Annotated in this window: 56 protein-coding genes, 4 tRNA genes, 1 riboswitch and 1 other annotated feature (2 of these 62 cut by a window edge); of the genes, 39 read left to right on the top strand and 21 right to left on the bottom strand. The window is 40.3% G+C overall.

Annotation, left to right across the window (positions count from 1 at the left end; all coding sequences use genetic code 11):
• On the bottom strand, positions 1-83 hold the 5' end (the start) of the coding sequence (locus tag MHH41_RS18475) for a cytochrome P450 (RefSeq protein WP_340866649.1). 1123 nt of this gene lie to the left of the window's left edge; 83 of the gene's 1206 nt are visible here — the first part of the coding sequence; the start codon lies at positions 81-83; its stop codon lies beyond the left edge, outside the window.
• Positions 84-189: 106 nt separating this feature from the next.
• Here MHH41_RS18475 and MHH41_RS18470 point away from each other — a divergent pair, with 106 nt between their 5' ends.
• From MHH41_RS18470 to MHH41_RS18455, 4 genes are all read left to right on the top strand, one after another.
• The gene (locus MHH41_RS18470) at positions 190-801 is read left to right on the top strand and encodes a TetR/AcrR family transcriptional regulator (protein WP_240792611.1); all 612 of its coding nucleotides are present in this window, start codon (positions 190-192) and stop codon (positions 799-801) included.
• 216 nt (positions 802-1017) lie between these two features.
• Complete coding sequence (locus MHH41_RS18465; RefSeq protein ID WP_339206447.1) at positions 1018-2307, top strand: adenylosuccinate synthase; 1290 nt, start codon at positions 1018-1020, stop codon at positions 2305-2307.
• A 136-nt stretch (positions 2308-2443) separates the two neighbouring features.
• The gene (locus MHH41_RS18460) at positions 2444-3577 is read left to right on the top strand and encodes a DUF418 domain-containing protein (protein WP_340866648.1); all 1134 of its coding nucleotides are present in this window, start codon (positions 2444-2446) and stop codon (positions 3575-3577) included.
• Between the two features lie 15 nt (positions 3578-3592).
• On the top strand, positions 3593-3802 hold the full coding sequence (locus tag MHH41_RS18455) for a hypothetical protein (RefSeq protein WP_050944649.1): 210 nt from the start codon (positions 3593-3595) through the stop codon (positions 3800-3802).
• A gap of 29 nt (positions 3803-3831) precedes the next feature.
• Here the strand turns inward: MHH41_RS18455 and MHH41_RS18450 are convergent, their stop codons facing one another.
• Positions 3832-4356 (bottom strand): peroxiredoxin family protein, encoded by a 525-nt coding sequence (locus tag MHH41_RS18450; protein WP_012011881.1) that lies wholly within the window; start codon positions 4354-4356, stop codon positions 3832-3834.
• A gap of 342 nt (positions 4357-4698) precedes the next feature.
• On the opposite strand from MHH41_RS18450, the gene MHH41_RS18445 reads away from it, so the two are divergent.
• The 11 genes from MHH41_RS18445 (at position 4699) to MHH41_RS18395 (ending at position 12839) form a co-directional block, all read left to right on the top strand.
• Positions 4699-4774, top strand: a tRNA-Lys gene (locus MHH41_RS18445).
• Positions 4775-4780: 6 nt separating this feature from the next.
• A tRNA-Glu gene (locus MHH41_RS18440) sits at positions 4781-4852 on the top strand.
• Positions 4853-4933: 81 nt separating this feature from the next.
• Positions 4934-5010: transfer RNA gene (locus MHH41_RS18435), tRNA-Asp, on the top strand.
• 27 nt (positions 5011-5037) lie between these two features.
• A tRNA-Phe gene (locus tag MHH41_RS18430) sits at positions 5038-5110 on the top strand.
• Positions 5111-5460: 350 nt separating this feature from the next.
• A complete protein-coding gene (gene yycF, locus MHH41_RS18425) occupies positions 5461-6168 on the top strand; it encodes a response regulator YycF (RefSeq protein WP_003215017.1) in 708 nt (235 codons plus the stop codon).
• Between the two features lie 7 nt (positions 6169-6175).
• Positions 6176-8014 carry a cell wall metabolism sensor histidine kinase WalK gene (gene walK / locus MHH41_RS18420; protein WP_137054106.1) on the top strand — a complete coding sequence of 613 codons (1839 nt, stop codon included), beginning with the start codon at positions 6176-6178 and terminating at the stop codon, positions 8012-8014.
• A complete protein-coding gene (gene yycH, locus MHH41_RS18415) occupies positions 8004-9383 on the top strand; it encodes a two-component system activity regulator YycH (protein WP_253621962.1) in 1380 nt (459 codons plus the stop codon). The genes walK and yycH overlap by 11 nt, the downstream gene beginning before the upstream one ends.
• Positions 9370-10233 carry a two-component system regulatory protein YycI gene (locus MHH41_RS18410; protein WP_137054108.1) on the top strand — a complete coding sequence of 288 codons (864 nt, stop codon included), beginning with the start codon at positions 9370-9372 and terminating at the stop codon, positions 10231-10233. Before yycH ends, MHH41_RS18410 begins: the two co-directional genes overlap by 14 nt.
• A 6-nt stretch (positions 10234-10239) precedes the next feature.
• Positions 10240-11034 carry an MBL fold metallo-hydrolase gene (locus MHH41_RS18405; protein ID WP_044139071.1) on the top strand — a complete coding sequence of 265 codons (795 nt, stop codon included), beginning with the start codon at positions 10240-10242 and terminating at the stop codon, positions 11032-11034.
• 78 nt (positions 11035-11112) lie between these two features.
• Positions 11113-12303 (top strand): S1C family serine protease, encoded by a 1191-nt coding sequence (locus MHH41_RS18400; RefSeq protein WP_420726659.1) that lies wholly within the window; start codon positions 11113-11115, stop codon positions 12301-12303.
• Positions 12304-12371: 68 nt separating this feature from the next.
• A complete protein-coding gene (locus tag MHH41_RS18395) occupies positions 12372-12839 on the top strand; it encodes a GNAT family N-acetyltransferase (RefSeq protein ID WP_137054110.1) in 468 nt (155 codons plus the stop codon).
• 36 nt (positions 12840-12875) lie between these two features.
• Here the strand turns inward: MHH41_RS18395 and MHH41_RS18390 are convergent, their stop codons facing one another.
• Positions 12876-13757 (bottom strand): ABC transporter ATP-binding protein, encoded by an 882-nt coding sequence (locus MHH41_RS18390; RefSeq protein ID WP_340866647.1) that lies wholly within the window; start codon positions 13755-13757, stop codon positions 12876-12878.
• Complete coding sequence (locus tag MHH41_RS18385) at positions 13758-14444, bottom strand: ABC transporter permease subunit (RefSeq protein WP_003215033.1); 687 nt, start codon at positions 14442-14444, stop codon at positions 13758-13760.
• Between the two features lie 192 nt (positions 14445-14636).
• Positions 14637-14907 (top strand) — a binding site (T-box leader).
• 109 nt (positions 14908-15016) lie between these two features.
• Here MHH41_RS18385 and MHH41_RS18380 point away from each other — a divergent pair.
• The 9 genes from MHH41_RS18380 (at position 15017) to MHH41_RS18340 (ending at position 24043) form a co-directional block, all read left to right on the top strand.
• Positions 15017-15877 (top strand): SAM hydrolase/SAM-dependent halogenase family protein, encoded by an 861-nt coding sequence (locus MHH41_RS18380; RefSeq protein WP_012011872.1) that lies wholly within the window; start codon positions 15017-15019, stop codon positions 15875-15877.
• Between the two features lie 14 nt (positions 15878-15891).
• A complete protein-coding gene (locus MHH41_RS18375) occupies positions 15892-16449 on the top strand; it encodes an ECF-type riboflavin transporter substrate-binding protein (protein WP_041508071.1) in 558 nt (185 codons plus the stop codon).
• 19 nt (positions 16450-16468) lie between these two features.
• Complete coding sequence (locus tag MHH41_RS18370) at positions 16469-18184, top strand: ABC transporter ATP-binding protein (RefSeq protein ID WP_340866646.1); 1716 nt, start codon at positions 16469-16471, stop codon at positions 18182-18184.
• Complete coding sequence (locus MHH41_RS18365; RefSeq protein ID WP_340866645.1) at positions 18175-19005, top strand: energy-coupling factor transporter transmembrane component T family protein; 831 nt, start codon at positions 18175-18177, stop codon at positions 19003-19005. The genes MHH41_RS18370 and MHH41_RS18365 overlap by 10 nt, the downstream gene beginning before the upstream one ends.
• Positions 19006-19166: 161 nt before the next feature.
• Positions 19167-19337: a CxxH/CxxC protein gene (locus MHH41_RS18360; protein ID WP_340866644.1), complete on the top strand. Its 171-nt coding sequence runs from the start codon at positions 19167-19169 to the stop codon at positions 19335-19337.
• Positions 19338-19417: 80 nt separating this feature from the next.
• Positions 19418-19897 carry a 23S rRNA (pseudouridine(1915)-N(3))-methyltransferase RlmH gene (rlmH, locus tag MHH41_RS18355; protein ID WP_340866643.1) on the top strand — a complete coding sequence of 160 codons (480 nt, stop codon included), beginning with the start codon at positions 19418-19420 and terminating at the stop codon, positions 19895-19897.
• 69 nt (positions 19898-19966) lie between these two features.
• The gene (locus MHH41_RS18350) at positions 19967-21940 is read left to right on the top strand and encodes a DUF262 domain-containing protein (RefSeq protein ID WP_340866642.1); all 1974 of its coding nucleotides are present in this window, start codon (positions 19967-19969) and stop codon (positions 21938-21940) included.
• A gap of 107 nt (positions 21941-22047) precedes the next feature.
• A complete protein-coding gene (locus tag MHH41_RS18345) occupies positions 22048-22800 on the top strand; it encodes a hypothetical protein (RefSeq protein WP_113387524.1) in 753 nt (250 codons plus the stop codon).
• A 394-nt stretch (positions 22801-23194) separates the two neighbouring features.
• Entirely contained in the window at positions 23195-24043 is an 849-nt protein-coding gene (locus MHH41_RS18340) for an MBL fold metallo-hydrolase (RefSeq protein ID WP_340866641.1), read from the top strand.
• 60 nt (positions 24044-24103) lie between these two features.
• On the opposite strand, the gene MHH41_RS18335 is transcribed toward MHH41_RS18340, so the two are convergent.
• A complete protein-coding gene (locus tag MHH41_RS18335; protein WP_340866640.1) occupies positions 24104-24346 on the bottom strand; it encodes a hypothetical protein in 243 nt (80 codons plus the stop codon).
• A 14-nt stretch (positions 24347-24360) separates the two neighbouring features.
• Complete coding sequence (locus tag MHH41_RS18330; protein WP_106042842.1) at positions 24361-24609, bottom strand: hypothetical protein; 249 nt, start codon at positions 24607-24609, stop codon at positions 24361-24363.
• A 149-nt stretch (positions 24610-24758) separates the two neighbouring features.
• On the opposite strand from MHH41_RS18330, the gene MHH41_RS18325 reads away from it, so the two are divergent.
• The 3 genes from MHH41_RS18325 to MHH41_RS18315 are packed head-to-tail and all read left to right on the top strand — an operon-like array spanning position 24759 to position 26673.
• Entirely contained in the window at positions 24759-25268 is a 510-nt protein-coding gene (locus tag MHH41_RS18325) for an LURP-one-related/scramblase family protein (RefSeq protein WP_268494269.1), read from the top strand.
• Positions 25269-25284: 16 nt separating this feature from the next.
• The gene (locus MHH41_RS18320; protein WP_268494267.1) at positions 25285-25791 is read left to right on the top strand and encodes a hypothetical protein; all 507 of its coding nucleotides are present in this window, start codon (positions 25285-25287) and stop codon (positions 25789-25791) included.
• 9 nt (positions 25792-25800) lie between these two features.
• Positions 25801-26673 carry a LysR family transcriptional regulator gene (locus MHH41_RS18315; RefSeq protein ID WP_340866639.1) on the top strand — a complete coding sequence of 291 codons (873 nt, stop codon included), beginning with the start codon at positions 25801-25803 and terminating at the stop codon, positions 26671-26673.
• Positions 26674-26713: 40 nt separating this feature from the next.
• On the opposite strand, the gene MHH41_RS18310 is transcribed toward MHH41_RS18315, so the two are convergent.
• Complete coding sequence (locus MHH41_RS18310; protein ID WP_050944629.1) at positions 26714-27610, bottom strand: PhzF family phenazine biosynthesis protein; 897 nt, start codon at positions 27608-27610, stop codon at positions 26714-26716.
• Between the two features lie 200 nt (positions 27611-27810).
• Here MHH41_RS18310 and MHH41_RS18305 point away from each other — a divergent pair, with 200 nt between their 5' ends.
• On the top strand, positions 27811-28374 hold the full coding sequence (locus tag MHH41_RS18305) for an Imm64 family immunity protein (RefSeq protein WP_340866638.1): 564 nt from the start codon (positions 27811-27813) through the stop codon (positions 28372-28374).
• A gap of 42 nt (positions 28375-28416) precedes the next feature.
• On the opposite strand, the gene MHH41_RS18300 is transcribed toward MHH41_RS18305, so the two are convergent.
• Positions 28417-29127 carry a GntR family transcriptional regulator gene (locus tag MHH41_RS18300; RefSeq protein WP_113767949.1) on the bottom strand — a complete coding sequence of 237 codons (711 nt, stop codon included), beginning with the start codon at positions 29125-29127 and terminating at the stop codon, positions 28417-28419.
• Positions 29128-29312: 185 nt separating this feature from the next.
• Between MHH41_RS18300 and bglA the strand changes: the two genes are divergently transcribed.
• A complete protein-coding gene (gene bglA, locus MHH41_RS18295; protein ID WP_226805393.1) occupies positions 29313-30752 on the top strand; it encodes a 6-phospho-beta-glucosidase BglA in 1440 nt (479 codons plus the stop codon).
• Between the two features lie 53 nt (positions 30753-30805).
• On the opposite strand, the gene MHH41_RS18290 is transcribed toward bglA, so the two are convergent.
• Complete coding sequence (locus MHH41_RS18290) at positions 30806-30967, bottom strand: hypothetical protein (protein ID WP_095117969.1); 162 nt, start codon at positions 30965-30967, stop codon at positions 30806-30808.
• Positions 30968-31108: 141 nt separating this feature from the next.
• Here MHH41_RS18290 and MHH41_RS18285 point away from each other — a divergent pair, with 141 nt between their 5' ends.
• The 4 genes from MHH41_RS18285 (at position 31109) to MHH41_RS18270 (ending at position 36729) form a co-directional block, all read left to right on the top strand.
• The gene (locus MHH41_RS18285) at positions 31109-32344 is read left to right on the top strand and encodes a TerD family protein (RefSeq protein WP_340866637.1); all 1236 of its coding nucleotides are present in this window, start codon (positions 31109-31111) and stop codon (positions 32342-32344) included.
• Between the two features lie 204 nt (positions 32345-32548).
• Positions 32549-33949, top strand: coding sequence for a ribonuclease YeeF family protein (locus tag MHH41_RS18280; protein ID WP_445661616.1), 1401 nt, complete (start codon positions 32549-32551; stop codon positions 33947-33949).
• Positions 33950-34064: 115 nt separating this feature from the next.
• On the top strand, positions 34065-34658 hold the full coding sequence (locus MHH41_RS18275; protein ID WP_223254333.1) for a DUF2247 family protein: 594 nt from the start codon (positions 34065-34067) through the stop codon (positions 34656-34658).
• Between the two features lie 877 nt (positions 34659-35535).
• Positions 35536-36729: an MFS transporter gene (locus MHH41_RS18270; RefSeq protein ID WP_003214696.1), complete on the top strand. Its 1194-nt coding sequence runs from the start codon at positions 35536-35538 to the stop codon at positions 36727-36729.
• A gap of 242 nt (positions 36730-36971) precedes the next feature.
• On the opposite strand, the gene MHH41_RS18265 is transcribed toward MHH41_RS18270, so the two are convergent.
• From MHH41_RS18265 to MHH41_RS18255, 3 genes are all read right to left on the bottom strand, one after another.
• Positions 36972-37874: a shikimate 5-dehydrogenase gene (locus tag MHH41_RS18265; protein ID WP_003215382.1), complete on the bottom strand. Its 903-nt coding sequence runs from the start codon at positions 37872-37874 to the stop codon at positions 36972-36974.
• Between the two features lie 18 nt (positions 37875-37892).
• Positions 37893-39074 carry an MFS transporter gene (locus MHH41_RS18260; protein WP_340866636.1) on the bottom strand — a complete coding sequence of 394 codons (1182 nt, stop codon included), beginning with the start codon at positions 39072-39074 and terminating at the stop codon, positions 37893-37895.
• Positions 39075-39513: 439 nt separating this feature from the next.
• Positions 39514-40533: a LacI family DNA-binding transcriptional regulator gene (locus tag MHH41_RS18255; RefSeq protein WP_335365689.1), complete on the bottom strand. Its 1020-nt coding sequence runs from the start codon at positions 40531-40533 to the stop codon at positions 39514-39516.
• A 264-nt stretch (positions 40534-40797) separates the two neighbouring features.
• Positions 40798-40877, top strand: a riboswitch (glycine riboswitch).
• A 162-nt stretch (positions 40878-41039) separates the two neighbouring features.
• Between MHH41_RS18255 and MHH41_RS18250 the strand changes: the two genes are divergently transcribed.
• Positions 41040-42386: an amino acid permease gene (locus MHH41_RS18250; RefSeq protein ID WP_050944619.1), complete on the top strand. Its 1347-nt coding sequence runs from the start codon at positions 41040-41042 to the stop codon at positions 42384-42386.
• 46 nt (positions 42387-42432) lie between these two features.
• Here the strand turns inward: MHH41_RS18250 and MHH41_RS18245 are convergent, their stop codons facing one another.
• Both MHH41_RS18245 and MHH41_RS18240 read right to left on the bottom strand, forming a co-directional pair.
• Complete coding sequence (locus tag MHH41_RS18245; protein ID WP_340866635.1) at positions 42433-43113, bottom strand: DUF3169 family protein; 681 nt, start codon at positions 43111-43113, stop codon at positions 42433-42435.
• A complete protein-coding gene (locus tag MHH41_RS18240; RefSeq protein WP_003215336.1) occupies positions 43110-43316 on the bottom strand; it encodes a helix-turn-helix transcriptional regulator in 207 nt (68 codons plus the stop codon). Before MHH41_RS18240 ends, MHH41_RS18245 begins: the two co-directional genes overlap by 4 nt.
• 171 nt (positions 43317-43487) lie before the next feature.
• Here MHH41_RS18240 and MHH41_RS18235 point away from each other — a divergent pair, with 171 nt between their 5' ends.
• A complete protein-coding gene (locus MHH41_RS18235) occupies positions 43488-44111 on the top strand; it encodes an NUDIX hydrolase (RefSeq protein WP_003214959.1) in 624 nt (207 codons plus the stop codon).
• 11 nt (positions 44112-44122) lie between these two features.
• Here the strand turns inward: MHH41_RS18235 and MHH41_RS18230 are convergent, their stop codons facing one another.
• Positions 44123-44605, bottom strand: coding sequence for a DUF4188 domain-containing protein (locus MHH41_RS18230; RefSeq protein WP_212045756.1), 483 nt, complete (start codon positions 44603-44605; stop codon positions 44123-44125).
• A gap of 4 nt (positions 44606-44609) precedes the next feature.
• Positions 44610-45161, bottom strand: a complete 552-nt coding sequence (locus tag MHH41_RS18225; protein WP_113387516.1) for a PadR family transcriptional regulator — start codon at positions 45159-45161, stop codon at positions 44610-44612.
• A 175-nt stretch (positions 45162-45336) separates the two neighbouring features.
• Here MHH41_RS18225 and MHH41_RS18220 point away from each other — a divergent pair, with 175 nt between their 5' ends.
• The 4 genes from MHH41_RS18220 (at position 45337) to MHH41_RS18205 (ending at position 50769) form a co-directional block, all read left to right on the top strand.
• Positions 45337-46215, top strand: a complete 879-nt coding sequence (locus MHH41_RS18220; RefSeq protein ID WP_340866634.1) for a hypothetical protein — start codon at positions 45337-45339, stop codon at positions 46213-46215.
• A gap of 344 nt (positions 46216-46559) precedes the next feature.
• Positions 46560-48419 (top strand): beta-glucoside-specific PTS transporter subunit IIABC, encoded by a 1860-nt coding sequence (locus tag MHH41_RS18215; RefSeq protein WP_340866633.1) that lies wholly within the window; start codon positions 46560-46562, stop codon positions 48417-48419.
• Positions 48420-48423: 4 nt separating this feature from the next.
• On the top strand, positions 48424-49890 hold the full coding sequence (locus tag MHH41_RS18210; RefSeq protein ID WP_340866632.1) for a glycoside hydrolase family 1 protein: 1467 nt from the start codon (positions 48424-48426) through the stop codon (positions 49888-49890).
• A gap of 30 nt (positions 49891-49920) precedes the next feature.
• On the top strand, positions 49921-50769 hold the full coding sequence (locus tag MHH41_RS18205) for a PRD domain-containing protein (protein ID WP_003215356.1): 849 nt from the start codon (positions 49921-49923) through the stop codon (positions 50767-50769).
• Between the two features lie 100 nt (positions 50770-50869).
• Here the strand turns inward: MHH41_RS18205 and MHH41_RS18200 are convergent, their stop codons facing one another.
• From MHH41_RS18200 to MHH41_RS18180, 5 genes are all read right to left on the bottom strand, one after another.
• On the bottom strand, positions 50870-52048 hold the full coding sequence (locus MHH41_RS18200) for a Rap family tetratricopeptide repeat protein (protein ID WP_226804505.1): 1179 nt from the start codon (positions 52046-52048) through the stop codon (positions 50870-50872).
• A 641-nt stretch (positions 52049-52689) separates the two neighbouring features.
• On the bottom strand, positions 52690-53454 hold the full coding sequence (locus MHH41_RS18195) for an ABC transporter ATP-binding protein (RefSeq protein WP_212045751.1): 765 nt from the start codon (positions 53452-53454) through the stop codon (positions 52690-52692).
• A gap of 13 nt (positions 53455-53467) precedes the next feature.
• Positions 53468-55795: an ABC transporter permease gene (locus MHH41_RS18190; protein ID WP_340866631.1), complete on the bottom strand. Its 2328-nt coding sequence runs from the start codon at positions 55793-55795 to the stop codon at positions 53468-53470.
• Positions 55792-57045: an MFS transporter gene (locus MHH41_RS18185; RefSeq protein ID WP_212045749.1), complete on the bottom strand. Its 1254-nt coding sequence runs from the start codon at positions 57043-57045 to the stop codon at positions 55792-55794. Before MHH41_RS18185 ends, MHH41_RS18190 begins: the two co-directional genes overlap by 4 nt.
• 69 nt (positions 57046-57114) lie before the next feature.
• On the bottom strand, positions 57115-57671 hold the 3' portion of the coding sequence (locus tag MHH41_RS18180; protein ID WP_251190588.1) for a TetR/AcrR family transcriptional regulator. The gene runs 94 nt beyond the window's last position; the window shows 557 of its 651 coding nt (coding positions 95-651); its start codon lies off the right edge, out of view; its stop codon occupies positions 57115-57117.

Below are 57671 nucleotides of genomic sequence, written 5' to 3'. Positions count from 1 at the left end.
CAATCAAATGGGTGATACGGGTCCTGCTTGTTCTTTCCTCTTAATAACGTTTTTTGCACGGCACTTGGGGTTGTTGTTTCCATGATCATCACTCCTTATAGGTTGTCAGATGATTCCTTTTTTTCATTGTGTTAGATTAAAGTTAATTCATCAGCCTGGAGGATTCAACCAACAGAAAAGCGAAATCTGTTGAAGAAAATAGGAAGGGGAGAGCGGCTTGTGGCGGACTGCTACAGAGGGGATAAGCGCGCAACGGAATCAAAGCAGCAATTAAGAAAAGCATTATTTCAGTTATTAAGTGAGAAAGAATGGGGGAAGATTTCTGTACAGGATTTGACGAAAGTGGCGGGCATCCACCGCACGACCTTTTATCAGCATTATGAGGATAAATTTGATCTTGCCCAGCAGGTGATGGATGAGATGTTTGATGTGATGAAATGTGCCATTTTTGCGCCTGTACAAGAAGGTAATTTGGAAAAAGAGCATGCGGCATATGTGTATATTTTTCGATTTTATCAGCATTTGCAGGAACACGAAGAGGAGTATCAAATTCTCTTGAAGCGAGGACGAGAGCTCAATATTCATGGAACGGTTCGTGCTTTTTTTGAAGAAAGCTTTTCTTTGGGGGTAAAGGGGGTTGCAGGCTCAAAGCCTGATCCGCTTCTCGTTCCTATCGACATGCAGAAGCAATTCGTCATTTCGGCTTATGTTGGAACAGCTGAATGGTGGCTGAGGACAGGGAGACCGTACTCACCTGATTTTATGGCAAGCTCGATGATTCATTTAATTGAAAATCAATAGAAAGTAAGAATAATCAAAATTGTTGTTTTTACTCAAAATCTCCCTTTTTAAGCGCTGAAGAAGTGATTAAAGCGCTTTTTCCTATATTTAAAACGAACAAAATTTGATTTCGAGATATTAATGTTCGGATTTCGCGTTGACTTTTTCGTTTTGCATTGATAAAATAAATGTGTTTGAAAGAGATAACGTTTTGAAAGGTTAACGGAGGTGCACGATATGTCTTCAGTAGTCGTAGTAGGTACGCAGTGGGGTGACGAAGGGAAAGGGAAAATTACCGATTTCCTTTCAGAAAATGCAGAGGTGATTGCCCGTTATCAAGGGGGAAACAATGCAGGTCACACGATCAAATTTGATGGAGTGACTTACAAGCTACACCTCATTCCGTCCGGTATTTTTTATAAAGAAAAAACTTGTGTCATCGGTAATGGAATGGTGGTTGATCCTAAAGCGTTGGTCACTGAGCTTGCGTATCTTCACGAACGGAATGTGAGTACAGATAACCTCAGAATCAGCAATAGAGCCCATGTTATTTTGCCTTACCATTTAAAATTGGACGAGGTAGAAGAAGAGCGGAAAGGGGCTAACAAGATCGGTACGACGAAAAAAGGAATCGGACCAGCTTATATGGACAAAGCAGCTCGTATCGGTATCCGTGTCGCAGATCTATTAGATCGTGAAGTATTTGAAGAGAAGCTTGCACGTAATCTAGAAGAGAAAAATCGTCTTTTAGAGAAAATGTACGACGCAGAAGGCTTCAAGATTGAAGATATTTTAGACGAGTATTATGAATATGGTCAGCAAGTGAAAAAATATGTCGTGGACACATCTGTTGTCTTGAATGACGCACTAGATGAAGGCCGCCGCGTGCTATTTGAAGGAGCACAAGGTGTGATGCTTGATATCGATCAAGGGACATATCCATTTGTTACGTCATCTAACCCAGTGGCTGGGGGAGTGACGATTGGTTCTGGTGTAGGACCGACGAAGATTCAACATGTGGTCGGCGTGTCAAAAGCGTACACAACTCGTGTTGGAGATGGCCCATTCCCGACAGAACTCCATGATGACATTGGTGATCAAATCCGTGAGGTTGGCCGTGAATACGGTACAACAACTGGACGCCCGCGCCGTGTTGGCTGGTTTGACAGTGTGGTTGTCCGACATGCTCGCCGTGTGAGCGGGATTACAGATCTATCTCTTAACTCAATTGATGTATTGACAGGGATTGAAACATTGAAAATCTGTGTCGCTTATAAATTGAACGGAGAAATCACAGAAGAATTCCCAGCAAGTCTAAATGAACTAGCGAAATGTGAGCCTGTCTACGAAGAAATGCCAGGATGGACAGAGGATATTACAGGCGTGAAGAATTTAAGTGAACTGCCTGAAAATGCCCGTCATTATTTAGAGCGTATTTCACAATTAACAGGTATTCCACTTTCCATTTTCTCAGTCGGACCAGATCGTTCACAAACGAACGTTGTCCGCAGCGTGTACCGTCCATAATCATAGACTGATCAGACACCAGTAAAATTGCACATTTTACTGGTGTCTTTTTGTTTAAAAATTTCTTAATTTCAGTAGAACAAGCTTCCGATCATTACCAAAATATGATAACTGTATAGGGGGAAGGAGCGTTCTAGTGAAAGAAAGAATAAGATTATTAGATATTTTAAGAGGTTTCGCCATATTAGGCACATTGGGAACGAACGTCTGGTTTTTTGCCTATGCAGGGGATACCTTTGCGACAGATCAGATTGCAGATGAATATGAGAATGGCAGTTTTCTAGAAAGCCTTGTTTCCATGTTCGTCTATGGGAAAATGCTCTCGCTGCTTACTATCATGTTCGGTGTAGGGCTAGAACTCAAATACCAGCAGGCCAAAAGAAAAAACACGCCTTGGCCGGGTACATATTTATGGATTCTTTTATTTTTATTTATCGAAGGCTTTGTCCATTTTGCACTTGTGATGGAATATGATGTGCTCATGAGTTACGCTGTCACCGGTTTGCTTGTGGCATTTATTGTGCGAGGAGGGAGCAAGCGTATCAAAAGAGGCATGCTCTTCTCTGGAGTCATTCATCTGCTTGTTCTGTCCTGTCTGATGGTGTTCGCCCTCTCTGAAATGGAAACAGCATCGTATGATCAAAGCAGTGAACCGGCGCTGGAAGAGCAGCTACCAGAGACATGGATCTCACAGGTTCAAGAACGATTACAACACTTTTTCATGTACCGGGGGGAAGCGATCTTTATCATTCCAATGAACACATTTCTGTTTTTATTAGGTGTGCGGATGATGAGAGCCGGTGTTTTTTATACAAACGAACGCGGGCAATCTCTACGGAAAAGATTATTCCGAATCGGTCTGTGGGTGGGTTTGCCGCTGAATGCACTTGTCTTCGTTCCGAACGAACTAGTGGAATTCGTTGTGCGCTATGCGTTTTCGCCATTCCTCTCTCTTTTCTATATCGCTGTCATTGCGAAGCTCCTAGCTCACACGGAGTCATGGTTCATGTGGAATTGGTTTGAATATGTAGGGAAAATGGCACTCAGCTGTTACATCCTGCAAAATGTCATCTGCTCGGTTCTTTTTTATAGCTGGGGATTGGGTCTTGGCGGGCAAATCAACGCCCCTCTTATCGTATTGGCATGGCTGCTCATTTCTCTTCTGCAAATCGCCATATCAGCATGTTGTCTAAAGGTTTGGAGAATTGGTCCAATGGAATATATTCGTTCGCAGGCACTTCGCCGGGTGACGAAGAAGAAAGCAGCATAAAGGGGAATCGTTACAATGTTTTTCAAAAAAAGTACGAAAAAAGAACAAGCGAATGCACATAAAGCAGCTGGGCCGGCATTTATCTTTTATCTTCTCGCATTAGGAGGACATTCGCTGTACTCTTATTTCCAGGGTGATAAACCACCCGTCACTTTTGTGATTCTCATGTCGGGTCTTCTTGTGTTTTTCGTCGCAGACTGGATATATCATAAAAGGAATTCATAAAAGAAGCCCTCGTCATGAGGGCTTCTTTCTTATTTCACGCTTTTATATTGGCCTTTTAAGTTTTTGCGGATGTACTGAATGATTTTGCGCAGTTCGTTGGCATGCGGTCTGCCAAACGGACTTGTTTGTCTTTGCTGATAGAGGACTTGGCCCTTTTCGTTTAATAAGAAATAGGCAGGTTCCCCGTGCACTCCGTGATCTTCATAAGGAGCATCTTCTCCGTGATAGTGGACTTCATATGCTTTTAATGAAGTGAGGTCCTTGTCAGACATGATTGGGAAGGATAGTCCTTCTTTATCGGCAAATTCCTTCAAGTCATCAGAATGATCCGTTGAAATCGCCATTAAGTGGATATCCTTGTCTTGAAAGTATGACTGCTGCTGTTCGAGCTCTTTCAATTCTTCTACACATACTGGGCACCATGAGCCTCTAAAGAAGACGATGAGGTGCCAGCTTTGATGCTCCTCTAAATGTTTGTGAAAATCAATATGTTCGCCCTGAATGGTTGGAAGTGAAAAATTGGGCATTTTATCTCCTAATTTGAATGAACTCATACTGCTTCCTCCTTTTTCAATCACAATGTCACTTGTTTCATGTATAACCAATTCCGGGAGGTCTAAAACGTTTCTATGTGCTTGAATAGGTAGTGATCATGAAAAGAGGCAGCAAAAATGAAGGCGGTTGCAAGTAGAAGGGATTTGGCAGGAGATTTCAAATCCGACACTTTTTTTAAAAAAATGTCGAAAAACGTATTGCCATATGTAATTACTCTATGATATTATAAATCTCGTTGTTGCAAAGGTCTCTGAAACTTGTTAGGATGCGATGTTCCAGCTTTTTTAAAGCGATTGGTTTGACGCAATACAACTTCTTCAGAATTACTTTTCACAAACCGAGAGCCATTAGCTCAGTTGGTAGAGCATCTGACTTTTAATCAGAGGGTCGAAGGTTCGAGTCCTTCATGGCTCACCATGTATTGGCCCGTTGGTCAAGCGGTTAAGACACCGCCCTTTCACGGCGGTAACACGGGTTCGAATCCCGTACGGGTCATTGATTTACTTTAGCGTTAAGCTAATTTTTCCTCACTTGCTTGGAAGAGCACCACGATTGCTTTTTCAGGCAAGTTACTGAGGTCCGGTAGTTCAGTTGGTTAGAATGCCTGCCTGTCACGCAGGAGGTCGCGGGTTCGAGTCCCGTCCGGACCGCCATTTATACTTATTCATCTTTTTGATGATGGCTCGGTAGCTCAGTTGGTAGAGCAACGGACTGAAAATCCGTGTGTCGGCGGTTCGATTCCGTCCCGAGCCACTTCCAAACGCATCTGCAATCGCAGGTGCGTTTTTATTTTATGAAAAGAAGGCATAAAAAGGGAGAAGCCGGACCTAGGTAGGGCCCGGCTCCATAAGAAGAAGACGTTACATCTATATAGACGATCAGTGACTGGAAAAGTTTCAATAAAAAAGGAAAAAAACCATCATTTTTTTGAGTATCGTCTTCCTATCCAACGATTGCTAGAAAAGAAAGCCGTTATTATTTTTATCTTTGCCACGTAAAACGTTATAATAGACAGTGAACCTTTTTTGCTCAAATGAAAAAGGTCTGATGAGACATGCAAAAATGGAATGACATAGATGCTAAAAATGCAGGAGGAAATCACAATGGAAAAAAAGATTCTTGTCGTAGATGATGAAAAACCGATTGCTGATATATTGGAGTTTAACTTAAGAAAAGAGGGCTATGAGGTTCATTGTGCATATGACGGCAATGAAGCCCTTGAAATGGTAGAAGAAATCAAACCGGACATTATTCTGCTCGACATTATGCTACCGAACAAAGATGGCGTTGAGGTATGCCGTGAAGTGAGAAAGAAATATGACATGCCGATTATCATGCTGACAGCAAAAGACTCTGAAATTGATAAAGTCATCGGTCTTGAGCTTGGCGCAGATGATTATGTGACGAAGCCATTTAGCACGCGCGAACTGCTTGCCCGTGTGAAAGCGAATTTGAGAAGACAAATTGCTACGCCGCAGACAGAGGAAGAATCTGAATCAAATGATATTGAAATTGGATCACTTGTCATTTATCCAGATGCGTATGTGGTGTCTAAGCGCGAGGAAACGATTGAATTGACGCACCGTGAGTTCGAATTGCTTCATTACTTAGCGAAACATATCGGACAGGTTATGACACGTGAGCACTTGCTGCAAACCGTATGGGGCTACGATTACTTCGGGGATGTCCGTACAGTAGACGTCACCGTCCGCCGTCTTCGTGAGAAAATTGAAGACAACCCTAGCCACCCGAGCTGGATCGTGACAAGACGAGGCGTCGGCTACTATTTAAGAAACCCAGAGCAGGACTAAGATTCTTATGAATAAAGTAGGTTTTTTTCGCTCGATTCACTTTAAATTGACCTTAATTTACGTGCTGCTGATCATTGTCGCCATGCAGATCATTGGCGTGTACTTTGTGAAGCAGCTAGAGCAGTCCTTAATTAATTCATATGATAATTCCTTGAATCAGCGAATCTACTCGTTATCGTATTACCTAGAACAAGATTCATCGAAAAGCAAGGCAGAATTAAAAGAGGATGCTCAAAAGATATTAAACGACTTTAACAACAAAGATGAGTCTAATGAAATTTCTGAAGTCAGCTATATCGATGAAAGCAGAGAGGTGATTGCCTCTGTGAATAACGGCAGTCAGGAGATTGCCGGCAAGAAAATCACAGATCAAATCATTAGCCGGATTTTCGCAGTAGGCAAAGACTATGAAAAGAAATTCTATGACCCAGAATCCAATAAACGGGTGCGTATTTCTGCGACAGCCGTGAAAAATGAAAACCAAGAAACTGTCGGTGTGATTTATGTTGTGTCTTCGATGGAGAGCGTGTTTAACCAAATGCGAACCATTAACACCATTTTGGCAACGGGCACACTGATCGCACTTGGGACGACCGCATTACTTGGAATTTTCATCTTTAGAACAATTACTCATCCTATTTCGGATATGAGGAAGCAAGCGATCGAGCTCGCCAAAGGGAACTTTTCCAGAAAGGTTCGAAAGTATGGACATGATGAGATTGGCCAGCTTGCGACGACCTTTAACCATCTGACGAGAGAGCTGGAGGAAGCGCAGCTGATGACGGAGGGTGAGCGGAAAAAGCTTTCTTCGGTCATTGCCTATATGACGGATGGCGTCATCGCAACGAATCAAAACGGTGCGATTATTCTATTAAACAGCCCAGCATTAGAGCTGTTAAATGTTTCACGTGAAACAGCTCTAGAGATGCCGATTACGTCCTTACTGGGCCTCGAGGACACGCATACCTTTGAAGATTTAGTCGAAAATCAAGATTCCATGCTGATAGAAATCGAACGCGAAGATCAGCTGTCTGTTTTGCGTGTGAATTTCTCAGTGATTCAGAAAGAGCACGGGAAGATTGATGGTTTAATTGCGGTCATTTACGACGTCACAGAGCAGGAGAAAATTGATGCAGAACGCCGTGAATTCGTCGCAAACGTATCACATGAGCTGCGCACACCGCTGACGACGATGCGAAGCTATCTTGAGGCACTGGCTGAAGGGGCAATTGGTGATAAAGAGCTTGCGCCAAGGTTCCTCAGTGTCACGCAAAATGAAACAGAGCGTATGATCCGTCTTGTTAATGACCTGCTGCAGCTGTCTAAGTTCGATAGCAAGGATTATCAATTCAACCGTGAGTGGACGAATTTTATCAGGTTTATCTCATTGGTCATTGATCGTTTTGAAATGACGAAAGAGCAGCATGTCGATTTTATCCGCAATCTTCCGCAGCGTGAAATATATGTGGAAATCGATCAAGATAAAATCACACAGGTGCTCGATAATATCATTTCCAATGCCATGAAATACTCGCCAGAGGGTGGACATATCATGTTTACCGTTGATTTGGATGAGGAGAATGGTCTTGTATTATTCAGCGTCAAAGATGAAGGGATCGGTATTCCGAAGAAGGATATGGATAAAATCTTTGAACGTTTTTATCGAGTGGATAAGGCGAGAACAAGAAAACTTGGCGGAACCGGCCTAGGCCTTGCGATTGCAAAAGAAATGGTTCAGGCTCATGGCGGAGATATTTGGGCTGACAGCATTGAAGGAAAAGGAACAACGGTGACCTTTACCCTTCCGTACAATGAAGAACAAGAGGATGATTGGGATGAAGCGTGAGACCTTTAAAACCATAATATTGACAATCCTAATTGCGATCAGTCTTGTGTTTACGTGGAATATCTGGATGTTCCAGCCCGTCATGCAGGACCAGGCAGATGCCGGCACTCAGGTCGTGGAAACGAAGAAGATATCAAGCGATGAGCCTAGAAGCCTCATTGATGTCGTGAAGCCGCGCGAGATGTTCATCCATTCAAATGGGGAGCATTTTAAAGTGGATCAAAAGGAACTCTTTCAAAACTTCTGGAATGATGTGAGCCTTTGGGATGTGAAAGAGATTTCGGATGTGTCAGATCAATATTCGGAGCAGAAATTTAAGAATTTCTTCTATGGAAGCGGAGGACAGGGGAAGACATTGGATCTTGTGTTCAATGACCCAATTCCGATTGATATTTTCCAAGCGTTGTTTAAATGGCCGAACAAGTCCATTGAATACAACTCGTTTGACCGGATGATTGTGCCGTTCTCCCAGCAGGACAAGGCCAATAAGAAAGTCTATTTGGTTTCATACAGCAAGGAAACGGTGCTTGAGCTGACAATAGAATCCGCTAACTATCGAAATCTCATGGACAGTATCGCAGCCGCTCAAAACGAGATGCCGCACTATGATCTCTATACATTCTCAGCGAATTCGAAACGAGATTTCCTCCTTCCGAGAAAGCAAAAGCAGCTTGAAGCGAAAATGTTCTTTATCGAAACGATTAAGACAAGTAAATTCAAGGACGCTTTGTTTACGGACCCGAGTCTTGTCGGTGAGGAGTCTAATTTAAATCGGACGGTGTACACAGATGGCACAAGCCGTCTTGAAGCCAATCAAAAAGACCACCGCATCCAATATCAGCATCGCAATATCAACAGCAGCACCGTTTTCCAAACGGGAGATTTGATCAAGCGAAGTGTGAAGTATTTCAATGATACGGGAAGCTTTACCGATGACTATCAATACTTTGGCATCAATAGCAATCAGCAGCTTTCCTTTAATATGTTTATGGATGGCCTGCCGATCGTTAACAGTACAAAGCATCCATTTGGGATGACCTCTCTTGAAGTACAGTGGGCGAATGATGACATCTTGAATTACAAGCGTCCAAACTATATTCTAGGCAACAAAGCAAGTCAGAGTGAGCAGGTCAAACTGATGAATGGGACAGAGCTGAAAGACTTAATCGTCAAGCAGACGAAATATGATGACCTTGAGAAAATTGAACAAATTTTCCCGGCCTATCAAGCTGCTTCCATCGCATCAGATCAAGATCAAGCGATGTTTGTCTGGCTGGAGCCAGTATGGTGCATGAAATACAACGGCAAAACCGTGATTCTATCGCATGATTTGTTGACAGAGGGGAGCGAGAATCATGGAGTGGAATAAGACCAAAACGATCTTTATCCTAGCCTTTCTCGTTCTCGATATCTTTCTAGGTTTTCAATACTTTGAAAAACGATCAACCGATCATTTTGCGATTATCGAAAAAACGGATACGCTGGAAGAAATGAAGGCAGACGGGATCAAATATGGCAATCTATCAGATGAAGCGAAGATTGGCTACCGCATTACAGCTGAAAAGAAGCAATATACGAAAAAGGATGTTGACGAATTAGCTGATCAAAAGGCGAAAAGCACATTCCCGAAAACAGACAAAGATGATCCTGTCACGCTGCTTGAAATGACCTTCACTAAACCAGTGGCCTTGCCGAAAAAAGATATGAAAACAGCGGCGGCAAACCTGGTGAACCAGCGTTTGCTGGATGGGAAGAACTATAAGCTGTGGAGTATTGATGAAGAGACAGGGAAGATCGTCTTTTTCCAAACGTATAAAGGGAAATACATCTTCCAAGAGGGCCTTGATGACTCCGAAACCATCGGAAAAATCACCCTAGATCTAAATGATAAAAACGAGGTCGTATCGTATCAGCAGTCGATGGTGACATCGATTAATGAAGTGAGAAAAGAAACCCTTGTGCCAGCGCTTGAAACTGTGAAGGATTTATATACGCAAAACATGCTGAGCCAAAACACGACCGTGAAAAAGGTAGAGCTGGGCTACTATACGCAATACCCAGGTGCAAGCACGCAGGTCATGGTGCCTGTATGGCGAGTCGAGCTTGAAGGCGTATCAACTGGTTCAAAGAAAAAGACAGAGGAAGAATATTTGATCAATGCCATTGATGGCTCTACACTTGATCATATAGAGAAAGATGACAAATCTTCAATGGAGTGAGAGAACATGAGCTTGCAGTTCAGTGTACTAGCGAGCGGAAGTACGGGGAACGCTTTTTATTTAGAAACAGACGAGCATGCCTTTTTAGTGGATGCTGGGTTAAGCGGCAAACAGATGGTCGAGCTGCTTGGTCAAATCGACCGCAAGCCTGAAGACTTGGACGGCATTTTTGTGACACACGAGCACTCAGATCATATTAAAGGACTAGGTGTCATGGCAAGAAAGTACAAGCTCCCTGTCTATGCAAATGCGAAAACATGGAAGGCGATGGAGACTCATATTGGGAAGATTGACACAGAGCAAAAATTCCATTTTGATATGGAAACCGTCCAATCCTTTGGCGGTCTCGATGTTGAGTCCTTTGGCGTCTCACATGATGCGGCCGAGCCCATGTTTTACGTGTTCCATTATGGCGGGCGCAAACTTGCTCTAATGACGGATACAGGCTATGTCAGTGACCGTATGAAAGGCATCATTCAATCAGCCAATACATTTGTATTTGAGAGCAATCATGATGTCGGTATGCTGCAAATGGGCCGATACCCGTGGAGCATTAAGCGTAGAATTCTAAGCGATGTCGGACATGTTTCAAATGAAGATGCGGCTCTTGCGATGACAGATGTCATTGGAGATGCCACCTCACGCATTTACTTGGCTCATTTGAGTCAGGACAACAACATGAAGGATTTAGCCCGTATGGCGGTCCAGCAGACGCTTGAAATGAAAGGCTTTGTTGTCGGGGATGGCTTTGATTTATATGATACGGACCCGAAAAAAGCAACCCCGCTTTGCGCCGTATGATTTTTACAATCGTATGATTAAGATAAGAGCTTCTTACCAACACTATATACATCATCTATTCACTGAAAGGAAGGAAACATAGTGGATTATCGCGATGTAGAGTGGAAGCCGAGACGAAGCAGAAAAGGATATTTCCTATCTGGTCTGATCGGTGTATTGGTAGGAGCTTTTTTAATGGGATTCTTTTTCCCCTATGTAACAGGACAGAGCGGCAGTCCCTTTGGGTGGCAGCAGAACGGAGATGGGCAAGCAGCACAGGGCCCTTTAAAGACCGTCAATGTGAACGTCAATGATGCCGTCACAAAAGTCGTATCTCATATGTCGGATACGGTTGTAGGCGTCATTAATATCCAAAAGTCGAGCTTTTGGGAAGAAGGCGGAGAGGCAGGCAGCGGGTCAGGTGTGATTTATAAGAAAAAGGGTGACACCTTTTATATCGTGACCAATCACCACGTCATCAAAGGTGCCAACCAGCTTGAAGTGAGTCTTCAGGATGGGACAAGAATTGGCGCCAATCTTGTCGGAAGCGATCAGCTCATGGATTTAGCAGTTCTCACCGTCAAAAGTGATAAGATCAAGAAAACCGCCGCCTTTGGCAATTCAGATCATGTGAAACCCGGTGAGCCAGTGATCGCCATTGGAAATCCATTAGGGCTTGAATTCGCAGGCTCTGTCACACAAGGTGTCATTTCTGGAACGGAACGTGCGATTCCTGTGGACTCGAATGGAGACGGTCAGGCGGATTGGAATGCGGAGGTACTGCAAACAGATGCCGCCATCAATCCAGGTAACAGCGGTGGAGCCTTGATCAATATGGACGGAAAAGTGATCGGCATCAACTCAATGAAGATTGCAGAATCAGAGGTTGAAGGCATCGGGCTTTCTATCCCGGCGAATCTCGTCATCCCTGTCATAGAAGATTTAGAACGTTACGGAGAAGTGAAGCGTCCGTATCTAGGTGTTGGCATGAAATCTTTAGCAGATATTGCGAGCTATCACTGGGAGGAAACGTTGAAGCTGCCATCTAACGTCACATCAGGAGTTGTCGTGATGAGTGTCGAGTCTTTGTCTCCAGCAGGAAAAGCGGGGCTCAAAGAGCTGGATGTTGTCACCTCCTTTGATGGCAAGAGTGTACAGAATATCGTAGACCTTCGTAAGTATTTATATCAAAAGAAAGTCGGCGACAAAGTAAAGGTGCAGTTTTACCGAAGTGGAAAGAAAAAATCAGTAGAAATCAAACTTTCTCAAACCGACCGATTCGGCGGATAACCAGTTCCTTGATGGGACTGGTTTTTTTTGCATGCTCATCATATGATGGAGGAAAGGGGGCGGTATGATTGGTTACACTACAACCAATGACACAAGCGGATTACGATGCATTGATGGAGAAGTCCATTCAGCGGTACGCAGAAGAAAAGGTACTCGCAGGGACATGGGAAAAGGAAGAATCACTTGCGAACGCAGAAGAACAATTTGGTCGGCTCCTTCCTGAAGGTCTACAGACAGAGCATCATGAGCTATGGAATCTCTTGAATGGGGAAGAAGCGATTGGCTGGGTTTGGCTTTGTTATGACCCCAATCACCCGCAGCATGAAGGTTTTATTTACAACTTTATTTTATTCGAAGCTTATCGAGGAAAAGGCTTTGCAAAACAGGCCATTGCTGCATTAGAGGAGCAGGCAAAGTCATTAGGCGTGCAAAAACTCTCGCTTCATGTCTTTGCTCATAATCAAATTGCCCGTTCGCTGTATGAGAAGACGGGATTTGAAGAAACCGGAATCTATATGAGTAAACCTTTATCATAAAGAAGAAGCACCGTGCGGATCGCATGCGGTGCTTTTTTATGAGGAACTCATGGCATCTTGAGCCGTAACTCTGTATAAATCAACTTTGCATTTCACGAAAGCGCGGATGATCGATGGGACTTGGGCTTCTGAACGAATCAACAATGAGGTCTCGTCATCACTGATCACAAGATCTGTTCCAACAGTTTGTAAGTACTGCGTGAGAACAGGCTTCACCTCATCATCAATCCACGCATGCTTGAAGGTTGCACGTATGTTTGAGGATGTGATGGTTTTCTCTTGAGGATGTGTATGGGGGGACACTAATTTTCCTTCAGAAATAAAAGCAGTTTTTGTACAAATACTATTTGTGAACCTTGGGTGGTCAGCCGTTAATAAGACGGTTTTCCCTTCATATTTTAACGTGTCAATGACCTGCTGGATGTGCAAGATCGAATCTGCGTCAATATCAGCAAAAGGCTCGTCGAGTAAAATAAATTCGGGGCGATGGGCGATAGCCTGCGCCATGCCGAGCCGTTTCTTCATACCAGGTGTGAACGAACCGACCTTTTCCTGCTGATAGTGATCTAAGCCGACAAATTCGAGCAGTTCTTCATAATCACTCGTTTTCTGGCGCGTCCCGGTGATTTTTGATAAGTAGGCAATATGTTCAAGTGCCGTAAGCCCTTCATATAAATCCGTATATTCAGGCAGTACACCGATATGCTGCCTCACCTTTTTTAATGAAGGCATATCCATCATCGTAAACGTCCCAGAGGTTTGCCGGGAAATTCCCGTAATGATATTGAAAAACGTCGTCTTACCAGAACCCTTCGGTCCAATGAGCCCGAAAATATCACCTTGATTGACATCAAGGGTAATGTGATCTATTGCGACTTTTGTCCTGTATTTTTTTGTGAGTTCTTTTGTATGTAGCATTTAGACATCCCTCCTTTGAAATAGGAGTGCTGTTCCAATGAGTAAGATAACGGTCAATGCTGTATTCAAGAGTATATAGGTCAGCGGCTCACTCAAGCGCACATAATAATAAGGCGTCATATATTGGAACCAATGAATCAATCGTTCTGAAGAAAGAACAGATATCATACTGACGATTGGGAAAAGAAAGGAAAACAACATCCCAACAAACATAGATTTCTGCGGGGTTGGAAAGAGCATGGACAAAAATAAAGCACATGAGATACCGACACTGATAAAGGTTAAGATTTTTAACGCATCAGAAAACAGAAAACGATGTGAAATCACCATATTCAGTACGTATGTCGTCATAATACAGCTAAGCCAAAACAGCATCAGTCCAAGATATTTCCCGATAATAATGTTCAAACGAGTGGTTTTACTGACGAGAAAACGAATGGTTTTCAAATGAATTTCTCGGCTTAAAATATCGTGAGACAATAAGAAAATAAGGAAGAAACCAAATAACGACATCACCAGTTCATTCCCAATGGAATAAGGATCCTTTGCCTCCCATTTGTCCTGATGAGCAGCAATAAACGGTAGAGTTGAAACAAAAGTAGATAAAATGAAAATAATAACAATTGTTAAAATGGATTTTGTGCTTTTGAAGAGCTGCTTAAACTCATTCATACAGATGGTCCACACACGCTGTACCTCCCTTCATCTTTATTATACCGCTAGAAAGGAAAGACACCATATCTTGCTCTTTAACATTTGTTTAAATTTTATAAAAAGAAGACTCTTTCAACACCAGTTGACTCACTTTTGAAAATGTTCAGAAAAATATCTTGATTTATCAAAAAACATCATGTATGATAGCTTTAATTCAAGATAGTTAAACAGGCAATGACGAGAGAAAGTACAATCATCAATTTTTCCACAGAGAGCTTCGGCAGCTGAAAAGAAGCAAAAATAATGATTTGAAAAATGGTCTCTGAGCCTCGTGCTGAACATATCTATGATATTAGTAGGACACGACGAGAGTTGGTACTCGTTATCAAAACCACAGTATATGAGCCAGATTGGAGCTTTGTACTTGTAGAGGCTGTTTAGCGCGAGCAAACAGTAAATAAAGGTGGTACCACGAGACAAATACCTCGTCCTTATGATTCAAGATAAGGATGGGGTATTTTTTATTGTCCACTTTTTTCATACAAATGTTCAAATGTTCCACGTGAAACACCACATCCATTTTTTCAAATGAAAGGGAGATTGACATGAGTGAACATGCATTGGTTTTACAATCAGATTTCGGTATTGATGATGGAGCAGTCAGCGCTATGTACGGAGTGGCAAATACGGTCAGCAGCAGCATCCGGCTTTTTGATCTAACACACAATATTCCGCAGTATGACATTTGGGAGGCATCTTACCGCCTGCTCCAAACCGTCACATACTGGCCAGAAGAGACAGTTTTCGTTTCCGTTGTTGATCCAGGCGTAGGATCAGAAAGAAAGAGTCTTGTCGTCAAAACCACAAGCTCGCACTACATCATTACCCCAGATAACGGGACACTCACGCACGTCGCGCAGGATATTGGCATAGTGGAAGCCCGTTATTTAGATGAAACCATTAACCGGCTGCCGAAGTCGGGAAAATCACATACCTTCCATGGGAGAGATATTTACGCGTATACAGGGGCGAGAATCGCTTCAGGTGTGATTTCTTTTGAAGAGGTTGGGCCAAAAGCGAATATTGATGATATTATTCACCTTCCAGTCGTACAGGCTTATGCGAAAGAAGAGGTCATCACAGGAACGATTGATATTTTAGATGTGAGGTTCGGAAACCTTTGGACAAACATTCATCATACGCTATTTGAGCAGCTTTCAATCAATTATGGGGATGCAATAGAAGTTACCATTGCCAACGGGCCAAAAAATGTGTATAAAAATATCATGACCTATGGACGATCTTTTGCCGATTTAAAGGTAGGCGAACCACTCGTATATGTCAATTCACTCGATCATTTAGGCGTGGCGATCAATCAAGGGTCATTTGCAAAGGCTTATAACATCGGAACAGGCACAGGCTGGCGCCTTTCGATTCGCAAAGCTCCGCGCATTATATACGAATAAGAGGAGGATACATCATGGCAGGTAAACAACTTTCAACGAAAACTGTCGTTGCCATCGGAATTGGCGCAGCCGTCTTTGTGATTTTAGGACGCTTCGTCTCCATTCCAACTGGGATTCCGAATACACAAATTGAAACCTCGTACGCATTTCTTGCATTAATGGCCGTGCTATTTGGTCCTGTTGCAGGCGCACTGATTGGATTTATTGGTCATCTTATTAAAGATGCCACCACATTTGGCCCTTGGTGGAGCTGGATTATCGTTTCAGGTGTTGTTGGGTTATTGATTGGCTTGATTTCGAACCGTTTAAAAGTAGAAGAGGGCGACTTTGGCTGGAAAAAAATCACGCTCTTCAATGCCGTACAAGCAGGCGCACAGGCATTGGGCTGGTTTGTCATTGCCCCGGTACTCGACATTGTGATCTATGCAGAACCTGCGAACAAAGTATTTGTTCAAGGCATCGTGGCGGGAATCTCAAACATCATCACAGTCGGTGTACTAGGAACCATCATCATTGCGGCTTATGCGAAAACGAGAAGCAAAAGCGGCAGTCTATCGAAAGAAACATCATGAAGCAAGGTGGAACACATAAATGAAGAAACCGATGATTCAATTCGAACATTTCGGATTCCAATATCGCAGTCAGGCAGAACCGACATTGAAAGATATCAACCTGACCATCTATGAAGGCGAAAAAGTCCTCATCGCAGGCCCGTCTGGATCGGGAAAAAGCACACTAGCCCATTGCATCAATGGGCTAGTTCCTGCGTCTTATAAAGGTTCTATGGAAGGAAGTCTTCACATCGGCGGGAAAAATGCAGAAAAAGAAAACATTTTCTCTCTTTCACAGCTCGTCGGAACGGTGCTGCAGGACCCTGATGGACAATTTATCGGGCTGACCGTTGGAGAAGACATCGCATTTACACTTGAAAATGATCAAGTCACACGCGAAGAAATGAAAGCACGTGTCGAAGAAGCGGCAAAATTAACAGAGGTAGACGGCAAGCTGGCATCATCTGTACATGAGCTGTCAGGCGGTCAAAAACAACGTGTCGCCATCGCAGGCGTACTTGTCAACGATGTCGACATTTTGCTGTTTGACGAACCACTTGCAAGCCTTGACCCCGCAACAGGTAAAGAAGTGATCGATCTCATTGATCGACTACAAAAACAAACGAAAAAAACCGTCGTGATGGTCGAGCACCGATTAGAGGACGTCCTCTTCCGCCATGTGGACCGCATCATCGTCGTCAATGACGGCACGATAGCAGCGGATATGACACCAGATGAATTGCTTGCCTCAAATGTATTAGAAGCGGCGTATTTACGTGAGCCTTTATATGTAAAAGCCATGAAATATGCAGGTATTTCAGTTACACCCGGAGATCAGATTGCAAATTTACAGCAACTTACCTTAAATGATGAGGAAAAAATGAAAATCGAGCAGTGGATGGAAGCGTCTGAGCCCTCAATCGACCAGAATGCAGCGCAGGATCTACTAGAAGTGCGTGAGTTGAGCTTTGACTATCCGACAAGACCCAACACGCTGAGCAACATCTCTTTTACCGTCAAAAAAGGAGAAATGATCAGCATCGCAGGAGCCAATGGCGCAGGCAAGACGACATTATCTAAGGTGCTCTGTGCATTTGAAAAGCCAACGAAAGGGTCAATTCTTTTAAATGGCGATGACATCACAGGAGATACGATCAAACAGCGCTCCGAACGAATCGGCGTCGTCATGCAAAACCCAAATCAAATGATTTCAAAACAAATGATTTTTGATGAAGTCGCATTTGGTCTCGTTTTAAGAGGCGTAAAGGAAGAAGACATCAAGGAACGGGTGGAGCGAGTCTTAAAAGTATGCGGTTTATACCCATTTCGGAACTGGCCGATTTCTGCTCTCAGCTTTGGACAGAAAAAGCGCGTCACGATCGCATCAATTCTTGTATTAGAACCAGAAATCATTATTTTAGATGAGCCAACCGCCGGACAGGATTTTAGACATTACACAGAGATGATGACGTTTTTAGAGCAATTAAATCAGCAGGGCGTCACGATTTTGATGATCACCCATGATATGCATTTGATGCTTGAATATACGACAAGAACTATTGTCATTTCTGATGGAGAAAAGATCGCAGATGATACACCTGCTAAAGTGCTGACAGATCAGCTGCTTGTCCAAAAGGCGAGCTTAAAGGAAACGTCGCTGTATGAACTGGCACTGAAAGCAGATTGGCCAAATCCAAATGAGCTCGTGGATCGCTTCATTGAGGTGGACAGAAAGGAGCGAATGACATGGCTGTAGACATGCTGTCTTATATCGACCGCCCGTCGCCGATTCATCGGCTGACAGGGGCAACCAAACTCATTTGCTTTATCCTCTGGTCATCCGCAGCGATGCTCACGTATGATACAGGTGTATTAGTGTTTATGCTAGTTGCCAGTATCGTGTTCTTTCAGCTATCAAACGTGCGATTTCGTGATATCTCCTTTGTGGTGATTGTCCTGGCGATTTTCCTTGTCATCAACAACATCGCCATTTATATCTTTGCGCCGCAGCAAGGTGTCGCCATCTACGGAGCAAAGCACGAGCTATTTCACATTGCAGGCTGGTACAACGTCACACTTGAACAGCTTTTCTATCAGTTGAACATTACACTGAAATACGTGACCGTAATGCCAGCAGCGCTTTTGTTTATCGTGACAACAAATCCAAGTGAATTCGCCTCATCGCTCAGCCGAATCGGGGTTAGCTACCGAATTTCTTATGCTGTAGCGATTGCTCTGCGCTATATTCCAGATATTCAGCGTGATTTTCGAACGATTGCAATTTCTCAGCAAGCAAGAGGCATTGATTTATCGAAGAATGAAAAACTGGGGAAACGGATTAAAAATGCGCTGTCGATTGTGATGCCGCTGATTTTTTCTAGCCTAGAGCGGATAGAGACGATCAGCAATGCGATGGAGCTGCGCGGATTTGGAAAGCATAAAAAGCGCACATGGTTTATGGCGAAAGACTTTCAAAAAGCAGATTATGTGGCGTTAATATTTGTTGGTGCGGTACTGATTGTTTCGTTAGTGATTACATTTGTTAGAGGAACGAGATTTTATAATCCGTTTCTATAGAAGGAAGCCTTCACAGGAGTGGAGGCTTTTTTATTTGGTTTGTGGATAAAAGGTGTGGAAAATGGTAAAAGACTATTAACATGTGAATAAATCGGTTATATTGAACAATGAGTGAAACACTTGTGAATAACGAGACAACATATTGGAGGAATTAGAAACTTATGAACAAATCACTTTATGCTTGCGCAAAACACATTGAAACCGTACTAGACATGTACATAGATGATCACGAAACGCCGCCAGAATTCAGAAAAATCGAACATACACACAGTTTATCCACAACCTGTGAATTGTGCGATGAACCTGCAATATATATAGTGGGGAACGAATGATCGGACACAAAATACACAAATTTTATCCACAATTGTTGATAACTTATATGAATAACTTGTTCTTAAGGTGGGGATGACCTGTGAATATATCAATTATCACAGTAGGAAAATTAAAAGAGAAATATTTAAAGCAAGGCATAGCCGAATACACAAAACGATTACAGGCTTACGCAAAAATCGAGATCATTGAGCTCGCAGACGAAAAAGCACCCGAACACCTCAGCGAGCAAGACATGAAAATCATCAAAGACAAAGAAGGCGAACGCATCCTAAACAAAATCAACCCAGACGCCCACGTCATCGCCCTCGCCATCGAAGGAAAAATGAAAAGTTCCGAAGAATTAGCCGATACAATAGATAAGCTGGCAACATACGGAAAAAGCAAGGTATGTTTCGTCATAGGCGGATCCCTTGGATTAAGCGACGCTGTGATCCAGCGCGCGAATGAGAAGCTGTCGTTTTCGAAAATGACGTTCCCGCATCAGTTGATGAGGCTGGTGTTGGTGGAGCAGATTTATCGGGCGTTTCGGATTGTGCGGGGGGAGCCTTATCATAAGTGATATTTAAGATAAAATAGCCATCTTAGAGGCCATTCGATTATAAGAACGGAATTATAGGGAGTGAATAGGATGAAAGCTAGCGAGACATATCTTCAAGAGATACTAGAGGGGACAAAACAGTATCTAATTCCAATGTTTCAGCGTACTTATAGCTGGACTGAAAAACAGTGGAGACAATTATGGGAAGATATTAATGATTTAATTGAAGATAATCAGAGTTTGTCTCATTTTATAGGATCAATCGTCTCAATTCCAAACAATACAAATACTCATGGAGTACAACAATTCTTAGTTATTGACGGACAACAAAGGCTTACTACCTTACTGACTTTACTTGTGGCAACAAGAGATATTGCAGAAAAATTAGGAGAACAAAATTTAGCAGATGAAATTCATCATATGCTGTTGGTTAATAGCTTTAAATCAGGAGAAGAAAAATATAAGTTCCTGCCAACTCAAGTAGATAAAGAGAACATGAAAAAGTTAATAAATAAAGAACCTTCATTAGATAATGAAGATTCGCTAATTTTTAAGTCCTATGAGTTTTTTTTTGAAAAAATTCAAGAAGAATCTATGAGTCTATCAACTCTTAAATCTACCATAACTGTTAACCTTTCTATTGTAAGTATTGTTTTATCCACTGATGACAATCCATATCTAGTTTTTGAAAGCTTAAATGCAAAGGGACAACCCCTTACTCAATCTGATTTAATTAGGAATTATTTATTTATGAGGATCCCTGCTGAAGATCAAGAAGATGATTATTTACGTTACTGGTTACCAATGCAGGAAGAGTTAGGTACATATTTAACTGAATTTATTAGGCATTTTTTGATAGGAGAAAATATTAATGTAAAGAAAAATGATGTGTACTTTAAATTTAAAACAAAGGTCGATAGAAAAGATGCAAAAGATTTTTTGAAAATTTTAGCGAGTTATGCTGCGTACTATGCTAAGTTATTAAACCCGGCTTTAGAGGATAATAAGGATATCCGAAAATTATTGAAAAGAATTAATGAATTTGAGGCAAAAACAGCATATCCATTTTTCTTATATGTTTATGGAGATTACAAAAAAGGAAAATACAACAAAAAACAATTCTGTAGAATGCTAGAAATTGTAGAAAACTATTTAGTCAGACGCTTTGTTTGTAATATTGATTCAAAATCATTAAGTAAAATTTTTGCGTCAGCCTATAATCAAATATGTACATATGATGCAGAAGACTCAATATCTGAGTTAATTAGCTATCTACAAAAACGAGGTTATCCAAAAAATCCAGAAATAATAAACTCATTACATCAAAATCAATTGTACGGGCAGGGCGATCGAAGGAAGAAAGGTAGCTTTATTTTAAAATTAATAGAGAATTCTTATAGACATAAAGAACAAGCGGACCTATCGAAGACTACTATTGAACACATAATGCCACAGACACTTACTGAAAAGTGGGAAGAGGATTTAGGAGAGAATGCTGAATATATCCATTCCACTTACTTACACACTTTAGGAAATTTGACACTTTCCGCCTATAATTCTGAGTTATCTAATGAATCTTTCTTAATTAAAAGAAAATATTATAAACAAAGTAATATTTATTTAAATAAATATATTTCGAGTTTTGAAATTTGGAATCAAGAAAATATCAATAAACGATCAGAGGAATTAATAGAAAAATTTGTTGAAATATGGCCGTACTTTGGAAAGATTGAAAATGAAGTTACGAAAATCACAGGAAGTTCACCACGTTTATTAACTATTCTTAAAAAATCGTATAATGTAAGTACATGGAGGGATGTTATGGAGAAAACTATAATATCAATCTATGAAGATAATATGGAAAAATACCAGCAAGTTTTGAGTGAAAATCCAGGTTTTGTATCAATTGATGGCAGGAATATGAGAGAGCCGAAACAAATTGTAAATCAGCATTATATTGAAACTAATTTAAATTCAAAATCAATTTATAATTTCTGTATAAAGTTATTTGAAAATCAAGGTTATAATAAAGAAGATTGGCAGATAGAGCTGATATTCAAGTAAGTTCTCATATTGTTTTATAATAAGGGTTTAATGGAAGGACTGCACTTTTAAATTGGAGTTTCTCTTGTTTATTTAGAAGGTATTAATTGTAATTGGGAGGATATATTATGTTGGAACAAGGGGTTTTAAGTGAGAGATTTTTACAAAAAATACAAGATAGATTAGAAATAAAAGGTTTTAAAAGAGAAGATTTTACTTTTAAATCAATTACTCAAGATAATGGTAATGTATTATTCAAAATCATATATAAATATGAAGAAAACTATTGGTTTAAAACCGAAATTAATAACGGGAATAAGTTTTATATAGAATTTTCTCCAGGGGAAATTCTAAGTGTTGAAAGTAAAGATAGTCTATATACAGAATTATATTTAAAAGCTTTAAGAGAATGGGTAGGTTTAATTAAATCTGAAATGATAAGTAATCCTATGGGACGTAAAATAAATTTTTTACAAGAAGAAATTAAAAAATTTCAAGATGCTATTGAAAGCCATAAAGACTTTGAAGAAAGATATTTTACAAAAGAAGAGGGAGAAGAGTTAAAAAGATTGTTATATGAATTGAAAGAGGGATATGAAAAAAATATAGAAGAGGAAATCGAGAAGGAATTTGCTGATCAACAACAATTAAATAGTGATCTTAGAGACCTTCGATCTGAAATTGATTCTCTAACTGAACAAGTAGATTATTTAAAGAATAAAAAATGGTATCTGTTATTCGCTTCTAGGGCAGTTCATTGGACAATGAAAAATCCAAAAATTGTAAAAGGTTTAGGGGTATGGGGAGCAAAAAAGTTTCTGCCTGAAGATGTACAATCTATTTTGCCATCTATCCTTGAAGAAAATGAGCAGGATAATTAACTTAAATGTATTATTTATTTCACTAATAATTATTACTTCAAATTAATCATAAAAAGGGGTAAACATAAAAAATAGCAAACTTACAAAGATCGTATTCTTCAAAGGCGAGTCTATTAGGCACATACCTTTGTTCAATTGGGACATTTCATCTGTATGTCACTAGATTGAAGGGAATAAAACTCTCTTTTTTTAGGTTGAAAGTTTTTTGCTACGTGTATGTTTGCATGATAAACGCAAGGCATAAAAGGTAGGAAATATATTTCATAATTAAAAGTTTGCTACTATTCAAGCTCGCTGGGAGACCCAACTGTTTCTAATATAAAGACTGCTTTTTTATTTGTTCCATATCAAAAAAATTTCAAGGTTTGAAATCACTATAGAAAGCAGGCACACCATGCACACAATCAAAAAAATAGGCCAAACCTTCACCTACATCACACCAGTATCACTCACCGACCGCCCCATCCTAGGCATGGTCGTAGGCAATAACAAAACATTAATGATCGATGCTGGAAACTCAGAAGATCATGCGAACTATTTCATCCCAAAGACCTTAAAACAAGAGAACGCCAAGCCCGATCTCGTTGTCCTCACTCACTGGCATTGGGATCATATTTTTGGACTGCCTGCGCTGCCTGATACGGTTTCAATTGCTTCTGCAAAAACCAGAAAGGAAATGGAGAAGCTTCTTCCGTTTTCTTGGTCAGATGAGGCGATTGATGAGCGGGTGAGGGAAGGAACGGAGATTGAGTTTTGCGCGAAGGCGATAAAAGAAGAATATAAGAATCATCGAGAAATTCAGGTGGTTTTACCGGAAGTCACGTTTGACCGTCGGATGGAAATTGATCTTGGCGGGGTCACGTGTATCGTGCAACATGTTGGGGGCGATCATGCCGCAGATTCAGTGATCGTGTATGTGAAAGAAGAGAAAATCCTGTTTCTTGGTGATTGCATTTATCCGAAAATGTATGCCGAAAAAGTACATTATACGGTGAAAGAAATTTTGCGTCTTTTAGATGAGTTAGATGCATTTGATGCCGATACGTATATTCCTTCACACCAAAGACCGTGGTCAAAAGAAGAGTTTCGTCAGGAAACAGACAAGCTTCGGATGATAGCGAAATACACTGATCTTTATGGTGGAGATCGGCAGAGAATCGTGAGTGAATATCAAGCACATGTGAACAGAGAACTGAAAGAAGATGAGTTAGAGACGATCGCTTATTTTGTAAATGGTTATTAAATAAATGCGCTAAAAAAAGTCTCATTTGAGTTATGCATCTCAAATGAGACTTTTAAATTTCTACGGCAAACCTACAACTTCTTCTGCATCACAAACTGTGACAGACATATTCTTAGCATTAATAATAATGACACAATCCCATGTCGGCTTCATTTGCAGTTCATCATTCTCATCAATACGGATAATCCCTTTGAATTCAATAGTTTGTTCTAGAAAAACCATTTTCTTTTCTGTATCATCTTTGACTGCTGTTAAATGTTCAGGGTAGTGAACTTTCCAGTCAAAAAAAGTAGTTTTTTTCATAAATCCTCCTGTTTTCACTCGTATAAATCTCCGAATACTTCTTCTGTTTGCCGGATTGTTAGAGTTTTGTTGGTTGGATCAATTGTAATGACACAATCCCAAGTAGGTTTGATTTGTAGCTCGTTGTTTTCATCTATCCAGATCACACCGTTTAATTCAATGGATGGCTCTAAAATGACCATCTTCTTTTCATGATGATCTGTTATTGCCGTTAAGTTTGCTTGTAATTGAATGGTCCAATCAAAAAACGTAATTTTTTTCATGAGTTCCCCTCTCAATCTTGTTTATATTTCCATTATAACTTGCATGAGTTCTGACATGTTATTAGATCATTCTATTTTTTGGTATAATTAGATGTAAATAAAGAATAGATAAAAGCCTGATAAATGTTTGAACTTAATCGGAGGTACGTATGAAGCAACTATATATGAAGCAAAAAGTATTTAGTCTGAGCGGCAGGTTTACGGTAAAGGATCAGCAGGAGAACGATGTGTATTTGGTCGAAGGCAGTTTTATGAAGATACCGAAGACGTTCACCATTCTGAATACAGAACGAGAAGAAATTGCTGTGATTACGAAGAAAATATTTAGCTTTTTACCGAAGTTTTTAGTAGAAGTCGGTGGTCAAGAAGTATTGACGATCAAAAAAGAGTTTACGTTCTTTAAAGCAAAATATTCAATTGATGCCGCGGGTGTAGAAGTACAAGGTAACTGGTGGGATATGAATTTCCAAGTGCTACAGAATGGCGAAGTGATCGGCCAGGTGAAGAAGGAATGGTTTACTTGGGGTGACAGCTATAAGGTCGATATTTTGAAAGAAGAAATGGAGCCTGTGATGATTGCGCTCGTTGTTGCGATTGATTGTGTGAAGGCTGATGAAGCAGCGTCTAGGTCTTCGTCGTCGACAACGATGAATAATTAATTGGAGGGTTAAAAAATTGGCCAATCTCACCCGCATTTTAAGATTAAGAGATGCAGAAATATGGGAGTATGAATTTCTCGATAATCAAGACATCATCATTTATTTCTCCATTACAGATGTGAATAGAAAAGCAACAATTCACGATAATCCGCTAGCTACTCAAGAAGAATTAGATGAAAGAGATAATTACCTTTCAATTGATATTCATAGTAATCTGGATCTTAAAAAAACGCTTGAAGGAGATGCATTTGATGATATTATCACTGAGATTTCTTTTTTAGTAGAACATATGCATGATTTTCACAACGCTCATGTTTTTATGAAAATGCATGTTCATGACAACATCGATTTAACTTATTTTCAGTTAGAGGAAGATGAAGACTTGCATGGAGATGAAAAAGAACAACTTTATACATTTAAACGTTTATGGATTAAGCAGACATGCTTTCGATTAATAGAACAACAGTTAAATCGAAAAATCAAAGAAATATCTAACAGTAGATTTTGCCAAGATCTAATATGAGCTTGTGAGGTGAGCAAACTGATCACATTCCAATACAAAGTATTTCTAACAGTCGTTGAATGCGGTAGTTTTACAAAAGCCGGGGATAAACTTGGGCTGACGCAGTCTGGAGTCAGTCATAATATTGCGAAGCTTGAGTCAGAGTTAGGGATTGTGCTGCTTCGGCGGAATCGAAACGGGCTGGCGTTAACGGACGCAGGTGAGCGGGTGATGCCGCATATTCGGCAAATCATTCATCATGCGTCATTGCTTGAACAGGAGGCGGCGTTGATTCAAGGGATGGAAGTGGGGAGTATCAAGATCGGAACGTTCTCTAGTTTTTCTTCAAAAATGCTTCCGCAGCTGATTCACCGTTTTACCAAAGGGTATCCCAATATCCAGGTAGAGTTATATGAAGGTGGTTATGAGGAGATTGAGGATTGGATTGCGTCTGGCACGATTGATGTTGGTTTTTTAACGCAGCCATCAAGAGAATTTGAAACTGTTCCACTTTTCCAAGATGAATTGGTGGTGCTCATGCAAGAGGATCATCGCTTCCATACGAAGAAAGTGATAGAAGTTGACTCGTTACATGATGAATCATTCATTATGCCAAAAGCGGGCTGTGATCTGCTCATTAAGAAATTATTAAAAGAAAGAGGCGTGAAGCCTCAAGTTTTGTTTGAAATTGGAGACAACAATACGCTCATTTCTATGGTTCAAGAAGGGCTCGGAGTGACCATCATTCCGACATTAATTTTGCCGCCGCAAATGTCTCATACGAAAGTCATTCCACTTGAGACAAGCGTCTATCGTGAGATCAACTTGGCGTTCAAATCATTCAAAGCAGCATCCCCATCGGCTAAAAGATGGATCGAAGTGGTCAAAGATCATTTCAAGTAAAATCAGCTTGAACGAGATGCCTCCCATTCAAGCTGATGGTTTATAAGGTCAACACACCGCGAATAGTGATAACCGCCGCGCCTGCCACTTTGATCTCAGGCTTTGATTCATTCGGAATGACCGTGATACGAAGGATGCCAGGTCTGCCGATGGCATCCCCTTGGGCAATGTGCAGGAGAGTGGTTTCTTGCTGAGAAATGATACCTTCCAAATAAAGATAGCCAGCCAATGCTCCGTTTGCTGCCCCCGTCACCGGATCTTCGGGTATACCGATCCCAGGTGCAAAATCCCTCGTGTAAAGATCAACCTCTTTTGTGGTGTGAAATGAATAAAGGTGAGTCGTCGTGATATTTTGTTCTTTATTCATTTTCCCTAAAGCGGCTAAGTTCGGTGCCGTTTGGTCAATGTCCTGTTGGTGCTTCATCGGAACGAGAAGATGCCAGTTTCCGGTGTTTGCTAATTTGATAGGATAAGATGGATCAATGCGGTCACTGCTGACACCAAGCATGTCACTCAGCTCTTCTAAATCGATGACAAAATCTCGCGTCTTCGGTGTCACCTGCGTCATTTCTACATCAACGACCTTGTCATTTTCTTCGTGCCATACAACAGGAACATTGCCAATCTTCGTTTCTAACACGACCCCTGTTTTCTCTTTTGCCAGCCCAAGCTCCGTCGCCAAAAGCCAAGTCAATCCAACAGTCGCATGCCCGCAGAAATTAACCTCTTCCGTCGGTGTGAAGTATTTGACCCGATAATCAGCTTCTTTATCATGTGCAGGCAGCAAGAAGACAGATTCCGGTAAATTCAACTCCTTGGCGATATTCTGCATCTCATCCTCCGTTAAAAGATCACCATCCAACACGACCCCAGCAGCATTTCCTCCAAATTTCTCAGTTGTAAATGCATCGACATGGTACACCCTAATGTCTCTCATATAATGAATCCTCCTATACACTCTTGTTACGTTTATCATAAGTTTGTTCAATGCATTCGTAAAATGAATCTTTTTGATACTTTAAATCGGAAGTTTTCATGTAAGGGGATGAGTTTTCTCAGAATACAGGTTTGAGTAAAGTATAATGAAAGAAAAAATAAAGCGAGGGATGCATGATAGCTATGGGTGGATACATCAATATGGGAATCGTTTTTTATGAGGCCATTCATTTACCAAATACTTTTCGCCAATTGTCTGATTATCTAGCTCAAAAAGAAATGTCTATTACCAAAGTAAAGTTTAGTCAGGATCCTGATGGCGAAATGTGGATTGAACACAGAATAAAAGAAAATACCATCAAAGACGATGTCTTTGATGGTTATTATATGGAGTTTGTATTGTCGGGATCGAAGCTAAATGATATGACCATCAACATACAAAAAGAAGCAGGTTACGTAGGGTTCGTTATCTCTTTAAAGTGGACAGAGGTTGTTTCTCATGATGTCATTCGTCTTCAACAGGGGATCAAACGCTGTCTTGTGGATCTTTATCATACGCTGACGTTTGAATATGCTTTAACTGGACATGAAATTGAAGTAGAGATTCATCCAGATGAATTCGAAAAGTGCCTGCAAGAACAGCATGCTTTTCCGGTTGCTCTAATTGGCAAAGGAGATCATATAGACATTTATTATGGTGATGTGGCGATTGACGGCATTTCTTCTCAAGAAAGAAGGAGGGAATGTGTAAAGCTTGAAAGGTAAATCGTAAAAAAGCCTCCTGATTCAGGAGGCTTTTTCCATCCATCACCCATAATAATTATTCGCCTGAATAAAAAATTGGGATTGCATGTAGTTATATGTGATTTTCGAGAAATCGAAAGGCTGGCCGTTTGTGAGATGAAAGACGGTTTCGACGCGGAGAGCGGGATCGTCTTGGTTAAGGCCGAGGTGTTTTGCTTCGGTTTCATTCAGTTTGCCTACTTGCAAGTACATATCGGAAAAGCCGACTTTGAGCCCAAGGCCTTCACTGATGAATTTAAAAACAGAATCAGCGGCAATTTCTGTGTTGAGATAGGGAATGATGGTTTTTCGGTAATAGGATTCTTCTAGACATAAGGTTTGTCCATTGATGTAACGGATGCGTTTGAGGTAAAAAACATCCTCATCTTGTTCAATATTCAAATTAAGCGCTGCTTCTTCAGGCGGTTTGATGGTGTCTAGCATTAAAACCTCTGAAGTCAGTTGAAATTCCTCTAAATCTTTTTTAAACCCTTGGTTGGATAAAAGGCTGATGTAGCCCTTGCGTCTGTGTCTTCGAACAAAGATGCCGCTGCCCCTCACTTGATAGATAATTCCTTTTCTTTCGAGTAGGTCTAATGATTTGATAATGGTGCTTTTGCTCACAGCAAATTGGCTCATGAGGGTTTCAAGTACAGGAAGCTTGTCCCCTTGCTGCAGCTCATGGGTGACAATATATTTTTCAATATCGCTCGCAATTTGTTGATACTTTAACATAGCCATTCCTCTTTGTTTTCACGATTTATTTTCTTTGATTATAGCACATACCGATTTTTCTTTGATATGTTGATTAAAATTATATATGTATTGATAAATTGTAACGGTATAATTATAATGTACATATACTAGTGGTGATACAGCCAACGGACGTCATGATCACAATTGTGAAATAGGAGGAATATATAATGACATTACCAAAAGATTTTCTATGGGGCGGGGCATTAGCTGCACATCAATTCGAAGGTGGATGGAATGAAGCAGGAAAAGGCCCAAGTGTTGTGGATGTAATGACAGCTGGTGCCCACGGAGTACCGAGACAAATGACGGAGACGATAGAAGACAGCAAATTTTATCCGAACCATGAAGCAATCGATTTCTACCATCGTTACAAGGAAGATATCGCGATGTTTGCCGAAATGGGGTTAAAATGCCTTCGTACATCCATCGGCTGGAGCCGAATTTTCCCAAAGGGAGATGAAGCAGAACCGAATGAAGCTGGTTTACAATTCTATGATGATGTATTTGATGAACTGCTCAAGCATGGCATCGAGCCTGTGATTACACTGTCTCACTTTGAGATGCCGCTTCATTTGGCAAGAGAATACGGCGGATTCCGAAGCCGAAAAGTCGCTGAATACTTCGCGAAATTCGCTGAAGTGTGCTTCAATCGTTACAAGGACAAAGTCACATACTGGATGACATTTAATGAAATCAATAACAAAATGGATGTCAACAACCCGCTGTTCCTATGGACAAACTCAGGGGTATCAGTCAAAGAAGGCGAAAATGCCAAAGAAATCATGTATCAAGCAGGACATCATGAGTTACTAGCAAGTGCATGGGCAGTAGCAAAAGGCAAAGAAATCAATCCTGCTTTTCAAATTGGTGCAATGGTATCTCACGTACCAATCTATCCGTATTCCTCAAATCCAGAGGATGTCATGCTTGCTGAAGAATATATGAGACAACGCTATTTCTTCCCTGATGTACAAGTTCGGGGCTACTATCCGAGCTATGCACTTAAAGAATTCGAACGCGAAGGCTATCATATTCCGTTTGAAGAAGGCGATGAAGAAAGCTTAAGAAAAGGAAAAGTAGATTATCTTGGTTTTAGCTACTACATGTCGACAACAGTTAAAAGTGATGCAGTGTCTGATAACGACGGAGACATTGTCAACGGAGCCCTTCCGCATGGTGTAGACAATCCTTATATCAAATCAAGCGACTGGGGCTGGTCCATTGACCCGACAGGCTTAAGATATACGTTGAATCGTTTTTACGATCGCTATCAAATCCCGCTCTTCATTGTTGAAAATGGGTTTGGTGCTATAGATCAAGTGGAGGAAGACGGTTCCATTCATGATCCAGAACGAATTCAATATCTCGCTTCTCATATCGAAGCGCTGACAAAAGCCATCGAATACGACGGTGTTGACCTGATTGGCTACACACCTTGGGGGATCATTGACATCGTGTCATTCACAACAGGTGAAATGAAAAAACGCTACGGCATGATCTACGTTGACCGCGACAACGAAGGCAACGGCTCAATGAAGAGACTCAAAAAAGATTCGTTTACTTGGTACCAAAACGTCATTGCCACGAATGGTGAAGAAGTGTAATAAAGGAAAAAATAGAAGCCCGGGTGAGCGTGGTATATGCTTGTTCGGGTTTTTCATCGTTTAAGTTTTATTAATGCCTGAATACAAAGAAAAAAGAGGGTTATGGCGATAAAATAGTTCATTGAGTTGTGAAAGATCTTAATGTTCAAGGATATTTGAAGAAGGATCCAAAGGCCGAATATCACCATAATAGCAGGAATGATTCTTTTATACACATTGTTTCGAGAGTGGTTTGTTTTTAGGTATCGCAGCAGAGGTTGAAAAGAGATAAAGATATGAATAGGTTTCATTACATGATTTGGTATAATTGATCTATAAAAACGTTAAATGGTAGATGAAGAATAGGAGTTGTTGTAATGAATCACACTTTGCAAATGGGAGCCAATACCGTACTAAACTCTCCAAAGGGACAGGTATCCATCAGCTATGAAGTGTCATCTGAAATTGATATTTCTTTAACGGCGTTTCTTTTAACAGATTCGGATCAGGTTGAAGGAGATCATGGCATTATTTTTTACAATCAACCAGAGAGTGCTTCGGGTGCAGCGGCACTTTTACCAGCGGAGGTATCAGGTCAATTGAAAAGGCATCCATTGAATTTTGATATGAGCAAAGTGCCTGCTGGAATCACAAAGATGGCTATTACATTAACAGAAGATCAAGGAACGGGCTTTTCTCAAGTGAAGCATTTGCAAGCAGAAATTCGAACAGGTGACGAGGTGTTTTATCTAACACCAGTAAACTTTACAAATGAAAAGGGCATTGTCGTGGTAGAGCTGTATATAAGAAATGGTGATACGAAAGCACGATCAATCTGGCGAGGTTTCGATTCTGGACTGGAAGGGCTATGCAAGCTTTATGGTGTGGAGGTTGAACCTGATGAACAGGATATTTCTACACCTCAATTGGCTCCTGAAAAACAATCAATTGATGGCCCTGCTCAAACGAAGACAATGACTAAAGAGAAAGTTGTTGCACCTATCAGTTTAGAAAAAGTTCAAGGTGAAATTAGTCTAGACAAAGGTCATAAACCGATCATAATAGAGAAAACGCCTGAGATCACAGCGACAGTATCTTGGGAATCCGGCACCGATTATGATATTTATGCATTGGTCTACACAAAGTCAGGAAAGCAAGTAGATGTGGCTATGTTTGGTGCGAAAGGAATTTCTGCTCTCAAAAGTTACGGCAACGGAGCTGTTGAGCATATGGGAGATGTCGGTAGAGACCATGAATCAATGAAAACAGAAGTTATTAAACTACGGTTAAATGATGATATCCTTGCTGTCGTTCCGGTTGTTTATTCTGCTCAATCAAACGGGACAGGTTCTTTTTATAGATATAGAGTATCTATGAGTATCGATAATCATCAAGGAACGTCTGTGACGATTCATTCCAAACATGCCAATGACAATGATCGTATTTATTCTTGTGTGCCAGGTATGCTTCAAAATACAAATGATGGTGTGATTATCCGCCCACTTGAGCTTTATAGCAAACCAAACTCTGAGCGGAGACCTAAATTAAAAATGAAGTCTTCTAATGAAATTGAGGTATTGATGGATAAAGGACCTGTCAATGATTATAAATAAAACGGATGTATGGCTAGACAGAGCAAAGTGCTTTGTCTAGCTTATTTTATTTAGCCCGTTAAATAGAGAGTCTATTCCGTTTTTTATGTCAATTAACCTATTTTTCCGTTTTGGTGGACACGGTAAAATAGACTTTATGATCAATAATGGAGGGAGTGACTTCTTCTGGGCAAGATACTTGATGCAAAAGCACTAACAAGTGCCATGGATGCAAGGGCAAAACACTACCAGGAACTCCGTGAACAAATGGTAGATTTAAAAAAGGCACTTCAAGGCGTGGCTAACCTCGGTGATGATTTCACTGGAAAAGGTGCCGATAACATTAAAAGCTTTTATAAAGAACTGGCTGGAAATGTAGATATGTTTATCAGCTTCATTGATAAGCAAAAAGCCTTTCATGAAGGTGTTTCTGGGACACTTGATGATACGAGTTTTGGCGGCGAAACCTTCGTAGAAGAACACTTTTTAGACAACGCTGTACATATGGGCATCAAAAATGCCAAAAGCATTGTGAAGGATCAAAAAAAGGCGCTTAAAACGATTTTTCAAGACATCGACGACCTCATTTCTCTAGAAGTATTTGATAGTCAAACCTTTGATGAAAAAATTGCAGATGCGGAAGACGAGCGAAAAAAGACAGTGAAAGACCTAAGAGAGCTTGATCAAAATTTAAAAGATGAATATGCTTTGTCAGAAATGGAGCAGCAAGCTACAATGGCATTGTATACGGAAATGATGAATGCCACAAATGACGGAAAAGCCATTTCGCCTATGAATTTTGACAAGAAAGCGTATCAAAATAGTGAAATCTACAAGGCAAAAAGCGATATTGAGAAGCAAACTTCTGAATATCTGAAAATCAAAAAAGAACAAGAAGAAGCACGCGAGATCGCAAAGGAACAAGAAGCACTCGCCAACCGTCCTTGGTATGAAAAAGCACTTGATTATGGCGGAAATATCGTCAATGAACTGACTGGCGTGAACGATGCAAAACGCGCCGCTACAGGTGTTGACCCGATCACAGGTGAAGAGCTCACCGCAGGACAGCGCGTCGCAGCAGGCGGTATGGCAGCAGCAGGTTATATCCCAATCGTCGGATGGGCAGGTCGTATTTTCAAAGGTGGTAAAGCCGTCTATAAAACAACTCAAGCCACATCAGCCGCAGTCAGAGCAGTCGATATTTACAAGACATCGCAAAAATCCTTTGACGCCTTAAAAACATCTCAAAAAGGCTTATATGGTCTTACCGCCACCAACGGCTTCAGCGAAGCGATTACAGGTAGAGACATGTTTGGAAATAAGGTCTCGAAAGAACAGCAGGAAGCGAGTATGAATGCGGCGCTGGGAATGCTTTTGCCGTTTGGGGCGAAAGGGTTTCATGGGAAGATGGGGATTAAAGGAGATAAAATAGAACATCCGGTAATAGATAATAAAAGGGTCGGAAGTGCGTTGAAAAACCCAGATGGTCAACATGGCTTCAATGATATAATTGACAATTACACACCACTGGCTAAAGAGTTTGATTTGGTTGGTGGTGATAAAACAAAGGTTAAGTTATATCAAATAGAAGGTGGAATGAAATACTATAGTTACAAGGATGTTTAGAATAAAGATTTACGTATAATTGAAAAAGTGTTTTCGGTAAAAGATCATAATGGTATTTTTGAGTGGATTGTCGATCCCAATAAGGGGGTTACTCATAGAAGGTTTATTCCAGAAGGTGAAATTACAGGATTACCTAATCAAAATCCTAAAAGATAGGAATGAAGAAAAAATGAAAAGTTCTATAGAGGTCTTAAAAACTTATAATATTCATTATGATTGGAAAACTATATATGTAGGAATTAGGCTAGATTTGATTTCATATAAAGAAATAAGCAAGTATGCTGTGGAATATTTATCTAATCATATTGAATGTGAAAATTCTTTAATCCTAGAATTAGCTTGGGGAGCTGGCGACCCAGATGAAGATTATAGAAAACTTCAAATGGTATTGGTAGAATTATATAATGATTTGATAGAAGAAGAATCCAGCCAATGGGACATTGAAAAAAGGAAATGGAGATATGGTATAACTTCTCACTTAAAAGAAATAAATAAGAATTCAACTGAAGAGTTGTTGGATGAACTTTCTGAAGTATACGCAGATTTTGGTTATCCTGAGGATATGGAACCGTTTATTCATTATATGCCTCCTTCAGATGGTTATAATCCGTTGTTGTATTCAAAAGAAGAGAATATAAATAGATTAGCATCTCTTTTTGAGGAGTTTTTACAAAAAGAAAAAGCATTTGTTCAATTTGAGCAAATGTAACTACTGATTAAAAGGTGCCTAATGAAAATAAAACTTGAATTCGAACAAGAAGTTACAAACTACTATAAGTGGTTAGAGCAAAAAGTAAATGGACTTAAACAGCTAAGTGTATATAGTATTAATGGATATTGCTTTTTAGATGATGTGATACTTTATGAAACAGCCAGTTGTCGAAATTTTTTCGATGACTAGTTGGTTCATTTCAATTGATGAAAGCAATGCTGTTCCCCATTAAGATACCATTTGTCCATATTTCCACTTGTGTACTATTCATAATCCCTATTTTTTAATGAATCCCTGCAACTTCAATCGAACGGTCTCTTCTTTTACATTGATCGAATAACTCACTCCTTTTTCATACAAAAACACCCCAAATTGTTTTATGATGTGCTATACACAATTTTCAACTTAAAGGTTTTTAATATTTGTTCCGATTTATGCTTAAAGAAGCATATATATAAATTAATTGATTATCTAATGAAGGATGTATCTGATAAATACAAGATGGAAAGGGAATATTATTATGAGCTAAGTATTTGGGGGGTATAATAATTAACGATGAATAGAATTGACACATCTTTTAGGGAGTGGAATGAGCCACTCTTTTTTTCTAACGATGGAGTCATACGCTTGATCGATGATTTTCTCTCAAATTTAAGCAATTCACTATCATTACCTTTCACATTCATATAAAATAAGAGCAGTGAAAAATTGAAGAAATGCTTGATACATGAAGGGCATGTAAGCGGTGAGCTGCATGACATGATGAGATGTATGAACGTGAAGGCTGCAAAGCTGTTCTTCCTCACATATGAGATCTTATAAGCGTAACCATTATTTATCACTTCATTGCGATGGTGTTGAGGGGTGTGTCAGGATGAGGAATCCGTATGTGAGAACGGCTTCTAGTCTTTATATCAATTATTTTTTATTAGGGATGGTCAATATTATATTGGCTTCCAATATGCCATTTTTAATCAAACAGTTAGATACCAATAGTGCAGGAATTAGTTATATGATTTCGGCGCTTGGCATTGGCAGGGTACTCACGTATGGTTTATCGGGCGTGCTGTCAGATCGTTTTGGGCGAAAGCCGGTCATTTTGGTTTCGGGTGTGCTGATGGCGGTGTTCCTCATCGGAATTCCGTTGTCTCCAAATTACCAAATCGCGTTTGCGTTTGCGATTTTGGCAGGGGTCGCGAATTCAGCGATGGATGCAGGGACGTATCCTGCATTAATGGAGGCTTTTCCGCAAAACTCGGGATCTGCGAATGTGATGGTGAAGGCCTTTATATCAATTGGGGCAACCATCTTGCCATTGGCGATTTTCTTTTTAGCAGAGCATGATTTGTTTTATGGAATAGCATTTTTTGTTCCTGCTCTGATCTATCTTGTGAATGTCTTGATGCTGTGGACCTTGCCATTTCCGAATCATCGCAAGGTGGAGCAAGTCCAGGTAACGGAGCATGACGGACTTCCGCGCTTCTCGACAGAGCCTACATTTTGGAGAGAAGGGATCGCACTCATTGTGATCAGCTTTACGTCAAATGGGCTATATGCGTTGCCGCAAATTTGGCTTCCTACTTACGGTGAGGCCATATTGGGGATGACATCGGGCAGTGCTGTGAAACTGCTCAGTTACTATAGCATGGGCGGGCTGCTGTCTGTCGTGATGCTCGCATTTCTGTTGCGCCGTTTTGTCCGTCCGGTCACTGTGCTGCTGATCTATCCAATCATTACGCTTGTTTCTATTTGTGTGCTCTTGGTCGTGAAATCCCCAGTCATCGGAACAGTCAATGCTTTTGTATTGGGATTTTCAACAGCAGGAGTTTTTCAGCTGACGTTAACTGTGATGGCTGAATTCTTCTGGAAAAACAAAGGGACGATGACAGGAATTATCTCCACAGCGGGCGGTGTGTCGGCTATCGTCATTCCGGTCGTAACAGGTTTAATTCAGAGTCACTTGTCCATTTTACAAATCTTTATGTTCGATGCAGTGGTGGCTGTTGCGGCCATTATCGGCGCACTGTATATCCTGTATCGATACCGCCAAATCATGGTACATGATTAAAAAAAAGACGACCTCCGCCGGAAGTCGTCTCAGCGTGTAGACAAACCCTCGCATTCTTTGTCAGGGCTGTGCTCCGGTGCTCACGAATGTCAAATTCGCTCCGCTCCTGTGCTCGCCCTTCCTAGACTGCAAAGGTTTTCTATCACGCTGAAAAGAAGACAAAGGGCTAAAATGAAGATCATTTTAGCCCTTTGTCAATAATTTAAGACGACCTCCGCTTAGGAAGTCGTCTTTCTTTTGTATTAGAAACGGTCATTTTCAAAAAGAATTTGTTTCACTTGATCAACTGGCATATCTTCACCAGTAAAGAGTTTGTAAGCAAGTGCACCTTGCCATAGCATCATGCCAAGACCGTTAATGGTTTTGGCGCCAGCTTCCTGTGCTTGAGCAAGGAGCTTTGTTTTTTGCGGATTGTATACGACATCTGTCACGATTAAATCTTCACGCAGAACATCAAGCGTATCATCGATGATGCTGAGCTGATCTAGTGGTTTCATGCCAAGGCTTGTCCCGTTTGCTAAGATTGCACTTTCTGCTACTTCACGGCGGAACGCGTCTTTGTCTTCAAGTGGGAAAATGTTCGCTTTGACACCAAATGATTTCATTTCTTCGTTGATGTACGTCACATTTTCTTCAGCTTGAACAAAATATTGATCATTACGAGCAAAAATACTAATTTCACGAATACCAGATTGTGCAAGCTGAATCGCAATCGGAGTAGCGGCACCGCCTGAGCCAACGAGTGTGACCTTTTGTCCAGCTAATTCAACGCCATGCTCAATCAAGTTTCTCACGTAGCCAAGACCATCTGTGTTGTAGCCAATCAGCTTGCCATCCTTGTTCACAACGGTGTTGCTTGCACGTGTGTATCTTGCAGAATCGTCTAGTTCATCTAAGTAATCCAATACTTTCATTTTGTTCGGCATAGAGACGTTAAATCCAGCAGCACCCATTGCTTTCATACCATATACGGCTGCTTCTAGTTCATCATTCCCTACTTCAAATGCGAGGTAAGCATAGTTGATCCCTGTTAGTGTATAGCCAAGGTTATGCATCCGTGGTGAAAGGCTGTGCCCGATTGGTGTAGCAAGAAGACCGACTAATTTTGTTTTCCCATCAATATTTCGTTCATGTATGTTTGTCATGATTGACATCTCCTTTAATTATCTAAATAATTTTTTCATGCGTCCAAGAACAAAGACCGCTAGCAATACGCTCATAACCGCAATGATCATATCGAAAAATAACGTCATTTTAATATCGTACGTGCTGACCAACCCACTTGTAATGAGCGGCACGAGAATAAACGCGGAGCTTGCCGCAATGTTGACGTAGGATGAAGCCGTTGCTTTGTTTGTCGGGAATAGTTTCATCATGATACTCATCGCCAGCTGGAAGATTCCCGCTGTAAATAGCCCTAAGAAAAAGGTGCTGACAATCACAATGCTGTATGTTTCGATTTGAAATAATGAAAGCATCGCAAGGAATGCTCCAATTGGATAAATAATTGCCACCATAATAGGTGAAATGAATTTATCTAAGACGATCGACAGCAAGAGAACAGACACCAGTGCACCGATACTAAAATAAGATAGAAGCTGTGTGGCTTGTTCTGTGCCAAGTCCGATTAATTTTAACCCGAGCTGCGGAAGCCATGTCTGCCATACGACAAACAATGCAGTCGACGTGAACCCCATGAGTACAACAGCTAAGCCTTCACCAAGCATTTTAGGTTCTTCCTTCATTTGTTCCTGTACTGGAAGGTCACCTTGTGAAGAGACTTGCTTATGGTTCGGGAACGGCATAAAGATTAAGTAAATCCCAACAAGTAAATAAAGAAGCCCTAGTCCAAAGAACGCCCAGCCCCAGAAGATGTCATGTGCAATAAGGAATGCCAGGATAAATGGAAGAACAGTCGCTCCAATTGAAACGGACGCCTTCACTAAAACAGAAGCTGAACTTGCCTTTTTAGGAAACGATTCTGTCAAAGCAGGATATGTTCCCGAATCAAGTAACGAGTTTGCAATCCCAGCAGAAATCGCAAAGATAAATGCTAGTGTATAATTCGTTGTCGTTGGAATACCGATTAAGAATAATAAGTAAAGAAAGTTTCCTGTAATAATGACAGGCTTACGTCCCCAGCGGTCGGCTAACCGGCCTGAGAAAAAGAGAGCAACCAGTTTACCAATTCCGATCGCCGATACAAGCAAGCTGATTTTCGGAATATCCACATGATAGCGTTCAGATAAGCTGTCCATGTTGGAAGCTACAATAATATTGATCATGCCGAGCATGAAGTAGTTTAAATACATGCCAACAGACGATTTAATATAAGGATTTTTCATGTTCCCACTCCTATATTTGAAACCCTTTAGGGTCAAATTCTTTGTACACCCTTTGTTATTTCCTTAAAAGTAAATAATATGATGCCCATCACAACACCCCTTGTGCAATTGATGAAAAAAATAATGAATATTCATCTGTTTTTCAATTAAGTACATCGTTCTACTAAAACCTAAAAATAAAAATAGAATTGATAAGAAAGTGAATCTTCATAATTTGATCAGAATCAGAAAATTCCACTTTTAACTGATGTTGATTAAAAAAACGATACTCTGAAATAGGTATAACGATATACTAAAAGAAGCAACGAGATAAATATACTCCTGTGTTTTAAATGTGTCAAGTTTATGACTTTGTGATTTAAAAAAATAAAAATGAAATAAAGAAATGGTTGACTTGATCAATAAAAAAGAGAATTGCTGCATGCAATTCTCTTTTTCATCATGAGGGAGCGGTTTCTCTAATATGAAGTTGAGGCTTTAATATCAATCTCTGCAGCTCTTCATCCTGCTCGTTCATTTTATGATATAAAAGGTTCGCTGCTTTTACCCCGATGGATCGGGGGAAGGAGGAAACAGTGGTGAGCGGCGGATGGTACATCTCCGCTTCAGGAACATTATCGAATCCAACCACATCGATATCTTCACCAGGCTTAATGTCACGAGCTGATAGTTCTTGAATGACCCCAAATGCGACTAGATCACTAAAACAAAAAATAGCAGTAGGGGGTTCAGGCTGATCAATCACTCGGGCAAGCGCTTCTTTCCCGCCTTCACGAGTAGGTTCTATGTCAATAATAAGAGAATCATCAATCATCAGATTTTCTTCGTCATGGGCTTTTTTGAAACCTTTCATCCGCTCAATCCAAGTCGATGAGGTCTTGATGCCGCCTAAGAAGGCGATACGCCGATGCCCCTTTTGAAGAAGATGATGAAGCGCCATCCAAGCACCTTGTTCATAATCAACGCCGACATAGTCACATTGCACATCTGATAATTCACGATTTGCCAGTACTTTTGGGGTGCGAATTTGATTTAATTGTTTGACCGTTCGTGCAGAGCTTTTTGAAGCTGGGTTTAAAATAATCCCGCCCACTCGGTGCTCTACCATTGTGGAAATGAGCCGCTCCTGTTTATCGACACTGTCAAAGGTCGTACCAAGTAAAACAGTATAGCCCAGTGATTCAAGCGTGGTTTGCACGCCAATTAAAAACTCAGAAATAAAGGTGTTAGAAATATCCGTGACAATCACACCAACGATATTTGAGCTTTTTGACCGCATGTTGGCAGCAACGCGGTCGTATACGTATCCTAAGTCCTCCATGGATTGCAGTACTTTTTTTCGAGTGGCTTCAGAGATTCTAGGATTATTTCGAACAACAAGTGATGCCGTTGAAGTCGAAACACCGGCATGCTTGGCAACTTCCTGTAATGTGACACGCTGTTTGTTCATTTTTTTCATTTGTTTTCACCAACTTCCATGGATTTCCTAACTTTGTTCTTGATCAAGAGGGATTTCTCCAGCAAACGAGCCGAACATCTTTTGATTTATTATACATGAATCAAGAGGGATTGATGAAGTGAAGTTATATGGCTACCACCGTCAATCATAAAAGATTTCCATTGACAGCTTTCTTTTAGAGGCGTAAAATATGAAATTATTCAGAAATAGCAACATTTTAATTAAATAACGAAGGCTATGATTGCTGTGGGTCACACTATGGCAGGAGCAGCTTCTGGAGAGACCGCATGAATGTGCGGCGCCGAAGGGTTCACAATCTCAGGCAAAAGGACAGAAGAGTACGAAATATTGTATTTGTAATGCATGGATGACGCCGTGTATTGCTTTTCGCTATTTTGCTATTCTTTTATGACCGAGAGATTGGAGCGCATCCAATCTCTTTTTTTATGGACTTTTTGAGAGTTCATTATTTCAGTATAAGATCGTGTCGTAGGAGGGCGTTAGCATTGGAACAACAAGAATTGAAACGAGATTTATCAAACCGCCATGTTCAGTTGATTGCAATTGGTGGAACCATTGGGACTGGGCTGTTTTTAGGCTCTGGAAAGGCCATTCAATTGGCAGGTCCATCGATCATTTTTGCTTATTTAATTGTCGGGATGGCGATCTTTTTTGTCATGAGGGCACTTGGTGAACTGCTCTTATCGAAGACAGGCTATCAGTCATTAACCGATATTGCAGAGGATTACCTTGGTCCGTGGGCATCCTTTGTGACAGGATGGACGTATTGGTTTTGCTGGATTATGACCGCGATGGCGGATGTTATTGCTGTCGGAGTGTATGTGCAGTATTGGTTTGATATCCCGCAATGGATTCCTGCCATCATTTGTTTGTTGATTTTACTAGGATTTAATTTATTAACGGTGAAGCTTTTCGGAGAAATGGAATTTTGGTTCGCACTCATTAAAGTGATTACGATTCTATTATTGATCGGCGTTGGAATTGTCCTTTTAATCATTGGTTTTCAAACAGATACAGGGCCTGTGACGGTAACGAATCTTTGGTCACACGGCGGATTATTCCCTCATGGTGTCACAGGCTTCTTACTGTCATTCCAAATGGTCATCTTTGCGTATGTGGGAGTGGAACTGGTCGGTGTGTCCGCGGCAGAAACAGCCAATCCGCAAAAAAACATCCCGTCTGCGATTAATAAAATTCCATTAAGAATTCTATTTTTCTATGTGGGCGCCATTTTTGTCTTACTATGTATCAACCCATGGACTGAGCTCAGTGCATCAGAAAGTCCTTTTGTAAAAACCTTTGGGCTGATTGGAATTCCAGTAGCAGCGGGACTCATTAATTTTGTTGTCTTGACGTCTGCGGCTTCGGCTTGTAATAGCGGTATGTTCTCGACGAGCCGAATTTTGTATAATCTCAGTCATCAAAAACAGGGCCCATCTTCCTTTGGACGTCTGAATAAGCACGCTGTTCCAAGTAATGCACTATTCGTTTCAACAATTGTGGTATCGGTCGGTGCTCTCTTAAGCAAGTTAATTCCGGAACAAGCCTTTGGTATTGTCACAACCATCAGTGCCATTTGTTTCATTTGGGTATGGAGTATTATTTTAATTTGCCATTTGAAATATAAAAAAACAAAGCCTGAACTGCATGCAGCATCTACTTTTAAAGCACCGTTCACACCTTTTGTAAACATTTGTGTTCTTGTCCTTTTTGCTGCCATTCTTGTGATCATGCTGTTTGCGGATGCAACACGCCCGGCGCTCTTGTTAACACCGGTTTGGTTTGGTTTCTTATTATTGATTTATGCACGAAAGAAACGCCGTGCATCATAACTGACAGAAAAGCACAGCCTTTGCAGTAGGCTGTGCTTTTGTTCATTTAACGATTTCTAATCCTGAACATATAATTTGCATTCAAAATGATTAAAACAAGTCCAATCACGATGATTGAGAAGAGTTGAGAGTGATTGGCTCCAAGGGAATACACAATCAGAATAAACATGGCACTGGTCAATAAGATGTTCATCATTTGATACGTGTGAAACAGTCCGCCAAGCATCACATGCTTTTCACCTTCGTCAGAAATAGCGAGCAGCTTTTTACTATAATCTTTGTCAGACGGGCTTGGGAGATTGCGATTAGGGTAGACAAGTTGTAGAACGGATATCGCTACATAAGAACTGATAATGGTGACGATAAATAAAGCAACATTGACGAGAATCAGCCAAATAGGCTGTTCGGTAACGATAGCCATACCGGTGGCAATTATGGATAAAATGGTACTCACCGTATTGGCTAAAGTAGAATCAGTAAAGGTGCGATACTGTTTTACTTCGAGTTCATCCTCTTCATCTCCAGATACCGAAAGTGATACTCTTTTCTTCATACGTGAAATCCCTGAAAAACAATAAACAATCAATACAATCGTCAATCCACTGATGACAAGTGTCGCTTCGAATGCAATATCAAGAAGTGTCATTTCAAATTCGGCAGCCAGCAGACAGTAAGCGCCGAGAAAGCCAAGGAGAGCACCTGAGAGCAGTTTGTATACAGTTTTCATGATAGTTCATCCTCCTCGAATAGAAAAATACGTTCAATGGGTTCCTGAAAAATTCGTGAAAGCTTAACAGCGAGCAAGAGAGACGGCATTAATTCATCGCGTTCCATTAAGCTGATGGTCTGACGAGAAACCTTTGCACGCTTGGCAAGCTCAGTTTGGTTCAAACCATCACGTGCACGAAGCTCTTTTAGCCGATTTTTCATTCTGTCACCTCAATTTTGATCTGAATCTTTCTTTGATTGTAAAACATGTTATTCAAATTGACAAGTAAAGTTGTCAATTTGATAAAAATAATTGTCAGATAAGATCATCTTTCTTCAAAAGGTGAACCATGATACGCTAAAAGAAAGAGAAACAGAAAATAGGTGATGCCCGTGTTCATTGACCAATTAAAAAATGACTTACATCAATCTCAACCGTTATTTATTGGAGAAGAAACAGCGTTCAAAGCTGCAGTCCTTGTCCCTTTGGTGCAAGTAAACGGAGAATGGCATATTTTATTTGAGGTGCGATCGCTCATCATGAGAAAACAGCCGGGAGATATTAGCTTCCCAGGTGGCAAACTCGACGGCAGCGAAACAGCACAGGAAGCTGCATTGCGAGAAACACATGAAGAGCTGGGCATTCCGCCAGAATCGGTGGAGATTCTTGGACAGCTTAGTCCTTACATTGCGTCTCCATCCTTCGTGGTCTACCCATATGTCGGGATCATTGATGAACAAAAAGTGAAACACTCCTTCAATCAAGAAGAAGTAGAAGAGACTTTTACTGTGCCTCTATCATGGCTAAGTCAATATGAGCCGTACCTACATCATGTATCCGTTCAGCCAACTCCTGCTGAGGATTTCCCTTATGAAAAAATCATGAATGGTGAGAAGTACCGCTGGGGAAGCCGTTCGATAGAGGAATGGTTTTATGATTATGAAAACTACACCATTTGGGGATTAACAGCCCGCATATTAAAACATTTTGTGACCGTTGCAAAAAGAAATTCCTAGAGATTCGCTCTCTAGGAATTTGTTGTTTTCAGCCGTTCTTTCGCTGTTTGTTTTCCTTTACCAATTGGAATAGGCGCTCTCGCTTGGCTCAATCCATAAGAAGGCATATTCACATAGACAGATTCATACGAGCCGGCTTGAATTTGATAGGTTTCATGATAAATACCCACTGCGTCATTGTTCTGAGCCCTCTGATGAAAGTTCTTCCAAGCTGCCAAATGTTTTTCCATCTTCGCATAAGCCAGAAGGTCATCTGTTGATTTCCAATATTGGATCATCGCTGTCGTACGTAAGCCAAAGTAATTCTCTGTTCCGAGGAAACCAAGCTCATCTTGATGGGTATACAGCTCTTTGATCATGCCAGGCATCGCCATGAACACAGGCATCCATTGATGAACCGCCCAGCGTTTGTTGATCCGCATGCCGATAATAAACACAACAATCGAGTCAGAATTCTCTGTTGTAAATCTGCCAGCACGTATCTCTTTTTTCATTCATTTACCCTTCCTTCTTCATCAAGTGGGATGTTTCCACGCACCAATCAATTCCTGCTTGAGCCACTCTTTTTCCGTAATCTAAAGTAAACAGCCAATACTTCGCATCTGCTTCATCTGGATAAAGCTCTTGAATGTTTTCTTCAATCGAAACATAGGTCTCATAACGGATACGAAGCTGCCTTTCATAATCCTGTAGCAGTACCAGCTTTTTCTCAATCGAAAGATATTGACCGAAGAATAACTTTAATAACACTTCATTTCGTTCCGTTGGTAACTGATCGAGAGGCTTTGCCAGCCACTCTCTTAACGTCTCCAGCCCTTTTTCAGTCAGATGATATTCCCGCTTGTCGGAGCGGCCAGACGTAGAAGCGGGTGAAACCTCAGCAAGACCTTCCTCGACTATTAACTTTAAAGCTGGATAAATTTGTCCATAACTAATTTTCCAAAAATGATGCAAGCTCTTATCAATTAATTGCTTCACTTCGTAACCAGACTTACAATCTGTCGTTAAAATACCTAAAATCGCATACGTCGTATCATTGTATTTTTTCATATCAGCACACCTATCTAAAAGATATATCATTTAGATATATAATAATTGATATTCAGTGGAAAGTACAAGCAGGTTTTGAAATTTTATAAAGGAGGTGAAGAGATAACAGATTTTGTTCATTGTGTTTTGACATGATAATGGAGAAAAAATACACATGTTAACAGAGGAGGTACGTATGAGCAAATTGAAAATGTGGATCGTGTCTATCCTAACAGTGCTAGTCATTGGTGGAGGCAGCTGGACAGCATATCAAGCAATTGCACAAAAAAATTCATTGAACCATTCCTATGCATTTGCGTATAAAACAAAAGATAGAATGAGCTGGTTTAAGGTATCTGAGAGTAAAGGGAAAGTAATGGGGCATTTGAATGAAAAGTATGTAGAAGAACTGAGATGGGATCCGCATATCTATAAAAAACAATTTGTCTTATCCGGCAGTTCAAAAGAAAACGGGTATGAATTCAAAGTCACACAAGGTAAAGAAACGATCGTATACGAAGTTCATTTTTCAGGTAAAGACCTTTCAGTGAAAAAACAAGGCGAAAAGAAAAGCACGATTTATAAGGCAATCAATCAAAGAAAGCTAGATAAATATCATAAAGATATTCAAAAACGATATGATTATCTATTCGATACCGCGGAAAATAGGTTTTATGATAGTATGAGAAACTTCAAGGAGAAAGTGGCGAAGATCTATGGTTTTCTCTATACGGCAAAGGACAAACAACTATTTTTACAGGTGAAAACGATGCATATTGAGCTTGGATGGACCGGCTCCCTTCTAATAACAACTGTTCCTGAAAAAGAGTGTAAGCCTTATAAAGAAATGAGATTAGAAGTTTCGGGTGAGACGGATGGAAGAAATTTTTTTATGGGCTATGAGCCCTCAATTGAAGATGGAATCATTCAAGGTTCCACTGATCGAGATGTAAAATCAATCAAACTTCCATTTAAAATGACAGGCGGTACCGTAGAGTTAAAAGCGGTCACGAAAAAGGAATATCAAAAACAAGCGAATGCTTTCAAAAAGCAGGCGGAAGAAAGAAAAAAATAGATGGTGGAAACCAGATGAGTAAACTTATCTGGTTTTTTATCATGGAGATAGTTCTTATTGATGATAAAAGGATATCGATGTATAAACAAGCGAGAAAGGTTGTTTTAATTAAATTAAAGAAAATCAATTTAGGTATATAGACCTTAATAAATTTCAAAAAAATAAATGTTGACGCTTTCATATAATCGATATATACTAAAAACAAATCCAATATAAATAAATTAGACATGTGACTGGTCATGCAGGCAGGATCTAAAAACGATGAGTTTCTTTAATTTGTCGTTTTAGGTCCTTTTTTTATTGCCAAAATATAGGTCTCATGTATGAGAAAAGGGGGAGAAACAATGGATTACACACAGGTTGCCAAAGACGTTTTAAAGCATGTTGGTGGTAAAGAAAACATTGCGCATCTTGAGCACTGTTCCACAAGACTTCGCTTCACACTAATTGATCAGAAAAAAGCAGATGTACCAGCACTAGAAAAAACACCAGGTGTCATAGCTGTCAGAATGTCAGGACAATGCCAAGTGGTGATTGGGAATGACGTGATTGAAGTGTATCAAGAGGTAACAAGACTAATGGGCAGCAGCTCATCGGGGCAAGTCGTGCCATCTAATCAGCCAAAAGAAAAAAGAAAAATAGGCACAGTTCTGTTAGATTTCATTGTCGGTGTCTTCCAGCCGCTTGTTCCAGCTATCGCAGGCGGAGGGATTTTAAAATCATTTCTTCTCCTTTTCTCTCTATTAGGCTGGATGGATGCAAAGGGTCAAACCTATCAAATATTGAACATGGTAGGGGACGCACCGCTTTACTTCCTGCCTTTACTAGTCGCTGTAACGACGGCGAATAAACTAAAGGTAAATCCACTGGTCGCATTATCAGCAGTCGGCGCGCTTCTTCTTCCGAATATGACGACTATGCTTACTGAAGGTGCGCAATTGCTGTCATTCGACGTGAAAAATATAGCTTATGCGTATCAAGTGTTCCCAGCAATCCTTTCTGTATTGCTATACGCTCAAATGGAAAAATTCTTTACACGATTTTCACCAAAACCAATTCGGATTTTCTTTGTTCCAATGATGTCATTAGTCATTACTGTACCAGTTACATTACTTCTATTAGGACCGATTGGTTTTACAGCAGGACAAGGTTTTTCATCCATCATTCTTGCAATGTTTAATACAGTAGGATGGGTAGCTGTCGCGATTTTAGCAGCAGTCCTTCCATTCATGGTCGCATCAGGTATGCACAAAGCGATGGTCCCGTATGCAGTCACAACGATGGGTACCCTTGGGAAAGAAGCACTTTATTTGCCAGCATCACTTGCACATAATATTGCGGAAAGTGGAGCGTGTTTCGCAGTAGCACTACGCACAAAAGACAAGGTACTCAGATCAACAGCCATTTCGGCAGGAATTTCAGCATTTTTTGGTATCACAGAGCCTGCTTTGTATGGTGTGACACTTCAAAATAAGCGAGTCCTTGGAAGTGTCATGATTGGTTCGTTTGTTGGCGGGATCTTCATTGGATTAGTTGGTATACAAGCCTTTGTACTTGTTGGCCCTGGATTAGCAAGTATGTCGATGTTTATATCAGATGAGCTCCCACGAAATCTAATGTTTGCTGTCATTGGAGCAGTCATTTCCTTTATTGTCGCCTTTATCGCTGCTTTTGTATTAGGTAAGGATAAAACAGTAGAAGAAAAGACAAATGATCAAGCGGCATTTACTGAACAAATTGGAGCAGGTGAAACATTCAAAAGTCCTGTGATTGGTCAAATGATCTCTCTATCTGAAGTAAAAGATGATATTTTCTCTTCAAAGGTCATGGGAGACGGAATTGCCATTGTCCCTTCAGAAGGAGCGCTTTACGCACCAGTAGATGGTGAGGTGACCATGCTGTTCGAAACAAATCATGCACTTGGTATGAAAACGGACCAAGGGGTTGAAGTACTATTCCACATTGGCATTGATACCGTTCAACTGCAAGGACAGTATTTTCATCCAAAAGTGCAGGCAGGAGAACGTGTTCAAGCAGGAGATTTACTGATTGAATTTGATGTAGAAAAAATTATAGCTGCAGGTTATGATCCAGTTACACTTGCTGTCATCACAAATACAGATCAATATGATATAAAGGTACAGCCATTACAAGAGGTCAATCGTCAAGATACATTGATGGTTGTCACACAATTAGGAGGCTAAACATATGACAACAATTAAAGGTTTTCCAAAAGGGTTTTTATGGGGCGGCGCAATTGCCGCCAACCAGGCAGAAGGCGCTTGGAATATAGATGGAAAGGGACCATCAGTTGCAGATATTGCAATGTATCGTTCCAATTTAAGTGTAGAAGATTATGAAGGACATCTTGCTGTGACTTCTGAAAATTTAGAACGTGCAATAAAAGACCCAGATGATAAAAAGTACCCTAAACGCAGAGGTGTTGATTTCTATCACCACTATAAAGAGGATTTGGCTCTATTTGCTGAAATGGGCTTTAAAACACTTCGCATTTCTATTGCGTGGAGTCGGATCTTCCCTACTGGAGAAGAAGCTGAACCAAATGAAAAAGGGCTGCAATTCTATGATCGTGTATTTGCCGAAATGAAAAAACTCAATATAGAACCGATTGTGACACTCTCTCATTATGAAATGCCTTTAGCCCTTAGTGTGAAATATAACGGCTGGGTGGAAAGAAAAGTGGTCGATCTCTTTGTGAAGTTCGCCAATGTTTGTTTCGAACGTTATCAACATGATGTGAAATATTGGCTCACCTTTAATGAAATTGATAGTATTCACCGCCACTCATTTATTACAGCAGGAATTATTCCTGATCGTTGCCCAGAAGGTAAAGTAGAAGAGACGGTGTATCAAGCGCTTCATCATCAATTTGTTGCATCTGCTCTTGTAACAGCTGATTGCCATCGTATTATTCCAGGCAGCCAAGTTGGGTGTATGCTGACAAAATTGACAACGTATCCGCATACGTGTCACCCGAATGATGTGGAACAAGCCTTAAAACAAAACTTAGAAAACTATTTCTATGCAGATGTTCAGGTGTTTGGCGAATATCCGCCACTGATTACACGGATGCTTGAGAGAAAAAATATTCATATTCAAATGGAAGCAGATGATCTCAACATTCTAAAAGAAAACACAGTCGATTTCATCTCATTTAGCTACTATATGTCTTTAACTGAATCAGCTCAAGAAGGGTTAGAACAGACAGAAGGAAATACGATTCGAGGAGTCAAAAACCCTTATCTGCCTTCAACTGACTGGGGCTGGCAAATTGATCCGGTTGGTCTGAAAATTTCTTTAATCGAACTGTATGATCGCTATCAAAAACCTCTTATCATTGTCGAAAATGGAATGGGTGCAAAGGATGTAGTTGAAAGTGATGGCTCTATCCATGACGACTATCGGATTAACTATTTTAAAGAGCATTTCCGTCAGATGAGAGAAGCGATTGAAGAGGGCGTCGATCTCTTTGGATATACGAGTTGGGGCTCCATTGATATTATTAGTGCAGGTACATCACAAATGTCAAAACGCTATGGCTTTATTCACGTAGATCAAGATGATGATGGGAACGGAACATTAAAACGATCTCGAAAAGACTCATTTTATTGGTACCAAAAAGTCATTGAGACAAATGGTGAAGCGCTTGATTGAACACCACAATCATGAAAATAGGTGATGACGATGTTTAAAATCAAAAAAGTTTTAAACTCGAGTGTGGTCCTGGCTGAAGATCAGAACCAACAGGAGATGGTTTTGTTTGGCCGTGGGATTGGCTATGGACAGAAACCGGGTCAAATGATAGAAGAGAAAAAAGCGGACCAAGTCTTTATGTCAGTCGATAACATGAGAGCAAAAGAATTTCTTCAATTGTTAGATTCTATGCCTCAAGAGTTTATCGATTTAACTCAGCGCATCGTCCAATATGCAGAAAAACGGTTAAATTCAAATCTAAATTCAGGCGTTTATTTTACCTTAATGGATCATTTGAATTTTGCTGTTGAACGACATAAAAAGAATATTAATATTACGAATCGCGTGTACTGGGAAATCAAAAATTACTATACTGAAGAATTTGAAGTAGGGAAGTACGCTCTTGAGTTAGTAAATGATACATTGGGCATACAATTACCAAAAGAAGAAGCTGCCAATATCGCCTTTCACCTAATCAATGCATTAGGTGAAGAATCCGATTCAAAAGATAGCATGAAATATGCCAAAATGATCGGGAGCATTGTCAATCTTGTGCGCTATACATTGAATATGAAAATGGACCAAGATAATATTCATTACAGTCGGTTCATTACACATGTGAAATTCTTTGTAGAGAGGTTTTATGCAAATAAATTACTGTCGGATCAAGAAAATGAGTTGTTTGAACAAATTGCACACTTGTATCCTCAGGCGATGGATGTTGCTTTTAAAATCAAAGATTATATTAAACAGGTGCATAGTATCGTCATTCCTAATGATGAGCTTACTTATCTTGCGGTACATATACACCGCCTCATATCTTATCAGCAATTAAAATAATGGTGGAACCACTTGCCTTGTGATCAGGCAAGTGGTTCTTTGCTGTGATCAATTTTTATATTAAGTTCCGATAGGTCGTTCTGTTGTGCCAGGATTCGTCTCATTTAACGAATTGAAAGACACTGTTTGTCCGAAAACAACGATGGTTAAAGCAAGGATCAATAAACTCATTTTTTTCATTAGAATTCCTCCATTCAAATATAGGATGGTTCATGTGATAGGCTTCCTTCAAAAAGAGATAGGCTTGATGAATGGCACCTAAATCTTCAAAGTGTTTTGCAGCTAGTGCACTTAATTCACAGGCACCTTCAGCATCCTTTAACTCTTTTAGAATGCTGATTTCCTCGAAACAGGCTTGAGCTTTTTGAGACATATCCTCAGTAAAATATAGATGGTAAAGCAAATTCATTTTTGCTGTATAGATGGGGCATTTCTCTGATTCGTGTTTTTGGTTGACCAATTCGAAGTAATAGAGAGCTTGTGTTCTTTCATCAATAGAGAGCAGCTCTTTGACTAACATAAACATGGTGTGATGGAAATAGCATGATGAGAGGTAGTTTTCATCACTTAGAGCCTTTTCTAGGGCATCGATACATTTCTTCGATTCTCCAGCTTCGGCATACAGAATACTGATATTATGAAAAAGCTGTGAAGTTAGAAAATGATCATTTAGATTGTCAGCGATGTGTAATGCTTTTTTGTAGTAGTTTTCTGCTCTTGTGAAGTCGCCAATATCCATATAATTAGCAGCGGCGATGACAATGGCTGTCGCTAATCTTCTTTCATATCCTTCATGACTTTTGAAAATATCTATAGCATTCTGAATATAGTGAAGAGAAATTAGGCTTTGACGAAGTAGCATATATAAGTTTGCGATTTTCGTATGGAATTCAGCTACTTCTATTTCATCCGGAATGTTTTGCAGTTTTTTCTCGGCAATTTTAAACAGTCCAATGGCTGATGCATAGTCTCTGTTATATGAAGCGTAAAGGGCTTTGTATAGGTAAAAATAGTATTCAATTAAGTCGTTTGTTTTAGAGGGGCAATCTAACTCTGTCTGTTCATTCAGTTTTTTACCTCTTCGTTCATATATCATGAGTTTATACTTGCCTTCTAGCAATGAATAATAAGTCAATACCTCCTGATTCTCTTCCATTTCTTGAAGCAATTGCTTTAATTCTGTGTACATTGCGTTAGCACTTTGTACATCATGTTTGCGAATCGCAATTCGCCAATCATTTAAACGGTTCCCCACCTGTTCAGCAGAAATGATAGCCATGAAATTTCACCTCTTTAAGATCCTTTCACCTGTTTCACTAAAAAACGATATCACAATTTTTGGAAGAATATAATCATTTCTGTGAGGTGATTGCCAAGAGGTAATAAAAAGGACCTATGGTCATGTGATGTACGAAATTGTAATGGTGATTGAATGTTTATACAAATGATTAAAATCTTTTTTTAATCGTCTAAAAAAGAAATATATACAATGGATTTTATGATTATGATCAAAAATATCACTGGTATATTACAAATAAAGAGATTTTAGTTAATCGGTGGGTAAGTTGGAAGGTCGATCTATTAAAGAAAATCAGTTATGATGATGCTAGATCAAATTTGGAATAGAAACGGATAGAAGCAGACAAAAATTAGTCTGTTGGAAAGGATGTTGATATGAAAAAAAGATTTAAAAACTTAAATTGGCAAATCACAGTGATTATGGCGACGCTGTTACTTGTTTTAGTGACTCTGTATATGTCAAAGAGATACTTTTATAGCAAAGAAATCGAATTGCTGACAGAATCTTGTCAACAAGTAGGCGGCAAAATCATACTAGAGACTAATAGTTTGTCTATGGATTATTCATTTGAGTGCCAGGAAAAGTAAAACAGGCAGAAAGGCTGCCTGTTTTATTCCAACTTAAAACCCTAAATCTTGAAGCCATTGATTTAATCTGGTCTCCCGTTTCTCGGCAGTTGACTCATCATCATATCTCCCTAAATGTAAGCTAGCCGTTATTTCTCCGTCATTCATAAACATGATTCTTTCAGAACGAAGAGCAACCTTTGGGTCATGTGTGACAAGCAGTAGTGTCGCTCCTTCAGAATGGATTTTCGAAAATATATTCATCACTTCCTTCGTTGCATGGGAGTTAAGAGCACCTGTTGGTTCATCAGCGAAAAGAATGTCTGGTTCATTCATAAGTGCTCGACAGATAGAGGCTCTTTGAAGCTGACCTCCTGATACTTCTGACAAATATCTATCTGCTAAATGATCAATATCAAGTTTCTCCATTAAATATCTAGCTCGCTCATTCACTTCTTTTCTTGGCTTTTTCTTTGTTAAGTAAGCTGCAGCAATGATGTTATCAAATAGAGTAAGATTTTTTAGTAAGTGGCTGTGTTGAAAGACAAATCCCATATCTGTTAAACGCAGAGCAGTTAACTGTTTATCTGTCATTTCTGATAATAAACTGCCTTTATATTTGATCTCTCCTGTTGAGGCTGATTCTATCCCGCTAAGCTGATAAAGCAAGGAGGTTTTCCCGCATCCGGAAGGTCCCATAATGGTCATAAATTCCCCGGGATTTATCGATAAATGGATATCTTTAAGAATGATTTGTTTCTGTCCTTTTAAAGAATCAATTTGCAAAGACAATCGCTTTGTTTCAATCAAGTGTTCCATGTGAAACATCTCCTTATGAAAGTGTATGACGTGTAGTTTGACTAGTAAAAAACGTCTTCAATAACGAAGCAGTTAAAGCTAAGCTGACAATCAATAGTGTGATTGGGTACACAACTGACACCCATTGTGGTGCTAGCCACTGTAGGCTTGATGCCCCTAAGGATGCTCCACCTACACTCATTAAAGCTGGTCCAATCGTGTGGACAGTGATCGTGCCAATAAATGTGCCCAAAGAGATAACGACGATAAAACTTGTGATATATTGTACTGTTACATCTTTTTTAGAAAATCCAATCGTTCGTAATAAATGGTTTCGGCTTGAATCTTTTGCTTTTAACATGTGCAGAAACATGAATAACATCAAACTGGCGGTTCCAAAAGCAGCTAATGTAGACAAAAATGCAACGACTTTTACTAAAGATGCTGTGCTGCCGATTGTTTGATGAACGTATTCTTTCATATCTGTCACTTTTGCAGGAGATATCTCTTTTTCAAATACTGTCTTTTTCTTCGCAATTTCTACTCCTTGGTTTAGTTGGATTTGAATAGTTTTCCAAAGAGCTGTTTGAGGAAATGGCTGTGATATTGCTTTTGCTGTTTTCCCGCCGTTGGTGACATCCTGATAAATGCCAGTCACAGTTTTTTGAATTTCCTGCCCGTTTGTTACGAGAGTAATTTTTTCTCCAACCTTTTTCTGGAGTGAATCTGAGCTGAGCACTGATAAGGCAATTTCTTTTTTCTTTAAAGGCTGTCTCCCTTGTAAATAGGTGAGAGGAAATACTGAGAGATTACCTGTTTCTAAATAGAGTGTTTCTAATGAATTCTCCTTTGATTTTGCCTGAAGAGAAGTTGTTTCATATATGGCTGATGCATGAATATCTCGATCTTCACGGATCATTGATTCTATTTTATTAGTATTTTCCTTTAGATGATTTCCTTGTCGTATATCAATTCGAAGGTCACTTTGACCAGAGCCAAGATATGTGATGAAATCCGGCGATTGTAAGGTGTACCATAGCTGAATAGGCAGCAGCATCAAAAATGTACAAAGGGCCATAATACAAGTAATCGTTGTGTACAACTTCTTTCGTGATAACAGATCTTTTAAACCAAGCCAAATATTGACTGATATGAACCTGTTTTTCTTGAGATGCAAGGGTATTTGTTTTTTATCATTCGTTGAAATAACGCTACCTTGAAGTGCTTGAGCGGCTGATACTCGACCAAACTTCCTTAGGACAGTATAGCTGCAAGAAATGATGATCATTGCCATCACAATAGAAACACAAAGCGGGATGAACCAATAAGTAAAAGAAGGCTGATTCCCCATGTATCGCTGAATATTGGCTGTAAACATATCACCAAATATAAGAGTTAACCCATATCCTGCTATACACCCTATACCAGCAAGGAAGGCATACTTTCCAACGTATAATTGCTTGATTTTTGTTAAAGGAATCCCAAGCACCTTCAATATTCCAATTTCACGTTCGTCCTCTTCTATAGAAGCCGTCATAGCAAGATGAAGAGAGAGAAGAGCTATACCGATGAGTAGCATGCAAACAAGTAGGAGAATGGCAATCACCATTCCATCTGTCAATGCGTTCAGCATACGCAGCAAAGGTAATGTGACAGCTGGACCTTGTTGTGGAAGCTGTGATGACTGGTAGATTGCTTGAAAGGCATCTGCCTGCGCGGCATCATGCAGTAAAAATTCAATTAAATATTCCTTTTTATGAAACACTTGATTCATTGCGTCCCAATCCTTGTGATGAAGAAGGAATCTTTTCGAACTAACAAGACTGGGGTTCATTTGTGCATCTCGCAAGAATGCTTTAATACGGAAAGAGAATTGATTAGACCCTTTCCCAATCAGTAACGTTCCTCCTATTTTGAGATGATATCTTTGCTGAAAATAGATAGGGACAGCCACTTCACCTTTACTGACAGTGAGCTTTTCATTTTGTTCATTTAAAAGAAAATCAAAATAACGATTTTGTTTCACAAATAAATGATCCATCACACCTGCTTTGGCGGGTTCGTTTCCGAATTTGATATTTGCATGTTCAATCGGAATCATTGGGACGATTTGATGTGCTTTTACCATGGACTGCTTGCTTGAAAATGCCTCAACATCTTTTTCCTTTAGGCTGCCGTCATGCATTTGGACAAAGTCTGGTGCCTTGGCTGAATGGAGCAGATTAGAAATGGAACCATTCAGTTGTACTGTCATTTGAGCGGCACTTGTTGCTAGAAATGATGTCATCATAATGCATATGGTTAAACCGATGGAAATGAGACGGTGGCGGGTTAAGTCCTTCTTTATAAACGTCAGTCTCATGAGGCTGATTCTCCTTCATGTTGCAGCATATTTTTTGTTAAATAGGCAAGGGCAAACATGAAAATACTGACTATTAGTACTGTCACATACATGTTTGCTGAAAACGTATTGAACAAGAACCCATACATCATTTGACCAAGCGGGGCAGCACATTGAGAAACCATTGTCAGATTGGCCATCACTTTTCCTAATTGACTATTTGGCGTTTTCTTTTGAACATGTGAAATCACAACGATTGAAATCATTGTAAGAAGCATAGCAATCGGAAGACATCCTGCTAGAAAGAGAAAATAAGCTGGATAAGTGCCAAATTGAAGAGCTGTATTGGATGTAGAGAATGCGACAGGTAGCAAGATGATCGCGATGACGATCAGCCAGCGATATAAAGTAGGGATGCGCCAATGCTTTGCTACAAGTCCAACTAGCAGAGCTCCTGCGATGACAGCGAACTCAATCAAGCCCATGCCTACACCATACATGATGTCACTGCTTTTCATTGTGACCCTTAAAATGATTGGACCACCTACGATAAAAAAGGGCGTGAGGATGAAATTTAACATTGCAGCAAGCAACATGGCTCTTTTTAAAAATGGCTGACTGCCAATATAGGAAAATCCCTGTTTCATATCTTTTACAAGCACTTTGCCCATAGTTTCCGTTAGGGGGCTAGGTGAGAAGGATATGTTTAACCGTAAAAGCATGCATGCTGATAGAAAAAACACGATGGCACTGGCACCTATAATGGATTGACTTCCAATCAGTCCGTACAGAACCCCGCCGATAATAGGAGCGAGAACACCTGAAAGTGCCTGCACGCCATTGACGATCCCGTTTGCTTGTTCTAATTGTTCCTGTTTTACTAACTGTGGAATGCTCGACATCACAGCGGGAGCATAGAACGTACTCATCACACCAAGAAGCACCATGACCGCTCCGATCATAAAGAGTGAATCATTGCCCGAGAATAACCAAAAATAAAAAGCCAGAATCATGATGCCGGTGAGAACATCAAATAAAATCATCAAGTTCCTTCTGTTAAACCGGTCAGCGATTGCGCCTGCTAAGGGGGAAAGAAGGAGCGGGACATTGGATAAAGCGAATAGTAAGGCATATAAGTCAACACGCTGAGTCATATCCAGCACGTGTAAAGATAGAACAAACCGAATTAAGGAAGACCCAAAAACGGAAATAATCTGTCCAAGCACGAGGTAAATAAAGTGGGATGAACCTCTTTTAGATAATAAAGCCATGGGTATCACTCTCCTTCTAGACCGACCGTCAGTCTATAATGTATGCAGGATTGGTATTGAAGTGACCAATCACTGATTATGTTCATCAAGTTCTCCAGTTAAACGTTTCAGAAGAAAGGAGAAGCTCCCCTTTTCTGCATGTAATGAGGATTCGAGGATATCGATAAAAGCTAGCGCGCGCTGCATACTCTCTTCGGCTGTCCATTGAAAAAGGCCCTCATCAAATATGACCTGTGCAGAAGCAAGAAGGAATTCCACCGTTTCTTGCGGGTACTTTGTTTTGAATGTCCCTTCTTCCACCCCTTGCTGAATGACATCAGCTAAAACGGGTGATAGTTCTTTAATCGCTTTGATTAAGCTTTTTTGGTGCATCTCAGCATTAGAAGGCTGATGGAATTGTTCAATCATGCCCTGTTTATTGCTTCCTTGCTGAGGCGATTGCGCCATGATAATGCGAAATAGTTTGTCGACGACTGGAAGGTCTGGCTCAGCCGCAATACGCTTCGCCACGATGATATCTGCTTTGATAATCCTGTCAATAATGGCATCCATCACTTCTTCTTTGGATGAAAAGTAATAATAAAAAGTGCCTTTTGCAATGCCAACAGCTTTCAGAATGTCGATAA

It is taken from the genome of Bacillus sp. FSL K6-1145, assembly GCF_038003425.1.
In the GTDB taxonomy this organism is placed as follows: domain Bacteria; phylum Bacillota; class Bacilli; order Bacillales; family Bacillaceae; genus Bacillus; species Bacillus pumilus.
Note: the sequence above shows the minus strand (reverse complement) of the source record. Positions and strands in the feature narration are given on the sequence as shown.

Bases quoted from the DNA above. Each gene is read 5' to 3' on its own strand.
- MHH41_RS18465 (WP_339206447.1), top strand. From the start codon at position 1,018: ATGTCTTCAGTAGTCGTAGTAGGTACGCAGTGGGGTGACGAAGGGAAA.
- MHH41_RS18455 (WP_050944649.1), top strand. From the start codon at position 3,593: ATGTTTTTCAAAAAAAGTACGAAAAAAGAACAAGCGAATGCACATAAA.
- MHH41_RS18450 (WP_012011881.1), bottom strand. From the start codon at position 4,356: ATGAGTTCATTCAAATTAGGAGATAAAATGCCCAATTTTTCACTTCCA.
- yycF (WP_003215017.1), top strand. From the start codon at position 5,461: ATGGAAAAAAAGATTCTTGTCGTAGATGATGAAAAACCGATTGCTGAT.
- walK (WP_137054106.1), top strand. From the start codon at position 6,176: ATGAATAAAGTAGGTTTTTTTCGCTCGATTCACTTTAAATTGACCTTA.
- yycH (WP_253621962.1), top strand. From the start codon at position 8,004: ATGAAGCGTGAGACCTTTAAAACCATAATATTGACAATCCTAATTGCG.
- MHH41_RS18410 (WP_137054108.1), top strand. From the start codon at position 9,370: ATGGAGTGGAATAAGACCAAAACGATCTTTATCCTAGCCTTTCTCGTT.
- MHH41_RS18405 (WP_044139071.1), top strand. From the start codon at position 10,240: ATGAGCTTGCAGTTCAGTGTACTAGCGAGCGGAAGTACGGGGAACGCT.
- MHH41_RS18390 (WP_340866647.1), bottom strand. From the start codon at position 13,757: ATGCTACATACAAAAGAACTCACAAAAAAATACAGGACAAAAGTCGCA.
- MHH41_RS18380 (WP_012011872.1), top strand. From the start codon at position 15,017: ATGAGTGAACATGCATTGGTTTTACAATCAGATTTCGGTATTGATGAT.
- MHH41_RS18375 (WP_041508071.1), top strand. From the start codon at position 15,892: ATGGCAGGTAAACAACTTTCAACGAAAACTGTCGTTGCCATCGGAATT.
- MHH41_RS18370 (WP_340866646.1), top strand. From the start codon at position 16,469: ATGAAGAAACCGATGATTCAATTCGAACATTTCGGATTCCAATATCGC.
- MHH41_RS18365 (WP_340866645.1), top strand. From the start codon at position 18,175: ATGGCTGTAGACATGCTGTCTTATATCGACCGCCCGTCGCCGATTCAT.
- MHH41_RS18360 (WP_340866644.1), top strand. From the start codon at position 19,167: ATGAACAAATCACTTTATGCTTGCGCAAAACACATTGAAACCGTACTA.
- MHH41_RS18350 (WP_340866642.1), top strand. From the start codon at position 19,967: ATGAAAGCTAGCGAGACATATCTTCAAGAGATACTAGAGGGGACAAAA.
- MHH41_RS18345 (WP_113387524.1), top strand. From the start codon at position 22,048: ATGTTGGAACAAGGGGTTTTAAGTGAGAGATTTTTACAAAAAATACAA.
- MHH41_RS18340 (WP_340866641.1), top strand. From the start codon at position 23,195: ATGCACACAATCAAAAAAATAGGCCAAACCTTCACCTACATCACACCA.
- MHH41_RS18335 (WP_340866640.1), bottom strand. From the start codon at position 24,346: ATGAAAAAAACTACTTTTTTTGACTGGAAAGTTCACTACCCTGAACAT.
- MHH41_RS18330 (WP_106042842.1), bottom strand. From the start codon at position 24,609: ATGAAAAAAATTACGTTTTTTGATTGGACCATTCAATTACAAGCAAAC.
- MHH41_RS18325 (WP_268494269.1), top strand. From the start codon at position 24,759: ATGAAGCAACTATATATGAAGCAAAAAGTATTTAGTCTGAGCGGCAGG.
- MHH41_RS18310 (WP_050944629.1), bottom strand. From the start codon at position 27,610: ATGAGAGACATTAGGGTGTACCATGTCGATGCATTTACAACTGAGAAA.
- MHH41_RS18305 (WP_340866638.1), top strand. From the start codon at position 27,811: ATGGGAATCGTTTTTTATGAGGCCATTCATTTACCAAATACTTTTCGC.
- MHH41_RS18300 (WP_113767949.1), bottom strand. From the start codon at position 29,127: ATGTTAAAGTATCAACAAATTGCGAGCGATATTGAAAAATATATTGTC.
- MHH41_RS18285 (WP_340866637.1), top strand. From the start codon at position 31,109: ATGAATCACACTTTGCAAATGGGAGCCAATACCGTACTAAACTCTCCA.
- MHH41_RS18280 (WP_445661616.1), top strand. From the start codon at position 32,549: ATGGATGCAAGGGCAAAACACTACCAGGAACTCCGTGAACAAATGGTA.
- MHH41_RS18270 (WP_003214696.1), top strand. From the start codon at position 35,536: ATGAGGAATCCGTATGTGAGAACGGCTTCTAGTCTTTATATCAATTAT.
- MHH41_RS18265 (WP_003215382.1), bottom strand. From the start codon at position 37,874: ATGACAAACATACATGAACGAAATATTGATGGGAAAACAAAATTAGTC.
- MHH41_RS18260 (WP_340866636.1), bottom strand. From the start codon at position 39,074: ATGAAAAATCCTTATATTAAATCGTCTGTTGGCATGTATTTAAACTAC.
- MHH41_RS18255 (WP_335365689.1), bottom strand. From the start codon at position 40,533: ATGAAAAAAATGAACAAACAGCGTGTCACATTACAGGAAGTTGCCAAG.
- MHH41_RS18245 (WP_340866635.1), bottom strand. From the start codon at position 43,113: ATGAAAACTGTATACAAACTGCTCTCAGGTGCTCTCCTTGGCTTTCTC.
- MHH41_RS18240 (WP_003215336.1), bottom strand. From the start codon at position 43,316: ATGAAAAATCGGCTAAAAGAGCTTCGTGCACGTGATGGTTTGAACCAA.
- MHH41_RS18230 (WP_212045756.1), bottom strand. From the start codon at position 44,605: ATGAAAAAAGAGATACGTGCTGGCAGATTTACAACAGAGAATTCTGAC.
- MHH41_RS18225 (WP_113387516.1), bottom strand. From the start codon at position 45,161: ATGAAAAAATACAATGATACGACGTATGCGATTTTAGGTATTTTAACG.
- MHH41_RS18220 (WP_340866634.1), top strand. From the start codon at position 45,337: ATGAGCAAATTGAAAATGTGGATCGTGTCTATCCTAACAGTGCTAGTC.
- MHH41_RS18215 (WP_340866633.1), top strand. From the start codon at position 46,560: ATGGATTACACACAGGTTGCCAAAGACGTTTTAAAGCATGTTGGTGGT.
- MHH41_RS18210 (WP_340866632.1), top strand. From the start codon at position 48,424: ATGACAACAATTAAAGGTTTTCCAAAAGGGTTTTTATGGGGCGGCGCA.
- MHH41_RS18205 (WP_003215356.1), top strand. From the start codon at position 49,921: ATGTTTAAAATCAAAAAAGTTTTAAACTCGAGTGTGGTCCTGGCTGAA.
- MHH41_RS18200 (WP_226804505.1), bottom strand. From the start codon at position 52,048: ATGGCTATCATTTCTGCTGAACAGGTGGGGAACCGTTTAAATGATTGG.
- MHH41_RS18195 (WP_212045751.1), bottom strand. From the start codon at position 53,454: ATGGAACACTTGATTGAAACAAAGCGATTGTCTTTGCAAATTGATTCT.
- MHH41_RS18190 (WP_340866631.1), bottom strand. From the start codon at position 55,795: ATGAGACTGACGTTTATAAAGAAGGACTTAACCCGCCACCGTCTCATT.
- MHH41_RS18185 (WP_212045749.1), bottom strand. From the start codon at position 57,045: ATGGCTTTATTATCTAAAAGAGGTTCATCCCACTTTATTTACCTCGTG.